At 55.8% G+C, this 57,671-nt stretch carries 44 protein-coding genes and 2 pseudogenes (1 of these 46 running past the window's edge); 9 read left to right on the top strand and 37 right to left on the bottom strand.

Translation table 11 applies throughout. The features are described from left to right. The 9 genes and pseudogenes from RIKMI_RS0101085 to RIKMI_RS15130 form a co-directional block, all read right to left on the bottom strand. Positions 1 to 2,052, bottom strand: the 5' portion of a protein-coding gene (locus RIKMI_RS0101085) for a type I restriction endonuclease subunit R (RefSeq protein ID WP_027290126.1). Its footprint begins 924 nt before the window's first position; only the first 2,052 of its 2,976 coding nucleotides appear in the window; the start codon lies at positions 2,050 to 2,052; its stop codon lies off the left edge, out of view. A 200-nt stretch (positions 2,053 to 2,252) separates the two neighbouring features. Beyond that, complete coding sequence (locus RIKMI_RS14165) at positions 2,253 to 2,708, bottom strand: hypothetical protein (RefSeq protein ID WP_147288458.1); 456 nt, start codon at positions 2,706 to 2,708, stop codon at positions 2,253 to 2,255. A 36-nt stretch (positions 2,709 to 2,744) separates the two neighbouring features. Next, positions 2,745 to 3,805, bottom strand: a pseudogene (locus RIKMI_RS15300) (relaxase/mobilization nuclease domain-containing protein). A gap of 413 nt (positions 3,806 to 4,218) precedes the next feature. Further along, entirely contained in the window at positions 4,219 to 4,641 is a 423-nt protein-coding gene (locus RIKMI_RS12535) for a CHC2 zinc finger domain-containing protein (RefSeq protein ID WP_051214188.1), read from the bottom strand. A gap of 58 nt (positions 4,642 to 4,699) precedes the next feature. Then, complete coding sequence (locus tag RIKMI_RS0101060; protein ID WP_027290123.1) at positions 4,700 to 5,503, bottom strand: hypothetical protein; 804 nt, start codon at positions 5,501 to 5,503, stop codon at positions 4,700 to 4,702. Positions 5,504 to 5,813: 310 nt separating this feature from the next. Then, a pseudogene (locus tag RIKMI_RS15140) lies at positions 5,814 to 5,957 on the bottom strand (helix-turn-helix domain-containing protein); the annotation flags it as partial. Positions 5,958 to 5,972: 15 nt separating this feature from the next. Beyond that, positions 5,973 to 6,104 (bottom strand): hypothetical protein, encoded by a 132-nt coding sequence (locus RIKMI_RS15210; RefSeq protein ID WP_256620801.1) that lies wholly within the window; start codon positions 6,102 to 6,104, stop codon positions 5,973 to 5,975. A 972-nt stretch (positions 6,105 to 7,076) separates the two neighbouring features. Continuing rightward, a complete protein-coding gene (locus RIKMI_RS15135) occupies positions 7,077 to 7,604 on the bottom strand; it encodes a site-specific integrase (protein ID WP_245584926.1) in 528 nt (175 codons plus the stop codon). A gap of 69 nt (positions 7,605 to 7,673) precedes the next feature. Next, complete coding sequence (locus tag RIKMI_RS15130) at positions 7,674 to 7,967, bottom strand: hypothetical protein (RefSeq protein WP_245584925.1); 294 nt, start codon at positions 7,965 to 7,967, stop codon at positions 7,674 to 7,676. 381 nt (positions 7,968 to 8,348) lie between these two features. Here RIKMI_RS15130 and rpsA point away from each other — a divergent pair, with 381 nt between their 5' ends. The 3 genes from rpsA (at position 8,349) to guaA (ending at position 12,690) form a co-directional block, all read left to right on the top strand. Next, complete coding sequence (rpsA, locus tag RIKMI_RS0101035) at positions 8,349 to 10,151, top strand: 30S ribosomal protein S1 (RefSeq protein WP_027290122.1); 1,803 nt, start codon at positions 8,349 to 8,351, stop codon at positions 10,149 to 10,151. Continuing rightward, the gene (locus RIKMI_RS0101030) at positions 10,151 to 11,095 is read left to right on the top strand and encodes a ribonuclease Z (RefSeq protein ID WP_027290121.1); all 945 of its coding nucleotides are present in this window, start codon (positions 10,151 to 10,153) and stop codon (positions 11,093 to 11,095) included. Before rpsA ends, RIKMI_RS0101030 begins: the two co-directional genes overlap by 1 nt. 65 nt (positions 11,096 to 11,160) lie before the next feature. Next, positions 11,161 to 12,690 carry a glutamine-hydrolyzing GMP synthase gene (guaA, locus tag RIKMI_RS0101025; protein WP_027290120.1) on the top strand — a complete coding sequence of 510 codons (1,530 nt, stop codon included), beginning with the start codon at positions 11,161 to 11,163 and terminating at the stop codon, positions 12,688 to 12,690. 78 nt (positions 12,691 to 12,768) lie between these two features. Here the strand turns inward: guaA and RIKMI_RS0101020 are convergent, their stop codons facing one another. The 3 genes from RIKMI_RS0101020 to crcB all read right to left on the bottom strand — a co-directional run bounded on the left by RIKMI_RS0101020 (position 12,769) and on the right by crcB (position 15,741). After that, a complete protein-coding gene (locus RIKMI_RS0101020; RefSeq protein WP_027290119.1) occupies positions 12,769 to 14,004 on the bottom strand; it encodes an acetate/propionate family kinase in 1,236 nt (411 codons plus the stop codon). Between the two features lie 346 nt (positions 14,005 to 14,350). After that, entirely contained in the window at positions 14,351 to 15,364 is a 1,014-nt protein-coding gene (gene pta / locus RIKMI_RS0101015; protein WP_027290118.1) for a phosphate acetyltransferase, read from the bottom strand. Further along, the gene (crcB, locus tag RIKMI_RS0101010) at positions 15,364 to 15,741 is read right to left on the bottom strand and encodes a fluoride efflux transporter CrcB (protein ID WP_027290117.1); all 378 of its coding nucleotides are present in this window, start codon (positions 15,739 to 15,741) and stop codon (positions 15,364 to 15,366) included. Before crcB ends, pta begins: the two co-directional genes overlap by 1 nt. A gap of 308 nt (positions 15,742 to 16,049) precedes the next feature. Between crcB and RIKMI_RS0101005 the strand changes: the two genes are divergently transcribed. Then, on the top strand, positions 16,050 to 17,024 hold the full coding sequence (locus tag RIKMI_RS0101005; protein ID WP_027290116.1) for a deoxyhypusine synthase family protein: 975 nt from the start codon (positions 16,050 to 16,052) through the stop codon (positions 17,022 to 17,024). 1,346 nt (positions 17,025 to 18,370) lie between these two features. Here RIKMI_RS0101005 and RIKMI_RS12520 read toward each other — a convergent pair. Continuing rightward, positions 18,371 to 19,309, bottom strand: a complete 939-nt coding sequence (locus tag RIKMI_RS12520; RefSeq protein ID WP_051214186.1) for a YncE family protein — start codon at positions 19,307 to 19,309, stop codon at positions 18,371 to 18,373. Between the two features lie 105 nt (positions 19,310 to 19,414). Between RIKMI_RS12520 and RIKMI_RS0100990 the strand changes: the two genes are divergently transcribed. Then, the gene (locus RIKMI_RS0100990; protein WP_027290114.1) at positions 19,415 to 20,734 is read left to right on the top strand and encodes an acetyl-CoA hydrolase/transferase family protein; all 1,320 of its coding nucleotides are present in this window, start codon (positions 19,415 to 19,417) and stop codon (positions 20,732 to 20,734) included. A gap of 702 nt (positions 20,735 to 21,436) precedes the next feature. After that, positions 21,437 to 22,237, top strand: a complete 801-nt coding sequence (locus tag RIKMI_RS12515) for a DUF5106 domain-containing protein (protein WP_051214184.1) — start codon at positions 21,437 to 21,439, stop codon at positions 22,235 to 22,237. Between the two features lie 12 nt (positions 22,238 to 22,249). On the opposite strand, the gene RIKMI_RS0100980 is transcribed toward RIKMI_RS12515, so the two are convergent. Beyond that, entirely contained in the window at positions 22,250 to 22,981 is a 732-nt protein-coding gene (locus tag RIKMI_RS0100980; protein ID WP_027290113.1) for a tRNA threonylcarbamoyladenosine dehydratase, read from the bottom strand. Between the two features lie 2 nt (positions 22,982 to 22,983). After that, positions 22,984 to 23,658, bottom strand: a complete 675-nt coding sequence (locus RIKMI_RS12510; RefSeq protein ID WP_147288459.1) for a TatD family hydrolase — start codon at positions 23,656 to 23,658, stop codon at positions 22,984 to 22,986. Between the two features lie 98 nt (positions 23,659 to 23,756). Here RIKMI_RS12510 and RIKMI_RS12505 point away from each other — a divergent pair, with 98 nt between their 5' ends. Both RIKMI_RS12505 and hydE read left to right on the top strand, forming a co-directional pair. Further along, positions 23,757 to 24,842, top strand: coding sequence for a CapA family protein (locus RIKMI_RS12505; RefSeq protein ID WP_147288460.1), 1,086 nt, complete (start codon positions 23,757 to 23,759; stop codon positions 24,840 to 24,842). Continuing rightward, on the top strand, positions 24,839 to 25,882 hold the full coding sequence (gene hydE / locus RIKMI_RS0100965) for a [FeFe] hydrogenase H-cluster radical SAM maturase HydE (RefSeq protein ID WP_245584924.1): 1,044 nt from the start codon (positions 24,839 to 24,841) through the stop codon (positions 25,880 to 25,882). Before RIKMI_RS12505 ends, hydE begins: the two co-directional genes overlap by 4 nt. On the opposite strand, the gene RIKMI_RS12500 is transcribed toward hydE, so the two are convergent. The 15 genes from RIKMI_RS12500 to RIKMI_RS14740 all read right to left on the bottom strand — a co-directional run bounded on the left by RIKMI_RS12500 (position 25,828) and on the right by RIKMI_RS14740 (position 47,296). Continuing rightward, the gene (locus RIKMI_RS12500) at positions 25,828 to 27,396 is read right to left on the bottom strand and encodes a ComEC/Rec2 family competence protein (RefSeq protein WP_037291288.1); all 1,569 of its coding nucleotides are present in this window, start codon (positions 27,394 to 27,396) and stop codon (positions 25,828 to 25,830) included. The two genes, hydE and RIKMI_RS12500, sit on opposite strands and share 55 nt — an antisense overlap. Positions 27,397 to 27,409: 13 nt before the next feature. After that, positions 27,410 to 28,966, bottom strand: a complete 1,557-nt coding sequence (locus tag RIKMI_RS0100955; RefSeq protein ID WP_027290111.1) for a YifB family Mg chelatase-like AAA ATPase — start codon at positions 28,964 to 28,966, stop codon at positions 27,410 to 27,412. A 13-nt stretch (positions 28,967 to 28,979) separates the two neighbouring features. Further along, positions 28,980 to 29,690: a GIN domain-containing protein gene (locus tag RIKMI_RS0100950; RefSeq protein WP_037291286.1), complete on the bottom strand. Its 711-nt coding sequence runs from the start codon at positions 29,688 to 29,690 to the stop codon at positions 28,980 to 28,982. A gap of 122 nt (positions 29,691 to 29,812) precedes the next feature. Further along, the gene (locus RIKMI_RS0100945) at positions 29,813 to 30,913 is read right to left on the bottom strand and encodes a 6-phosphofructokinase (protein WP_027290109.1); all 1,101 of its coding nucleotides are present in this window, start codon (positions 30,911 to 30,913) and stop codon (positions 29,813 to 29,815) included. Positions 30,914 to 31,004: 91 nt separating this feature from the next. Continuing rightward, positions 31,005 to 32,489, bottom strand: a complete 1,485-nt coding sequence (locus tag RIKMI_RS12495; protein ID WP_037291284.1) for a potassium/proton antiporter — start codon at positions 32,487 to 32,489, stop codon at positions 31,005 to 31,007. Between the two features lie 925 nt (positions 32,490 to 33,414). Next, positions 33,415 to 35,730 carry a DUF4906 domain-containing protein gene (locus tag RIKMI_RS0100935; protein WP_027290108.1) on the bottom strand — a complete coding sequence of 772 codons (2,316 nt, stop codon included), beginning with the start codon at positions 35,728 to 35,730 and terminating at the stop codon, positions 33,415 to 33,417. Between the two features lie 303 nt (positions 35,731 to 36,033). Next, on the bottom strand, positions 36,034 to 38,247 hold the full coding sequence (locus RIKMI_RS0100930) for a DUF4906 domain-containing protein (RefSeq protein WP_084135127.1): 2,214 nt from the start codon (positions 38,245 to 38,247) through the stop codon (positions 36,034 to 36,036). Between the two features lie 58 nt (positions 38,248 to 38,305). Then, positions 38,306 to 39,382 (bottom strand): BF2992 family fimbrillin-A clan protein, encoded by a 1,077-nt coding sequence (locus RIKMI_RS0100925; protein ID WP_027290106.1) that lies wholly within the window; start codon positions 39,380 to 39,382, stop codon positions 38,306 to 38,308. A 452-nt stretch (positions 39,383 to 39,834) separates the two neighbouring features. After that, positions 39,835 to 40,899 (bottom strand): fimbrillin family protein, encoded by a 1,065-nt coding sequence (locus tag RIKMI_RS0100920; RefSeq protein ID WP_027290105.1) that lies wholly within the window; start codon positions 40,897 to 40,899, stop codon positions 39,835 to 39,837. A gap of 111 nt (positions 40,900 to 41,010) precedes the next feature. Further along, entirely contained in the window at positions 41,011 to 42,183 is a 1,173-nt protein-coding gene (locus tag RIKMI_RS0100915) for a fimbrillin family protein (protein ID WP_027290104.1), read from the bottom strand. Between the two features lie 76 nt (positions 42,184 to 42,259). Beyond that, the gene (locus tag RIKMI_RS0100910; protein WP_027290103.1) at positions 42,260 to 43,279 is read right to left on the bottom strand and encodes a fimbrillin family protein; all 1,020 of its coding nucleotides are present in this window, start codon (positions 43,277 to 43,279) and stop codon (positions 42,260 to 42,262) included. Next, positions 43,276 to 44,229, bottom strand: coding sequence for a fimbrillin family protein (locus RIKMI_RS0100905; RefSeq protein WP_084135126.1), 954 nt, complete (start codon positions 44,227 to 44,229; stop codon positions 43,276 to 43,278). The genes RIKMI_RS0100910 and RIKMI_RS0100905 overlap by 4 nt, the downstream gene beginning before the upstream one ends. Positions 44,230 to 44,247: 18 nt before the next feature. Further along, positions 44,248 to 45,219 carry a DUF5119 domain-containing protein gene (locus RIKMI_RS0100900; RefSeq protein ID WP_027290101.1) on the bottom strand — a complete coding sequence of 324 codons (972 nt, stop codon included), beginning with the start codon at positions 45,217 to 45,219 and terminating at the stop codon, positions 44,248 to 44,250. A 165-nt stretch (positions 45,220 to 45,384) separates the two neighbouring features. Continuing rightward, positions 45,385 to 46,659 (bottom strand): DUF3575 domain-containing protein, encoded by a 1,275-nt coding sequence (locus tag RIKMI_RS0100895; RefSeq protein ID WP_084135124.1) that lies wholly within the window; start codon positions 46,657 to 46,659, stop codon positions 45,385 to 45,387. Next, positions 46,634 to 47,296 (bottom strand): hypothetical protein, encoded by a 663-nt coding sequence (locus RIKMI_RS14740; RefSeq protein ID WP_156877448.1) that lies wholly within the window; start codon positions 47,294 to 47,296, stop codon positions 46,634 to 46,636. Before RIKMI_RS14740 ends, RIKMI_RS0100895 begins: the two co-directional genes overlap by 26 nt. A gap of 648 nt (positions 47,297 to 47,944) precedes the next feature. Between RIKMI_RS14740 and RIKMI_RS0100885 the strand changes: the two genes are divergently transcribed. Further along, on the top strand, positions 47,945 to 48,817 hold the full coding sequence (locus RIKMI_RS0100885) for a hypothetical protein (RefSeq protein WP_027290098.1): 873 nt from the start codon (positions 47,945 to 47,947) through the stop codon (positions 48,815 to 48,817). Between the two features lie 840 nt (positions 48,818 to 49,657). Here RIKMI_RS0100885 and RIKMI_RS0100880 read toward each other — a convergent pair. From RIKMI_RS0100880 to RIKMI_RS0100850, 7 genes are all read right to left on the bottom strand, one after another. After that, entirely contained in the window at positions 49,658 to 50,911 is a 1,254-nt protein-coding gene (locus RIKMI_RS0100880; RefSeq protein ID WP_027290097.1) for a BT_3928 family protein, read from the bottom strand. Continuing rightward, entirely contained in the window at positions 50,889 to 51,581 is a 693-nt protein-coding gene (locus RIKMI_RS0100875; protein ID WP_027290096.1) for a nucleoside/nucleotide kinase family protein, read from the bottom strand. The genes RIKMI_RS0100880 and RIKMI_RS0100875 overlap by 23 nt, the downstream gene beginning before the upstream one ends. Before the next feature lie 46 nt (positions 51,582 to 51,627). After that, complete coding sequence (locus RIKMI_RS0100870; protein ID WP_027290095.1) at positions 51,628 to 52,851, bottom strand: aminotransferase class V-fold PLP-dependent enzyme; 1,224 nt, start codon at positions 52,849 to 52,851, stop codon at positions 51,628 to 51,630. 9 nt (positions 52,852 to 52,860) lie between these two features. Beyond that, a complete protein-coding gene (gene sufD / locus RIKMI_RS14160; protein ID WP_051214178.1) occupies positions 52,861 to 53,952 on the bottom strand; it encodes a Fe-S cluster assembly protein SufD in 1,092 nt (363 codons plus the stop codon). A gap of 3 nt (positions 53,953 to 53,955) precedes the next feature. Further along, positions 53,956 to 54,723: a Fe-S cluster assembly ATPase SufC gene (gene sufC, locus RIKMI_RS0100860; protein WP_027290094.1), complete on the bottom strand. Its 768-nt coding sequence runs from the start codon at positions 54,721 to 54,723 to the stop codon at positions 53,956 to 53,958. Positions 54,724 to 54,769: 46 nt separating this feature from the next. Continuing rightward, positions 54,770 to 56,215 (bottom strand): Fe-S cluster assembly protein SufB, encoded by a 1,446-nt coding sequence (gene sufB / locus RIKMI_RS0100855; RefSeq protein WP_027290093.1) that lies wholly within the window; start codon positions 56,213 to 56,215, stop codon positions 54,770 to 54,772. Between the two features lie 142 nt (positions 56,216 to 56,357). Further along, positions 56,358 to 57,662 (bottom strand): tetratricopeptide repeat protein, encoded by a 1,305-nt coding sequence (locus RIKMI_RS0100850; RefSeq protein ID WP_027290092.1) that lies wholly within the window; start codon positions 57,660 to 57,662, stop codon positions 56,358 to 56,360. Positions 57,663 to 57,671: the final 9 nt, after the last annotated feature.

Below are 57,671 nucleotides of genomic sequence, written 5' to 3'. Positions count from 1 at the left end.
TGCTTCCTGACTGCGGAAATCGAGAATATTTCCGTAGGGTTTCGTATCGTTCAGAATACGGTTTGTACGTGAAAAAGCCTGAATTAGACCGTGCCATTTCAGGTTCTTATCCACATACAGCGTATTGAGATACTTGGAGTCGAAGCCGGTCAGCAGCATATCGACAACGATGGTAATATCGATTTTATCCTTGTGCGGGAGATCCTTATTGCTGTACATCTGCGACTTGATACGTCCTTGAATATCCTGATAATAGGCATCGAACTCCGCAATCGCATGATTCGTCTTGTATTGCTGGTTGTAATCGTCGATAATCCGTTCCAACTCGGCTTTCTTTTTGTCGGGGTCTTTTTGATTGTCGAAACGCTCCTGGGGCAAATCTTCCTGAATCTGTTGCACATCCTTGTTGCCTTCGGCAGGAGGTGAGAAGATGCAAGAGATATTCAACGATTCGTATTCGGAATCTTTCGTTTGTCGCTCCTGCTGAATCGTTTTGAACAAATTGTAATATTCAATTGCGTCGTCTATGCTGCCAGTCGCCATAATGGCATTGAACCGGCGAGAATCCGTGGCTGCATCATGACGATTTAATATCGCCTCTGCAATCGCTCGTTTCGTAATCGTGTCGCCAGGTTGCTGATTCTCACCGTCGGGTTTGAAATAATCTATGTGAAACCGTAGTACGTTGTTATCGTCGATCGCATGGGTAATCGTGTAGGCGTGCAACTGTTTCTCGAAAATATCGGTAGTCGTCTTATACGATTTTTCCTCTCCGTCCACTTGTGTCTGCACGGAGTTTCTCTCGAATATCGGCGTACCGGTAAAGCCGAACAATTGCGAATTCGGGAAGAACTCCTTGATTGCCTTGTGATTATAACCGAATTGAGAGCGATGGCATTCGTCGAAAATAAATACGAATCGCTTGTTTCTCAATGGTTTTAGGCGTCCTTGATAGTTCTTTTTATGCTTTGGATCGAGCGCGATGCCCAGTTTTTGGATGGTCGTGACGATCACTTTATCGGCGTAGTCATCCGACAGCATTCGACGAACCAGCATTTCCGTATTGGTGTTTTCTTCGACGCAATTTTCCTGAAATTTATTAAACTCCTCGCGTGTTTGACGATCCAAATCTTTTCGGTCCACGACGAACAGACATTTGTCGATGTCCGGATTGTCTTTCATCAGAGTGGAGGCCTTGAAAGAAGTGAGCGTTTTACCGCTGCCCGTTGTATGCCAGATATAGCCGTTGCCGCGATTCTCATGCACGCAATCCATAATCGCTTTTACGGCATAAATCTGATATGGACGCATGATCAACAATTTTTGCTCGCTCGCGACCAGTATCATGTAAAGGCTGATCATTTTGCCGAGTTCGCATTTGGCAAGTACGGCAGTCGAAAAGGCTTCGAGCCCGTTTATCGGAGTATTTTGCTCCGTCGCATATCGGTATACCGGCAGAAATTGCTCGTCCGCGTTGAAAGAGAAATGCTGGTTGTTGTTGTTCGTGAAATAGTAAGTATTGTTTTGGTTGCTTACTATAAATAACTGAATAAAACAGAGCAGGGATTTCGTATAACCATTCCCCGGATCGTTTTTGTAATCCACGATCTGTTGCATGGCACGCCGCGGACTGACATCATAGGCTTTTAATTCGACCTGCACGACTGGAATACCGTTAATCAACAGAATGACATCGTAACGATGGTGGCTGTTATCGGTATTCATCCGCAGTTGGTTGATTATCTCGTAATCGTTCTTGCACCAATCCTTGATGTTGACCAGCATATATTGTAACGGTGTTCCGTCTTCGCGGATGAATGTATTTCGCTCGCGCAACCTCTTGGATGAGGCAAAAACATCAGGATTGATAATCTCCTCGAGTAGCCGATCGAATTCCGAATCGGACAATTTCACGCGGTTCAAGGTCTCGAATTTCTGCCTGAAATTAGCTACGAGGGAGTCTCTATCGTGAATATCATTACGATAAACATATTTTAATTGTTCGGTCAGTTTCCGAATAAAACTTTCTTCTATTTGTTTCTCTCGAACCATATTGCTCTCGTCGGGATTACAATATACCCAATTAAATACAAATGTAGTAAATTATTCAGTTATTACGTAACTGTGAACATACGGCATAATTATTTCTTTTTTATCGAGTTAGCTTTATTGGTTAAATGTTCTACTTCCCGTTCTTTCTGTCTCGTCTGCTATTCGAGTTCGATTTTCTGGTGGATAGTGTGTTCATATTCTTAGACATCTTTTTTCATTTGGCGGATTTTTGCATTGTTGTGGTTCAGTTTGAATAACTCTTTCAGTTCGGCGATGCGTTCGAGTGTTGCTTCGCCTTTTATTTTGATGTAGCGGTATTTCAGGTTGTTGTCGATACGTTCGTAGTTCGATCGAGTAGCGAAATAGAGTGCCGACGACAAGATCATGCAGCTTATGAAAAGGAACGATACTACATAAAGGGCGAATGGGGATTCGGAGTTGAAAATCACTCGGTGTTGGGTTATTCTTGGCGGCAGTTCGGAGGGGATTTTGATTGCCGATGCTTGCAGATTATCGATACCGGTTTGCGTTTTGGCATGATTCAGTTCGATGCTCTCCAAATCGGTCGGTTGTGCGGCGGGTGCAAATGTGGCGGTTTTATTTTTGAGGGTCTTTATCATCGTCTCCTTGAAATCCTTATACATTTCATAGGACATCGGGTTATTCTCTTATAATAAATTGAATCTTAGAGTTTATAATTTCATTTTGTGTTTGGTCGTGTGTTCGCGCAAACGGCACTTCCGTTCCGTTGTGGCAACCGCCATCGCTTCGACCACGGTATTGAACAATGCCCTGATATGGGCGATATGCTCTTCAGAGCTTTCGCCGAGTTTACGTTGCAGTTGGGCGGCGGACCATTCGACGGGCGAGCTGCTCGGCGGCAGCGGAAGATCGCTGATATTACCCCCGCAATGGATTGCCAGTCCGTCTGTATCTACTTTTTACTGCCTGTCCCGAACAGACCGGCAAAAGCCGAATGATAGGTTCCTATGGCGGCATTAAGATCCTTTGCGATCGTGATCCGACGTTGGCTTTGCTGGTGCGTGTACGCAAAATGCCGATCCGGTTTTGAGAAGCTGAATTGTCGGTTGATTTTTGAGTTCGAAAACTCGAAGCCGTTTTGCCGAACAGTACGCCCAGCTTGCGGTCGCTATTCCTACAATATTTGTAGCGCACGGTGATCTCCTGCTTTTTCGGGAGCCTCTCCAGATCGTTCCACTTTTGGGATCGAGGCAATATTCTTTTGATCGCATCGTATATTTCGTATCGGGTCTTGTCCTGCTCATGCAGCTGTTCGCGACGTACCTCGTTTTTTTCCAATGCGAGATGCAATCCGTATTTCTTGGTCAGTTCCCGGCAGACCTTGGCGTTGCGGATCTTGATGTTCTGGTCCGAAATGGTCTGTTTGTTGTTTCTGAACCGGTTGTAGACCAGATGGCATACGGGTGCGGTTGGTCGAGGTGGCGTACCAAAAGGTATCGGTAATACCCATCTTCTGCATATATTTTTTGGCGATCTGCGTCATCAGCGCATCGCTCATGTGCGGTGCATCTTTCGGTGAAAACGAAAGAGAGGTATGTCCGACCGTGTTGTTCAACTGAGGATTGAGCTGGGGCTGGTCTTTGAAATCCTCGACCATGCTCCTTACTATTGGTGGGTTTACGTCTTCGGCTTCGAAGACACGCGACTGTTCTTTCATCCCATAGCCGACTGTTCCGGCAAAGGACGAGCCTGCGATAATCTTACCGATCATCGCGGATCTGTTTTAGCAGGGTCTCGATACTCGCCATGGTGGTTGCGTGACGGGATAAGGCGCTTGACAATCCTTTCGCATGGGTAAGTTATGTCAGTTGATTCAAGTTGCGGGCAATATTTTTGATCTGGGCCATGAAATTCAAATGTTCGCGGCGCAGACGGTCGCGTACTGCTCCCGTTCGCAGCAGTTGTCGGACGATCTCGGCCGGACATTGGCCCGCACATCGGGCCAATGTCCGAAGACGTAAATAATACTCCGTATCGAGCCGCGTGCTGAACGATATACTGGCGAACGCGACCTTTACTCGATTCTATACGTTTGTGTCATCGGTTTGTTTGTAGAAGTTAGACCAGATATTCAGCGCAAGTTGGTTTTCGTTTACGAAAACACAAACCTGCCTCACTACATTTTCATATCTCGCCTGTGCATGGGAGCAATATGCGGCCGATGCCGCGCCGCCGTAAATAGTTGAGCAATGCTGCATGACGAAGCGACGCGTTGGAAACAATCCGAAGCATAGGAACGGTCGGCGAGACCGACGGCGATACGGAAGTGACAATTGGTATTCTCTCGTCGCTGCCGAGCGATCGGACGGCCTGCATGAAATCACACCGCTCCAACCGCATGACGAGGTCGATAATCGAACCGCCTGTGCTCAGTCCGAAGTCGTACCATAGATTCTGCGCATAGTCCACCTTGAAACTTGGTGTATGTTCCCCGCGCAGCGGTGAAAGATAAAGACCATAGTGTGGGTTTTGTTGTTTCGGCTTGATTCTCTGTTGTGCGAGGTAATCCCGAATGGATATCTGTTTTATCTGCTGAATATCTGCCATAGCTGCAAAACTTTGTGGTTTTGTTGTAAAGTCGGATAACCGACAATGAAAGAGACGTTTATGTCTGCAACACGAGCGCAACGCTATTCCCTGTGCGTTCGGCAACGATCGTCGAATACGTTGCGGTGTTGTTGTCGGCTTGTTGTGCGAGTGTTGCTGTGGATTCTGAATGGATTATTATTTGATTATTAATAAAAATCACATACAACAACAGTTTTTCGACCAACTCTCGCGATACCTTGTAATAGTACCCCTTTTTTTTCATCGGAAAGAGATCGTCCTCCGTGCCGATGTGGTAGAAGGTGTATTCGCTGTTCTTATCCGAGCGTAATCCCCAACTGTCCTTGAAAATGCTGCGAATTTGCGTCAAGTCGGCCTTCAAGCCTGCATCGCGTACCGCATCTATTATATCGTTGGGGTAGCACGATACCCGATTCTCACCGTGACGATCCATCACCTCGACGCAGTAGACGGCGATTTCCGCCTCGATTTTGTTGGTGTCATATTTCTTGATCTTGTGCAATGCGGGTGTTTCGAGCGAGGTGGGGGCGAACCACATGCGCAACTCCTGTCGCGTGGAGAGTTTATGATCAAGCAGAAAGTGAAGAAAATGGGGGATTTTACCCTCCATTTTCGCCTGCAAGTTGCGGAACCGGTACGATCCTGCGCACTCAGAAACGTACCTCTTCCTGTGGGATGATGATTGGATTGCGCTCGTTGTTGGACAGAGGACGGATTTGGCGAAGAACTCGATTTCACGACGGTCTTTGCCTTTCGCTTCGACCTTGTAATCGTTTGCCGTCGAAAGGTTCTTGATCTTCTCCGTATCCTCGATTTGGTTCAACAACAGCTCATCGACCAATACCAGCCAGCTGATTCGTCCAACGTCCTGATATTGGGAAAGTCGCCCTCGGTGGGCCGTGCGCAAGCGGCTCGTAAAGGTTCAGATGTGTTCCGTATACCCGTCGGTAGTTCACATTGGTCAGGAATCATGCAAAACCCGTCGTATTTTTCGATTTTGGGCGGGCTATTCTTGCCGTAATCCTGTCGCAGCGCTTCATAAACGCCACGGGATACGCTCTTCAATGGTATCGCCGCCGATAAGCGGGCGTTGTACGACCTTAATCAAGGTCGTAGCCACACGCATAGATTTCTCCTTTGTTTCCATCGGCTTATCGGTTTCTAATGGGGACGATTCGATTGAGCGCGGCTTCGACATCGCTGTCGTGGAACAATACGCGGCCGCCGATTTTGTGTGTGCAGATCTTGCCGCGGTGTACCCAGTCGGTGAATGTTACGAGCGAAATACGCAGACGGCGGGCGGTTTCCCGTCATGTAAGGTGCCTCGTGTCGGTTTTCGGATGTGAGGGCCGTATCTGTTGCAGTTCGTCTTGCAGAGATTCCCGGATCATCTCCGAGAGTCGGTCGGCAGTCATGCCGTTCAAATAGATTTGCTTTGCCATATCGTAGTTTTTTGAATTGGACGCTGTAAAGGAAACACTCGGTCAAAACTTTATAAAACCGATAATTGTATTACACCACGACGCCATTCGATGCCATCGGGAGGACATGTGTAGAGCGCTTGCTGCTCGATGCGTCTTTGTTCGGTAAAAATCCAAGCGGACTGCTTTGCTTGTAGTGTCCTTGCCGTATACGATTATTCAGATATGAAAAAAGAGGATAGCGGTTGCGCCATCCTCTTCTCGTAAGAGTAATTTTGTTTGTTTTATCTGAATTGTTTCAGCATCGAATGTTCCGCATCGGCCGAATAACAGTCGTCGCCATGTGACGTAATCGGAACGGCGCAATCCTTCAGCCATCCGTTTGCGATCCATCTGCCGAGGGTAGGACGGGTAATTTCCAAAGCCTTTGTCAATTCCTTTTTGCAGAACACTCGGCTGCCCGTATACGTCGTAATAAAGACATCCTCTTTGGGTCCTCTCAGCCAATAATCGAAACGGCGAATGATCCTGTCGGCATTCTTCAACGTCGGTTCATACTCCTCGTATGCCCCATAATGCGAATACTCGCCGAATCGAGATTCTCAGACTCCGTCCGCGAACGCAACTCCTTGACCAATGTGTCACAACATGGCAATTTAGAGGCTTTGATCTCTATTTTACAACGGTGGGGCATATTTCGTGTAATATTTAAGTTTGTTTTTTATTTTATATTAAATTTATTTGCTTTGTCTGTAAATCTCATGCCAGTAACATTTAGGCTACCGACCGCTGAAATACGGATGATTCATCAACTCCATCGCCGTCTGTTCTTCTGTATCGTGATATATTTCATAAACTCCTTTTCGGTCTTGTGACCCGTAATTTTTATGATCACGATGGTCGGAATGCCAGCCAAACACATCGTTCGTCGCTGCGGCGTGCCGTGGGGATCTTTACCAAGTCGCACTTTTCGACCAGATGTATCTTCTTTTCTTAGTTTTCGACGAATGATACCTCGATTTTTTCCGTGATACCCGCCTCGCGCGTAACCTGCTTGAGGAACTTGTTTACCTTCTGTTCGTATGATTTCGGCAACTGGTTATCATACTTATCCAATATCGTCTGCAATTCGGGTCGGACGGGAATAACGACATGATTGCCTGTCTTCTGATACTTGAGGTCGATGACTCGTTGCCCGCTTTCCAGCGTGCGGATATTGTCTTCGTTGATGGTTGAATAGTCGCTGAACCGTTGCGCCATATAATAGCCGACCAGAAAAACATCGCGGACAATCTCTTTATGCTTGTACCCCGACAGATTGAGGTCGGCAATGGCGCGGATTTCCGATTCGGTCAGATAGATCTTCTCGACATCGGCGGTCAGCACGCGAAACTTACGGCTTTCGATTAGACCGTTGTCGTGCAGGCCTTCTTTGCGTACCGCCCGTATGATGATTTTCAGTTCCTTGACGTGGCGACCGAGGGTATTGATCGAATCATCCTTCGTCGTGAACCATGCCACAAAATCGTCGTAAAATTTCAGATCGATATCGCCAAATCGAACTTCTTCCGCATTGTTTTGCAGAATTTGTCAAACTGGTATAGTATAGTTTTTGAGCGTCGATGCGCCGTAGCGTAATTTGTGGGTGTTGAGCCGGGTTCCGTTCTTCATTTCGTGCGTATAACGGGCGATATAGTCGGTCAGCGATTCCCGACTGCGGACGCGACGACTGAGTGTGAGGCTACGTGGGGGGTGGAAGCTGTAGATGATTTTCTCCAGACGCGTTTTCGTCATCGCGTGTTCGGGATCCTTGGCGATCTCTCCGAGGATGTGGTTTCGCAGTTCGGCGAGATTCTTGGTCGGCTCACGTTTTGTCTGCTGCAAAATGTAATTATTCTTGCCATACATTTGTCATATGTCGGCCGAATTTTCGAAAATTTCCAGACCTCGAAATTAGTGAAAAATTTATGTAAAATATTGATGTATAGACAGAATAAAATCAATAAATTGCTACGAATTTATGGCGTCCGCATCGGACTCGAAAAACGGGAACGATAGCGTATATCGGGTCACAGGGCGGAGTCTCGGGTAAATGATTGCGCGGTGAGGGCAAGACAGTATGTATTTGTTTCCGGAAAAATATAGGCAACCGGTTGTAAATTAAAAAAATATCGTACCTTTGCGACGCTTTCCGGCGCTCTTTCCAGAGGGCCGGGGCGTCAATACATAATGTCCAACCCGTTTAGTTTCATTCAAAACGACAAAATGACTACAAACGCAGAAGAAACGAAGGCTCAGAAACCTTCGAACGCATCGGTTCCCGTCGATCAGTTCAACTGGGAAGCTTTCGAAACCGAAGCCGGCCTTTACGGCGGCGAATCCAAAGAGCAGATCGCCAAGGAATACGACCAGACCCTCTCGAACATCCAGGCGGGCGAGGTGATGGAAGGTACCGTTACCGCCATCGACAAACGCGAAGTGCTGGTGAACATCGGCTTCAAGTCGGAAGGGGTGATCCCCAGCAGCGAATTCCGCTACAACCCGGACCTCAAAGTCGGCGATAAAGTGGAAGTGTACGTGGAGTCGGCCGAAGACAAGAAAGGCCAGCTGATCCTCTCGCACAAGAAAGCGCGCCAGCTCCGTTCGTGGGACCGCGTGAACGAAGCGCTCGAAAAAGACGAGATCATCAAGGGTTACATCAAATGCCGCACCAAGGGCGGTATGATCGTCGATGTGTTCGGTATCGAAGCCTTCCTGCCCGGTTCGCAAATCGACGTGAAACCGATCCGCGATTACGATATTTACGTAGACAAGACTATGGAATTCAAGGTGGTGAAGATCAACCAGGAGTTCCGCAACGTGGTCGTGTCGCATAAGGCGCTGATCGAGGCCGAACTCGAACAGCAGAAGAAAGACATCATCGGCAAACTCGAAAAAGGCCAGATCCTCGAAGGTACGGTCAAGAACATCACCTCTTACGGCGTATTCATCGACCTGGGCGGCGTGGACGGTCTGATCCACATCACCGACCTGTCGTGGGGCCGCGTGAACCATCCGGAAGAGGTCGTGCAGCTCGACCAGAAACTGAATGTCGTGATCCTCGACTTCGACGACGCCAAGAAACGTATCGCCCTGGGCCTGAAACAACTGACCCCGCATCCGTGGGACGCGCTGGCTTCGGAACTGAAAGTGGGCGACAAGGTGAAAGGCAAAGTGGTCGTGATGGCCGATTACGGCGCGTTCATCGAGATCGCTCCCGGCGTCGAAGGGCTGATCCACGTCAGCGAAATGAGCTGGTCGCAGCACCTGCGTTCGGCTCAGGACTTCATGAAAGTCGGCGACGAAGTGGAAGCCGTTATCCTGACCCTCGACCGCGAAGACCACAAGATGTCGCTGGGTATCAAACAGCTGACTCCGGATCCGTGGGAAAATATCGAGACCAAATATCCGGTCGGCTCGCGCCACACCGCCCGTGTGCGTAACTTCACCAACTTCGGCGTGTTCGTGGAACTCGAAGAGGGCGTGGACGGCCTGATTCACATCAGCGACCTGAGCTGGACCAAGAAGATCAAACACCCGTCGGAATTCACCCAGATCGACGCTCCGATCGAAGTGCAGGTGCTCGAAATCGACAAAGAAAACCGTCGTCTGAGCCTCGGCCACAAACAACTGGAAGAAAATCCGTGGGATGTTTACGAAACCATCTACAAACCGGACACGATCCACGCAGGTACGATCACCGAAGTGAACGACAAGGGTGCGGTGGTTGCCCTGAACGAAGGCGGCGAAGGCTTCGCTCCGGCCCGCGGGCTGGCGAAAGCCGACGGTACGACCGCTGCCAAGGGCGAAACCCTCGAATTCCGCGTGCTCGAATTCGGGAAAAACAACCGCAAGATCATCCTCTCGCATACCCGTACTTTCGAGGAAGCCAAAGCCAAGGAAGACGCCGTGAAAGAGGCTTCGACCCAGGAAGCGGTGAAGAAACTCTCTTCGTCTATCGAAAAGACCACGCTGGGCGACATTTCAGGCCTGGCCGAACTCAAAGCGCAGCTCGAAGGGAAGAACTGATGACCTTTCAGGTTACCATACTGGGATGCAGCTCGGCGCGACCGACACTTTCCCGGCACCATACTGCTCATGTACTGAACGTACATGAGCAGTTTTTTTTGATCGATTGCGGCGAAGGTACCCAATACCAGCTTGCGCGGTACGGGATCAACCCGCTGAAACTGAATGCCGTTTTCATCAGCCATCTGCACGGCGACCATACCTACGGAATTTTCGGGCTCCTCTCGACGATGGCGATGATGGGAAGACAGCGGGCGTTGGAGATCGTTGCGCCGAAACCGTTCGGAGAGATGTTGCGGAGCCATTTCGCCTTTTTCCGGATCGAACTGCCGTATCCGTTGGAGATTCGAGAGGTGGATGCCCGGAAAAGCGAAACGGTGTGGGAAAATCGGGTGATGACCGTCACGACCGTCCCGCTCAGGCATCGCGTGCCGTGTTGCGGCTACCTGTTTCGGGAACGGATGCCGGGGCTGAACGTGCATAAGGAGACGGTCGGTTTCTACGGATTGGATCCCCGGCAGATCGCGGCGCTCAAACGCGGTGAAGACGTGATGCTGGCCAACGGATTGATCTTGCCGAACGAAGAGGCTGCTTATCGTCCCTACGAACCGCGCAGCTATGCTTTTTGCAGCGACACGACCCCTTCCGGCAAAGCGGCCGCTATTGTGGAGGGAGCCGACCTGCTCTACCACGAGGCGACCTATCTGCATGCGGACAAGGAACTGGCAGCAAAAACCGGCCATTCCACCGCTTGGCAGGCCGCACGCATAGCGGGCAGGGCCGGGGCGAAACATCTGGTGCTGGGGCACTACTCTTCGCGCTACAAGGAGCTGGAACCGCTGTTCGCGGAGGCACAGGCGGAGTTTCCCGCTACGGTGCTGGGCCGCGACGGACTGGTGCTGACGCTGGAAAAAGACCGTTCGCTGAAAATCGGCGAGAAATAGGGGAGGGGAAACGGCGGTTATTTCGACCGAATGGCGTAACTTTGTACAATCATAAATTTCTTCGTATGCAGGAAAAAATTCTGATACTCGACTTCGGGTCGCAGTACACGCAACTCATTGCGCGGCGCGTGCGCGAACTGAACGTCTATTGCGAGATACACCCGTTCAACCATTATCCGGCGATCGACGCTTCGGTCAAGGGGGTGATCCTGTCGGGCAGTCCGTTCTCGGTGCGGGATAAAGAGGCGCCGCAGATCGACCTCGGCGGCATCAAAGGTAAATTGCCCCTGTTGGGAGTCTGCTACGGGGCGCAGTATCTGGCGCACCATTTCGGCGGCGAGGTGGCCCCGTCCGCTTCGCGCGAATACGGCCGGGCCATGCTTTCCAAAGTACAGGCGGCCAACGCGCTGATCCGCGACCTGGGCGATCCGACACAGGTGTGGATGTCGCACGGCGACACGATCGTCAAGGAGCCGACCGGCTGCGAAATCATCGCCAGCACGGAGGATGTCCGTGTGGCGGCTTTTCATATCGCCGGGGAGGATACGTGGGGCATCCAGTTCCATCCGGAGGTCTATCATTCGACCGAGGGAATCAAGCTGCTGAAGCATTTTGTGGTGGATATTTGCGGCTGCCGGCAGGATTGGACGCCGGCGTCGTATATCGAAACGACGGTCCGCGAATTGCGCGAAAAGCTGGGCGGCGACAAAGTGGTACTGGGGCTGTCCGGCGGGGTGGACTCGTCGGTGGCGGCGGTGCTACTGCACAAGGCCATCGGGAAGAACCTGACTTGCATCTTCGTGGATATGGGGCTGTTGCGCAAGGACGAGTTCAGTTCGGTGCTGGATTCGTACAAACACATGGGGCTGAACGTGATCGGCGTGGATGCCGGAGATAAGTTCCTGGGGGACCTGAAGGGGGTGACTGATCCGGAACAGAAACGCAAGATCATCGGTCGCGACTTTATCGAGGTATTCGACAGCGAAGCGCAGAAGCTGAAGGATGTGAAGTGGTTGGCACAGGGGACGATCTATCCGGACGTGATCGAGTCAGTGTCGGTGAACGGGCCGAGCGTGACGATCAAGTCGCACCACAATGTAGGCGGCCTGCCGGAGAAGATGAACCTGAAGATCGTGGAGCCGCTGCGTCTGCTTTTCAAGGACGAAGTGCGCCGTATCGGGCGCGAGCTGGGACTTTCCGAACTGTTGCTGGGGCGTCATCCGTTCCCCGGGCCGGGCTTGGGAATCCGTATCCTCGGCGAGGTGACCAAAGAGAAGGTGCGTATTCTGCAAGAGGCGGATGCGATTTTCATTCAGGCGCTCCGCGACTCGGGCTGGTACGACAAGGTATGGCAGGCGGGCGTGATGTTGCTGCCGGTACAGAGCGTGGGGGTAATGGGCGACGAACGTACCTATGAATCGTGCGTGGCCCTGCGAGCCGTGACTTCGACCGACGGGATGACGGCCGACTGGGTGCACCTGCCGTACGAACTGCTGGCCAAGGTGTCGAACGATATTATCAATAAGGTGCGGGGGATCAACCGCGTCGTTTACGATATCTCGTCGAAACCGCCGGCAACGATCGAGTGGGAGTAGTTTTTCTCCTTATAGTAAAAATAACGGGGGCGTATCCAGTCGGATACGCCCCCGTCTGGTACAGGCGGAGCCGTAAGACTACTCTTGTGCGGTAGTTGTCTCGGGCCGTTTGCGCAGCAGGCGGAAAGTGTCGGAGGCGATCACCAGCTCTTCGTTGGTCGTCGCTACGACCACTTTGACCCGCGAATTCGGCATCGAGATGATAGCGTCTTCGCCGTAGGCCGCGTCGTTGGCCTGGTTGTCGAGGTCGATACCCATACATTCCAGCCCTTTGCAAACGGTATGGCGCAGTTTGGCTACGTTCTCGGCGATACCGCCGGTGAAAACGAGCAGGTCGGCGCCTTCGAGTTCGGCCATGTAGGCCCCCACGAAGCGTTTGAGGCGGAACATGTACATGTCCAGGGCGAGTTGGGCGCGGTCGTTGCCGTTTTCGGCGGCTTCGCGCACGTCGCGCCAGTCGGAGGAGATGCCGCTTACGCCGAGCAGACCGGACTGTTTATTGATGAGGTCGGTCGCCTTCTGGGTATTCAGCCCCTCTTTGTCCATGATGTCGAGCAGTACGCCGGGGTCGATCTCCCCGCTGCGGGTGCCCATCATCAGGCCGTCCACGGTGGTGAAACCCATCGAGGTGTCGAACGATTTGCCGTCTTTGATAGCGGTGATCGAGGCGCCGTTCCCGATATGGCAGGTGATGACTTTCGATTTTTCGAAGTCCAGGCCGGTCATTTTACAGCCTTTTTGTGCTACGTATTTATGGCTGGTGCCGTGGAATCCGTAGCGGCGGATACGGTCTTCTTCGTAGTATTTGTACGGAATGGCGTAGAGGTAGCATTCCCGCGGCATGGTCTGGTGGAAAGAGGTGTCGAATACGGCTACCTGGGGGATGGTGGGCAGCAGGCGTTCGATGGAGAGGATGCCTTTGAGATTGGCCGGGTTATGCAGCGGGGCGAGCTTGAAACAGCTTTCGATCTGCTGTTTGACGGTGGAATTGACGATGGCGCTGTCGGAAAAGTATTCGCCGCCGTGCGTCACGCGGTGTCCGGCGGCGGAAATTTCGCTCAGGCTGCCGATCACGCCGTGGTGCTCGTCGGTCAGCGCGTCGAGGATCAGGTTGATGCCGACGGAATGATCGGGAATGCTTTGCACGAATTCGAATTTGGGCTTCCCGGTCGGTTTGTGGGTCAGAATGCCGTCGGTCAGACCGATGCGTTCCACGAGACCTTTGGCGAGCAGTTTGTGCTCGGTCTGGCTGCTCATCCGGATCAGCTGATATTTGATGGACGAACTGCCGCAGTTCAATACGAGAATAATCATTGATGCTCTTTTTATTGGTTCGTTTATCCGTACAGTTGAGGGTAGAGTCCACTGTTCTTTCTTTGAAAAGAAAGAACCAAAGAAACTTTCGAGCAGGTTTGCGGTGCCTCAGTTTGTCGATACCCCTTTGCACTGTGCTTTTTGTTTTGTAAGGACAGGGGGCATTCATGCAAATACAAAGGACAGCCCCCTGTTCTTACAAAACAAATCGTCAAAGGATAAGTCATCCGCCAGGCTCAGGAGATGCGTAAGCATCTCAAAAAGTTTTTCTGGTTCTCTTTGTTCACAAAGAGAACAGTCACCTCAAACCTCAACTGTACAAATAAACGAACGATAAAAATAAGAATTATTTATGTTCGGCTTGGGCTTGGCAGGCCGTGATTGCTATCAGGTTGACGATGTCGCTCACCGAGCATCCCCGCGAGAGGTCGTTGATCGGAGCCGCCATCCCTTGAAGGATCGGACCGATAGCCTCCGCATCCGCCAGGCGCTGTACCAGTTTGTAGGAGATGTTGCCCACCTCCAACGTCGGGAATACCAAGACATTGGCACGCCCCGCGATTTTCGACCCCGGAGCTTTTTTGGCCCCCACGCCCGGCACGATCGCCGCGTCCGCCTGCAACTCGCCGTCGATCTTCATGTCCGGGGCCATCTCCTGGGCCAGTTTCGTGGCTTCGACCACCTTGTCCACCATCTCATTTTTGGCCGATCCCTTGGTCGAAAAACTCAGCATCGCGATGCGCGGTTCCATGCCCACGATGGCACGCGTGGTTTTGCCCGTTTCGACAGCGATCTGCGCCAGTTCCGGCGCCGTCGGGTTCGGATGCACGGCGCAGTCGGCGAATACCATCATGCCGTTTTCGCCGTAGTGTTTGTCCTTGAGCAGCATGATGAACGCTCCCGAAACCACCGAGATGCCCGGTTTGGTCTTCACATACTGGAATGCCGGACGGAGCACGTCGCCCGTCGCATTGCCCGCGCCGGCCACCTCGCCGTCCGCATCGCCCGCTTTGATCATCATGACCGACAGGTACAGCGGGTTGAGAATGAGCTTTTCGGCCTCTTCGCGGGTCAGACCTTTGGCCGCGCGTAATTGGAGCATCAGTTCGATGTAGGCTTCTTTTTTAGGATGGTCGGCCGGGTCGATGATACGGATGTCGCCGTTGGTCACGTGTTCCAGTCCCCAGTCGGCGGCCAGCCCCCTGAGTTCTTCCGGGTTGCCGATCAGCGTGATGTCGGCGATGCCCTGTTCGACGACCTCATTGGCCGCACGCATGGTGCGTTCTTCGTTGCCTTCCGGCAGCACGATACGCTGTCTGGCGGACCGTGCCTGTTCTCTGATTCTGTCTAAAAGTTCCATTATCTGGTGGTTTTTATCGTCATTCCCAGGAAAGTGGCCCCGACGCAGAGTACGAGGCTGACAGCGATGTACAGCAACGCTGCGGAGGTATGTCCTTCGCGCAGGAGCCGCACGCTTTCGAACGAAAAGGTGGAAAAGGTGGTGAAGCCTCCGCAGAAACCGACTACCCCCAGCAGGTGCTGGGCCGATCCCTGCTCGACATGGCGCAGGAGTATGCCGATGAGCAACGATCCCGCGACATTGACGGCCAGGGTCGCCAACGGGAAACGTATGCCGCCCCGTGCGGCGGTCAGCGCGGCGATACCCGCTCCCACGCCGTAGCGCAATACCGACCCGGCGAATCCGCCGAGTCCCACCCATAGCAGATTGCTCCACATGGCCTGTTTTTTCGTTCGATGCTAACAAAGGTACGATTAATTTGGCATGTATCCGCGCAAAATGTCAATTTCATTTCTTGAGTATACATCGGTGGGAGCCGTAGGTATATCCAAGTATATAATCGGATTTCATTGTTTAGGGTTCGGTCCGGAGCCGCGCGGGTTTACATAGGGTAATTACAGCCGGCAAAAGCTCGGACGGAGCCTCCGGGCTGACTGCTGACGCGAGGATACAGGAAAAGAGATTCATTATGCGAAATAAATATCGTACCTTCGTATCAGTCTTTACAATCTTAAATTTGTCGAAAATGAGCAAAGGACCGATTTCACAGTTCATTACACACAATTACCGTCATTTCAACGCTGCGGCGCTGGTGGATGCGGCCAAGGCTTACGAAGCGCATATGGATGCCGGCGGCAAGATGATGATTACGCTCGGGGGGGCGATGTCCACGGCCGAGCTGGGCATCTCGTTGGCCGAGATGATCCGTCAGGACAAGGTGCAGATCATTACTTGCACGGGGGCGAATCTGGAGGAGGATCTGATGAACCTGGTGGCCCATTCGCATTATAAACGGGTGCCGCATTACCGCGACCTGACGCCGGAGCAGGAGCGCGAGTTGCTGGACAATCACCTGAACCGCGTGACGGATACCTGCATTCCGGAGGAGGAGGCTTTCCGCCGTTTGCAGGGGCATATGGAAAAGATATGGAAAGAGGCGGATGCCAAGGGCGAACGGTACCTGCCGTACGAATTCATGTACAAACTGATCCGCAGCGGGGTGCTGGAACAGTATTATGAGATCGATCCGAAAAACAGCTGGATGCTGGCGGCGTGCGAAAAAAATCTGCCGATCATCGTGCCGGGCTGGGAGGATTCGACGATGGGCAATATTTTCACGTCGTATGTCATCAAGGGCGAAATGAAGGCTTCGACGGTCAAAGGGGGGATCGAGACGATGATCTTCCTCTGCGACTGGTACAAGCAGAACAGCGGAGGCAAGGGCGTGGGTTTCTTCCAGATCGGGGGCGGTATCTCGGGCGACTTCCCGATTTGCTGCGTGCCGATGATGTATCAGGATTTGGGCTGGGAGGAGACGCCGTTCTGGGCCTATTTCTGTCAGATTTCGGATTCGACGACCTCTTACGGTTCGTATTCGGGGGCGGTACCGAACGAGAAGATCACGTGGGGTAAACTGGATGTCGATACGCCGAAGTTTATCGTGGAAAGCGATGCGACGATCGTGGCGCCGTTGATGTTCGCCTATATTTTGGGCCAATAAGGCCGCATCGGATTCCGATACGAAAAGCCCGGTTTCTTTCTTGCCGAAAGAAACCGGGCTTTTCGTTGGGGGATTGTTGTTCCGGCGGGTTGTTCCGGTGAAATGTAATGGGACTTCGGGTTTTCTTTTGCCGCGGAATTTTAGTCTGGCGGAGAATGGGAAATAGAACAGGTATTGCTTGAAACCTGTCGTTCTATACGGTCTGTCTTTTATCGGTCTGAAACGATTCCCGAAACGGGGTAGCTGCCGCCCGGTCGGAGTGTCCGGTGTATCGGAAACCTGGGAATAGTACGGTTATTTGTCCGCGTAGCGGCCAGCCCGAACCGACGCAGCAGCCGAGCGCCATCGAACTTGTTCGTATGGCCGAGGCGCCAGGAGGAAGCCGGAACGGCAACCATCCTCGGCGAAGGGCTGCAACACTCGCAAAACTCGGTCTTGCCCTCGCTGGCTCCGGATCGAAAAATCGATAAATTTAACCGTAGGATTAATTGTAGGTTTGTCGCCGACGGGCGTTTGTTTTTTCTTCGCCCGCTCATGCCGCGGAGGCACTTTCTTTCTTGTGCGACCAAGAAAGAAAGCAAAGAAGTCGCCGGGAATGCGATTCCCCGTTCCCGACTTCCGTCGGAACGGAAAACCGCACATTCCCGGGTTAGCAGCCTTTGCCCGTACTTCGATACAAAGTAAGAAGCCGGGAGTACTTTGTTAAACCTACGTTTTTATTTATGCGATTCTTCAGAATCGCCGGCTTTCGCGCCCAAGCGGCTACGCCGCTTCGGGGGGTGGGCGCAAAGCCGATAAATGAGGTATTTTAACCCTACGTTTGTTTGACCATAGTCGTAGCTTGCGGAGAATAGGGTACTTACAGCCCGGCTCGAGTGCCGGGCGGCACCGGGCCTCCGCTGCGGGAGACTGCGGCCCGCGCGACCTGAAGATCGCAAGGCATGTCCCTGCCATTTAACTGTACAGTTTTAATTCAGGTTCCCGCGTTAGCGGGCGGGCCGGACGCCTCCCCCTCGGGAGGCCCGCGACCTTCATAAACTCGGAGCGGCCTCCCAAGCGTCCGACCCGAATGACAAAAACCGTACAGTTGAACTAAGTTTCTGTGCCAGCGGACGCATAGCGGTCGTTCCCGGACGTCCGATCATCGGATTACCGGTATGTGGCAGTGCACCGCATACCATGTCGATTCTTTTCGGATACCGTATCACAAAAGACAATAATTTTCCGTCCGGGCGAAAAACTTCCCTGAAAACATTCCGGAACTTTCCGGAATGCAACGGACAACAGCTCGGAATGCGGTATCGGTGTTTTCGGCAGGTGTTTCCCGACCTGTATCCGACAGCCGGTTACAAGGCCATGATGTACAGTTTGTTCGCCGGCAGATCGGGAATGAAGAGATACCCGTCCGAAATACAGATATCCGCCGGGCCTTGCAGTTCCACGCCCACATCCAGAACAGTGACGGCGTTTTTCTTGTCCGGCGTCAGGTCGATGTAACCGACCTCGGCTTTCCCTTCCGCGTTTTTCCAGTTGCTGAAATAGAGTTTCGACCCGTCCGGCGAAACGGCCACTCCGTCGTATTGCCCGTACCGGGAACCGATCAGATTGAGCGGCTTGCTGCCCGGAACGGTCATGTCCACGGCGTAAATGACATTTTGCTCGCCCGGATTTTCATTCGGGTCATACGATGCGACATAGAGCGTCCCTTCGTGTTCCGCCAGTCCGTTCGCACCCGGTATGTCGGCCACTTTTTTCGGTTTCGGCCGCTGCGCGCTCCAGATCGTTCCGCAGTCTTTCACGTCGATCGAATAGAGATGTCCCGTATTGGTGACCGATACCAGCAGAAAATCGCCCAGCGCCACGATATCGTTCACGAACAGTTCCCCTTCCGGAAAAGCGATTTTGACGGGCCTCTGTTCCGGCTGCTTCATATTGTATACGACCACGCATCCCACATCGGCCACGAACAGGCAGTCGTCCTTGACGGCCATTCCTTTCGGCGCGTTGAGCGCTCCCGTGGCCGGAAAGAGTACTTTGGTCTCTTTATCGAGCAGTACGATGTAACCTTTGCCCTCTTTGTTGAGCGGGTCGAACGTTTCGGTTCCGAAATTGGAGAGCAGTATGCCGCCGTGTTTCAGCGGAAGCGTGCCTTCGTTAAAGCGGATATGTTCGGTCACGGTATACACTTCGGCTTTGCCGGATCCGGCCGTCAAGGCCCGGGCCGGAACGGTCGTCGCCAGGAGCAGGCCGGTAAGCGCTGCGGCGAAAAAGGAAATGCGTTTCATTGTTTTTTCTTTCACAATACTTGCAGTAAAGATAATTAATTTTCTTTAAATTTGTCAATCAGCAAGAACCATTACACTACAAAAACTAACGCATACCGAAAGTTTATGAACCCTAACATCCAGATCGTTTCGGCCGACGAGGCGGTGAAAGTCGTCAAAAGCGGCGACCATGTCCATCTGAGTTCCGTGGCCAGTGCGCCCCAGTGCCTGATCCGGGCGCTTTGCGCGCGCGGCGACCGCGGCGAACTCAAGAACGTGCATATCCATCATCTCCATACGGAAGGACCGGCGCCTTATGCCGATGCCAAATACGAGGGGATATTCCAGTCCGACCAGTTTTTCGTGGGCAGCAACCTGCGCCGTGCGACACAGGAAGGGTATGCGGATTACATTCCGGTATTTTTGAGCGAGACGCAGAAACTGTACCGCTGCGGAGCGTTGCCGATCAATGTGGCGATGATTCAGGTATCGCCGCCGGACAAACACGGGTACGTGTCGCTGGGAACGTCGGTAGACGCGACGCTGGCGGCCGTCGAATGCGCGGATACGGTAATCGCCGTAATCAACAAGCATGTGCCGAGGGCTTTCGGGCAGGCGATGATCCGCATGTCGGAAATCGACATCTGGTGCGAAGACGACACTCCGCTGATCGAAGCGCCGTTCACCGCGCCGAACGAGATCGAAACGGCGATCGGCAAACATTGCGCCGAACTGATCGAGGACGGAGCCTGCCTCCAGATGGGTATCGGGGCGATCCCGAACGCGGTGCTGGCGCAGTTGAAGAACCACAAAAACCTGGGTATCCATACCGAAATGTTCGCCGACGGGGTGCTTCCGCTGGTGGAATCGGGCGTCATCAACGGCATGAACAAGGTGACGGACAAAGGGAAAATGGTTTCGACGTTCCTGATGGGGTCGCAGAAGGTCTATGATTTCATCGACGACAATCCGGGCGTGATGATGATGGATGTGGGCTATACCAACGACCCGTATATCATTTCGCAGAACCCGAATTTCACGGCGATCAATTCGGCTTTGCAGGTAGATCTTACAGGGCAGGTGTGCGCCGATTCGATCGGGACGAAACATTATTCGGGCGTCGGGGGACAGATCGACTTCATCTATGGTTCGTCGCTCTCGAAGAACGGCAAGGCGATCGTGGCGATGCCTTCCACGACCAACAAGGGAATCAGCAAGATCGCCCCGGTGCTGAATCCCGGAGCGGGCGTGGTGACGACCCGGGCGCACATGCACTGGTTCGTGACCGAATACGGTGCGGTGAACCTTTACGGAAAAACGTTGCAGGAACGGGCGCGGCTGATTATCAGCGTAGCTAATCCGGCGCACCGGGAGGAGCTGGACAAGGCGGCGTTCGAACGCTTCGGGCCGCACCATACCTATATCAAGATGACCTGCGAGGCATAAATCTGTCCGTTATCCGTATTTTTCACCCTCTTTCGTCTGTCCGAGACGGAAGAGGGTTTTATTTTGAAAGATAAGTATATACGACTTTACCCTATGATCATATGCACACCTGATTTTCAGTATATTTCGGCCCGCACCCATCCTCGAAGCGGCGTAGCCGCTTGGGCGCAGGGCCGTTTAGGGAGATCTTTGGGTAATGTCTATATACTTACCTTACAATTTAATTGTAGGTTCTTTCGCAAGGGACCTCTGCCTCTGGAGCCGCTTTCCCGCAAACATTCCGTAAACAATGCGTATCTTTGACCCAATACCGGAGGTAACGGTTGTCCGTCTGTCGGTACGGGTAGTTTGAAAACCGTAGGGTGTGAAATAAGTTTTCGCACCAACGGGCGGGCCGTGACTCTCGTCCGCGGAGGCCCGGTATCGCTTGGCGTACGGGCCTGATTGTAATTACGCCGAATTTCGGCTAACTCGGGATAGCGGCCCTGCAAACCGAGTACAAAGGACTGACAGGTCATGGCGATGTACTGCGGACGTTCAGCGAATAGCGGCGGCAGATCGGGAACCGCTATCCGTGTTCCTGAGCCGTTGCTTCGGGGGAGGAGGGAAGATGACTGAGAACCAGGAGTACGAATGGAACCGGATAAAGTCGGGTATGGCTCCCGATTGCGTCCGGCTGTCCAAATTTGACCGGAGATGATAATGAAACTGACGATACCGACACTTTTAGGGATTTCCGTATGGCTGGCCTCCTGCGGGGGGACTCCTCGGAAACCGAAACCGGAGGCCGCCTGGCAGCGGGAGGCCAAATTCCGCACGTTCCTGAACCTGACGATGACCGGACAGGAAGATTCGGCCCGCCACGTGCTCGATACGTTGCTCGATTTCTATGCGGGGGACAGCACCGCTTTCCGGCAAATGGAGGCTTTTCTGACACCCCCGCTTTCCGACCCGAATTCCCGGCTGCGGAACGACGAACTTTATATCCCTTTGCTGGAGGCGGTTATCGCTTCTCCGTTTTACGATTCGGTCGAAAAGGTACGGCCGCGTTACCGGTTGGAAATGGCTTCCAAAAACCGAGTGGGGCGGCCTGCTGCGGATTTTACCTATACGCTGGCGGACGGGACGCAGGGCACCTTATACGGGATCGAAGCGCCTTTTACCTTAGTTTATATCAATAATCCGGATTGCCATGCCTGCGAACAATTGCAGGCGGCGATGGCCGCTTCGCCTGTGATCGGCGGACGGCTGGCAGCGGGCAGACTGAAAATCGTGGCGATCTACCCGGACGAAGATCTCGAAGCGTGGCGCAGGCACCGGGGCGAAGTCCCGACGCAGTGGATCAACGGTTACGATGCCGGATTGGCCATGCGCAGGCAGTCGTTATACGACCTGCGGGCGATTCCGTCGATTTACCTGCTGGATAAGGATAAACGCGTGCTGCTGAAAGATTGCGCTTCGGTCGATCAGCTGGAGGCTTACCTTGTGCGGCACGGTTGCTGACGGCGGGGAACCTCACATCTCTCCCAGCAGGGTACGTATGGCGACGGAGGCGCAGGCGCAGCCGAAAACGGCGGGCATGTAGGAGATGGTGCCGACGTTCGATTTCTTGTTCTGCTCTTCGCAAAGGATCATCGAACCTTCGCGGACGGGTTCGGGCGAAAATACCACAGGGAAACCGGAACGGATGCCCGCCTTGTGAAGCCGTTTGCGGAGCATATGCGCCAGCGGGCAGTGGTGCGATTTACCGATGTCTCTGATTTCCATCAGCGTGGGGTCTGTTTTGGCTCCCGCTCCCATCGAACTGACCAGCGGTATGCTCCGGCCGAGGCATCCCAGAATCAGATTGACCTTGGGCGCGAGCGTGTCGATCGCATCGACGGCGAAGTCGTAGCCCGGCCCGCTGTCCAACAGGCGGTCTGTCGCATCGTCTTTGATATATTCCTGAATGACGGTCAGCTCGATGTCCGGCGCGATGTCCCGCAGCCGGTCGGCCAGGATGCGGGCTTTGGGCTGTCCTACGGTGGAGTGCAGGGCGACGAGCTGCCGGTTGATGTTGCTAATGCCTACGGTGTCGGCGTCCACAAGGGTCATCCGCCCGACTCCGGCACGGGCGATCATCTCGGCGGCGTAAGCTCCTACACCGCCCAGCCCGACCACCAGCACATGGGACTGGCGCAGTTTTTCGGCTTTATCAGGGCCGAGGAGCAATTCCGTCCGCTCGCACCAGGCCCGCGCATTTGTCATCGTCATCGAAGTGGGATATTGGGAAACAAGGCGTTGAAATTCTGTCGTATGAGATCAGCCAACCGGTCCGTGTCCAGACCGGTCTGCGCAGCGGCAAAGTTATACATTTCCCGAAGATCGACATCCGGAGCGTCGTCCGTTTCCAAAAACAGGGCCTTCGGTTTTGCCATCGCAATCCATTGCAAGGCTTTTTGTGTTTTCGGCGACCGCAGGACGGCCGGCCCGAACGAGAACCGGACGCCGGGCAGCTGCCGGAGCCATTGTCCGGCGGTTTCGGGACTGCCGGTGAAACCGTGCAGGAGAACGGGAACCGCGGCCCGCCTCTTCAGGAACGTTTGCAGGGCCTCCGTAGCGTGTACATTGTGGACGACCAGCGGTTTCCGCAACCGGTTCGCCAGGTCGGTCTGTTTCGCGAGCCATTTCTCCTGCACATCGCGGGGGGCGTAACCGTCCCGAAGATCGAGGCCCGTCTCGCCGATGGCCAGCAGCCGGGGATGGTCTGCCGGGATGGTCTCCAGCCAGCCTTCCTGCGCTTCGGCGGCGTCCCAGGGATGGATGCCAGCTGAGAAGAGATCCGTTTCCGGCCAGGCCGGGAAGGTGCCCTGCAATCGGATATTCCGGATACAGGTCGTGCCCGGTTCCGGTCGGTGGGTGTGTATGTCTATCAGGGGAAACATGGCGGCTGGCGCGAAAAAATGTATCTTTATGAAACGAAATACGGCCGGGCCGGACAACACATATAGTGAAAAATCCCGTGCCGTACAAATGTAACGAAATGGTTTCGAAAATCCCCATCCTGGTCATGGCCGCCTGTTGCCTGTCGTGCGGCCGGACGGCGAAAACGCCTGCGAAGAACGACAGTTCCGTATTGGATCCGTTGGTGGCGAGGCCGGAGCTGACCCTTGTTTTTTCGGGGGACGTGATGCAGCATCTGCCGCAGGTGGAGGCGGCGCGGTTGCCGGACGGTTCGTTCGATTACGCCTCTTGTTTCCGGTATATCCGCCCGTTTTGGGAAAGCGCGGATTTCGCGATCGTCAATCTGGAGACGACTTTGGCGGAAAAAGGGCCGTACAGCGGCTATCCCCGTTTCGCTTCGCCGAAAGCGCTGGCCGCGGCTCTGAAAGAGGCGGGAGTGGATGTGGCCGTACTTGCCAACAACCATTGTTGCGACCGGGGCGCGTCGGGCATCCGGACGACGGTGCGGACGCTGGATTCGTTGAGGATGCTCCATGCCGGCGTATATGTCGATTCGGCATCGGCTCGCCGGCCTCTGATACTGGAAAAAGAGGGCTTTCGGGTGGCCTTGCTGAACGCGACCTACGGGACGAACGGCCTGCCGGTGCCGAAAGGAATGGTGGTGCACCAGACCGATACGGTATGTCTGGAAGAGCAGTTGCGGTCGGCACGGCGGGATTCGGCCACGCATATCGTCCTGTTCGTACATTGGGGCGAGGAGTACCGACGTTCGCCGAACGAAGAGCAGCGGCGGTTGGCGGCATGGTGCCGGCGGCAGGGGATCGATGCGGTGGTCGGTTCGCACCCGCACGTAGCCCAGCCGGTCGATACGTCGGCCCGGGTGGTCTGGTCGCTGGGGAATTTCGTCTCCAACCAGCGGAAACGGTATCAGGACGGGGGACTGAATGTAAGGCTCCGTCTCTCGTTCTCGCGCAAGCCGACGATAGAGAGCCTGCCGCATTGGGTATGGCGGCCGACCGAGGGGGGACGACGGCGGTATTATGTGGTGCCGGCCTATGTGTCGGGTCCGGAGGTCGGGATGGACAGCCTGACGAACCTGGCGTTCGTCCGGGCTTTGGAGGATAACCGGGCGATAGCCGGAGCGGTGGATGAGGCGGTATTATGATGACGCGCGAAGAATTGATCGGGATGTTGGGCGCTCCGTTTTCGGATTCGGAGACGGATCGGGAACTGTTTGCCGAGGCGGTGCGGGTGCGGAACCGTGCGGTCGGGGATCAAGTATATCTGCGGGGGTTGATCGAACTGTCGAACCGGTGTCGCAAAAATTGCCTGTACTGCGGGATACGGAACGGAAACAGCGCGGCCGAACGCTATACGCTGACGGACGGACAGGTACTGGCGGCGGCCGAATACGCCTGGCGGTCGGGCTACGGTTCGGTGGTGATCCAGGCCGGGGAACGGACGGACGGGGTGTTCGTGGAGCGAATCGAACGGTTGGTCCGGCAAATCAAAACGCTGTCGGACGGCGAATTGGGCATTACGCTGTCGTTGGGAGAGCAGGAGCGGGAGACCTACCGGCGGTGGTTCGGGGCGGGAGCGCACCGCTACCTGCTCCGTATTGAGGCTTCGTCTCCGGAGTTGTATGCCAGGCTTCATCCGGCGGATCACCGGTACGAAAAACGGCTCGAATGCCTGGGGTGGTTGAAAGAGGAGGGTTACCAGGTCGGCACGGGCGTGATGATCGGACTGCCGTACCAGTCGGTCGAGGATTTGGCGGACGACCTGTTGTTTTTCAGGAACCTGGATATCGACATGTGCGGCATGGGGCCTTACATCGAATTTCCCGGCACGCCGCTGGCCGAAGCGCCGTGCGCTTTCGCGCGGGACGAGCGGTTGCGGCTGGCCTTGCGGATGATCGCGTTGCTGCGGCTGCTGATGCCGGATATCAATATCGCTTCTACGACGGCCCTGCATGCCCTCCATCCGCAGGGGCGCGAACTGGGCATAGCGGCGGGCGCGAACGTGATGATGCCCAACCTGACGCCTGCCGTCGTGCGGGCGAACTATAAGTTATACGATAACAAGCCGTTGCAGGACATGGACTTGCGCGGGTTCAACGTCGCTTTGGACAGTGGGTGGGGCGATTCGCGTCATTTCTCGGTGCGGACGGCCGGGGCGCCGGTGTCTGCGTTGCGGGAAAAATAGGAGCGGGTGCGGAGGGCGCTCCGGCGGTTGATCCATACGATCAGGGCGATGATCGCCAGGTAGATGGCTGCGCATGCCCAGCCGCTGAGCCGGATGCCGGTGACGGCCACCCAGTCGTGGCTGCCCATCCGGGTGATGACGGCGTTTTGCCAGTCGGTAACCGTGCGGGTCAGTGCGAAGACCCATTCCCAATGGCTGACCAGATAGAGCAGCGAACCGCCGATAATGGCCGGGACGGTAAACCAGATCAGGGGATTGAGCAACAGGCCGGCGAGTTGCAGTTGCCCGAAGTGGTACATGACCAGCGGAAATGTTCCGACTTGGGCCGTGATACCGACCAGGGTCAGCGACCACAGCCAACGGAGAAGGGTATGGCGCGGCATCCGGAACCGGGCGAGGGGCTGGTAAAGGGTGATGATGCCGACCATGGCGGCGAACGAGAGTTGGAAACCGATGTGGTAAATGTAATAAGGGTTCCAAAGTAGGATCAAAAGGGCCGCTGCGCATAAGGTGTTGAAACTGTTGGTATAGCGGGAGAGCATCAGTCCGGTTTGCAGGAGCGAGAACATGACGACGGCCCGGATGACGGAAGGGGAGAGACCGGTCAGCACGGCGTAACCGCAAAGACTGAGGATAACGAGGATACCGAGTGCGATATATCCGCGTCGGAGCAACCGTATCCATCCGAACAGCAGATTGAGGATCATGAAAATAATGCCTACGTGCAGGCCGGAGACCGAGAGCAGATGGGCTACGCCGGTACGGGAATAGCTGTCCCTCAGCTGAGGGTCGATATAGGACTGGTTCCCGATGGCGAGCGCCTGCATGATATTCCCTGCATCGTCCGGAGAGGTCGCATCGCCGGACAATAACTCGTTTCCCAGCTTGTTTCGCAATGATTCGATCCGTGTTCCCCAGGTGGTGTCAGTGCCGATCCGGGATACCGTCCATGCGAAACAGCGTGCTGTGATGCCGCGCGTGCGGCGCATGTAAAGGTCGTATCCTGACGAATCGGCGGCGTAGAGGCGTCCGCGCACACGGACGATATCGCCGATCCGCAGTCGGGGATTCCGTGCGGAGGTGTCGGCATAGAGCCGGACGAAAATATCGCCGAGCGGTATCCATTGCCCGCTGATGCTGTCGGCGAAACAGAAGAGGGTGGCGGTGCTGCGGCACCAGCGTCCGCGGATATCCGGAATGCTTTCGACGCGTCCCAGGAAAGTGAGTCGTTCGCCGTGGTGTTCGATGGCGGGAGCGGGGTCGGTACGGTGCAGGGCGGCTCCTGCGGCGCCCGCGCAGAAAAAGAGGCTCCATGCCAGAATCCGTTTCCAGGAGGCTATCCGGTCGGTGAACAGGTATTTGACCAGTACGACGGCGAGAAGCAGGCCGCCCAGCACCAGGCCGGAAACCGCGTAGCTATCGCTTCGGTCGGGAAGCGCGAAAGAGAGGATACCGGCGATAAGGGAGACGGCCGGTTCGAGCAGCGGGGTATTGGACCGGGTGAAACGTGCCATGCGGCGGCCGGGGTTAGTGGTTGGTCAGGTGGCTGCAATCCAGGCTCCGGTATTGGATGGCTTCCGCCACGTGGTCGATCCGTATGACCTCGGAGCCGGCCAGGTCGGCGATCGTCCGGGCGACTTTCAGTATCCGGTCGTATGCCCGGCCGGAAAGTCCCATTGTCGTCATGGCGTGCCGTATCAGTTCGATGCTTTCGTCGTCGAGGCGGCAGTACCGTTCCATCTGTTCCGGAGTCAGCATCGCGTTGTTGTGGGTGTTCGCGTATCCGTCCCGTTGCAACCGTCGGGTCTGTCGTTCGCGGGCCGCTATGACGCGTTCCCGGATCTGCGTGCTGGTTTCCCCTTCGCGCAGGCGGCGGGTCATGCTTTCCACCGCTACGGGGATGACTTCGACCTGTATGTCGATCCGGTCGAGCAGCGGCCCGGAAATCTTGTTCATATACCGGGCCTGCGCGGAGGGCGTGCAGGTACAGGTCTTCTCCGGATGGGTGCGGTAACCGCACGGACAGGGATTCATCGCGGCGATCAGCATGAAGTTGGCGGGGTAATCGACGCTGTATTTCGCCCGCGAGATGGTGATCCGTTTCTCGTCGAGCGGTTGTCTCAGTACTTCCAGTGTCCGGCGGTTGAATTCGGGCAGTTCGTCCAGAAAGAGGATACCGTTGTGCGCCAGCGAGATTTCGCCGGGTTGCGGCGGTACGCCGCCGCCGACCAGCGCGACTTCCGAAGTGATGTGGTGCGGTGCCCGGAACGGCCGGGCGGTCAGCAGGCCGCCGGAATGGTTGTCGCCCAGTTTTCCGGCGACGGAGTGTATCTTGGTGGTTTCGAGCGCTTCGGCCAGCGTCATCGGCGGGGTTATGGTCGGCATCCGTTTGGCGAGCATGCTTTTTCCGGCTCCCGGCGGGCCGATCATCAGCACGTTGTGGCCTCCGGCTGCGGCGATTTCCAGCGCGCGTTTCACTTCTCCCTGCCCCTTGACGTCCCGGAAATCGATGTCGAAGTCGTCCAATTTGGAGAAATATTCCGCCCGTGTGTCGATCACGGTAGGTTCCGGTACCGGCTCGCCGTTCAGCAGGGCGACGACCTGCATCAGATCGGCGGCGCCATATACCTTGAGGTTCTGTACCACGGCGGCTTCCCGTGCGTTCGCTTCCGGCAGGATAATGCCTTCGAATCCCTCTTTCCAGGCTTGTACGGCGATGGGTAGCGCTCCCTTTACAGGCAGCAGGGCGCCGTCCAACGAAAGTTCTCCGACCAGCACGTACCGTTCCAGCATGGGACTCGCGACCTGTTTCGATGCGGCGAGGATGCCGACGGCGATGGGCAGGTCGTAATGGGAACCGACTTTCCGCATGTCGGCCGGCGCCATATTGACGAGGATATTGAATCCGGGCATGTGCAGCCGGTTATTCGCGAATGCGGCGGTGATACGCTGCTGGCTCTCCCGGACGGCGTTGTCGGGCAGACCCACGACCAGAAACCGGATGCCCGGCGAGAGATTGACTTCGACGGTGATCGTCCGGGCGTCTATCCCTTCCACGGTGCTGCTGTATGTTTTGACGAGCATTCCGGGACGGTTTTTACAAATTGTTGATCGACTCCACGCCGCCCATGGTCGCTTTTTTGATGTGGAGGGTCATGGGTTCGCCGGTAAAGAAGATGTTGGCGCCCGTTACGGCGCGTGCGTCGAGCAGTTCGTTGGCCCGCAGCTGGATTTCCGCTTTCCCGGAGGCGGAGGCGGTCACGTTGCCGACCGACAGGTCGAGGCATTCGATGCGGCTGCCCAGCCGGGCCTGATAGGTGGCGTACTCGGCCGTACCGCTGACCTTGACAACGTTATCTCCGCTGGTGCGGACGGTTACGTCGTTGCACTCGGCGACTATGTCCATTTTGCCGACGGAGCTTTCCGCTTCGAGATAGAGGCTGGAGCAGAGGATCGGATCTTTGGCCGTCACTTCGCCTCCGGTGATGACGATACGGTTCAGTTCGCGGTAGTATAGTTTGATGTCGGCATAGGCCCGCTTATTGACGAGTCCTTTGCGCGTGGCGACGTTCAGTGCGTTGTCTTTGATGCGCCAGTTGATGCCTTTGGCGTCGATACCCCACAGCATGATTTGCATCCGGTTTTCTTCAGCCGGAATCAGTTCGATCCGGATCGGGCCGTCGGTATTCAGTATGGTGAACGGGGCCAGCGGTTCAGTTTCGATAATTTGCTGGGCGTGGCTCCGGACGGTTCCGAAGGCCATGAGGCACACGAGGCCCGACAGAAGGGGGAGACGGGATATTTTCATAGTATTCAAATGTATGGTTTTTCCGGGGATTCCCAAAAATAAAAACCCGCCTTTCATGATAATAATGAAAGGCGGGTCTATAAAAATAATAGTCGGCAGGGGCCGGCGTATATCACGCGGGATTAGTCGCCGAAGCTGATACCGCAACCGCGGGCGGCTTTCACGATGTCGCTGTCGGCACGCACGTAGTTGCACTGTCCCACGGCTTCTTCGAACGGCACGGCGATGATGTCCGGGTGGCGGTACGATACCATGTGGCCGAATTTGCCTTCCAGAACGTATTCGAACGCCTTGACGCCGAACTGGGTAGCCAGCACGCGGTCGTATGCGATCGGCACGCCCCCGCGCTGGATGTGACCCAGGACGGTTTCGCGGATGTCCGGTTCGAATCCGGCGGCTTTCAGCTGGCGGCTCAGGTCGTAGGCGATACCGCCCAGACGCACGTTTTCGTAGCCGACTTCGGTAGCGGCGGCGGCATGTACGGTCCCGTCTTTGGGCAGCGCCCCTTCGGCGACGACGATGATGGCCGAACCGCGTCCCTTCGAGTTGTAGCGTTTTTTCAGTTTGTCGAGCACGATGTTCAGGTCGTACGGGATTTCCGGGATTAGGCAGACGTCGGCGCCCCCGGCGATGGCCGCATGCAGGGCGATCCAGCCGGTGTTGCGGCCCATCACTTCCAGAATGAATGTCCGGTTGTGCGATGCCGCGGTGGTCACCAGTTTATCCACGGCGTCGGTAGCGATCTGCACGGCGGTCTGGAAACCGAAAGTGAAGTCGGTGGCCGAGAGGTCGTTGTCGATGGTTTTCGGCACCCCTACGATGTCGAGACCCTGGCTCTGAAGCTGCTGCGAGATACGTTGCGACCCGTCGCCGCCGATCGAAATGACCGCCTCGACGCCCATGTACTGGAGTTTGCGGATCATTTCGTCCGAACGGTCCACGTATTCCCACTGACCGAGGTGTTTGTTGTACACGGGCCATGCGAAGGGACCCCCTTTGTTGGTCGTTTCTATGATGGTACCGCCGCGGTAGTGGATCCCGGCCACGGCTGCTTCGTCGAGCACTTTGACCTCGGTGGGTTCCCACAGGATACCGTTATAAGCCTGGATACTGCCAAGCACTTCCCAGTCCCCTTCCTGCGCCGCGCGTTTGACTACGCCGCGGATGACTGCATTCAAGCCGGGGCAGTCGCCGCCGCTCGTTGCAACTAAAACTCTTTTCATGTTTCGATAGGGTCTTTTTTACGTTTCAAAAACAGCTACAAATGTAAACATTTTTTTGAACGCGCCCAATCGGACCGGAATAAAGATAGGGTTAATTTTCGGTGTCGCGGGTTCCGTCAGCCGAGGTGAGCATTTCGTACACCTGTTCGGCATCGTCGCGGTTCTGGCTGGCGATGATCAGTCGGTCGCCGGCCTCCAGGACGGTCGATCCGGTGACGATGATATGGTCATCGCCCCGTCTGAGGAGCGTGATGCGGGCGCCGTCGGGGAACGGGGCGTCGGATACGGGACGCCCTGCGTAGGCGTTGCCTTCGGCGACGCGGATTTCGATCAGGTCGGAAACTTCCGAAGGGTCGATTTCCGGTTTGCTGCCGATCATCTTCTCTTCGGGTTCGGATACTTTCAGCCATTTGGCGAACAGGGGCAGGGTGGTGCCTTGTACCAGAATGGAGGTCAGGGAGATGAAGAAAACGATGTTGAAGATCATGCCCGCCTTGTCGATACCGGCGATCAGCGGGTAGGTGGCGAACACGATGGGTACGGCGCCTCGCAGTCCGACCCACGAAACGAACGTTTTACTGCGCAGCGGCATTTTGAAAAAGAGCAGCGAGGCGAAGACGCTCAAGGGGCGGGCGATGAGAATCATGAAGACGGATACGAGCAGCCCGATCCCGATAACGGGAACGATCTGGCTGGGGAAGACGAGCAGGCCGAGGGTGAGGAACAGGATGATCTGCATCAGCCATGCGAATCCGTCGAAGAAGCTGAGTATGGAGGCGCGGTGGGGTATCTTGTGGTTGCCGAGCCAGAGGGCGGCCAGGTATACGGCCAGGAAGCCGTTGCCTCCGATCGCGTCCGTCGCGGCGTAGGTGAAGTACATCAGGGCGATGATCATGACGGGGTAGAGGCCCATGTAGCTCAGCTTGACGTGTCGTGCGATCCATACCATTGCGATCCCGAACAGGATGCCGGCTCCGCCGCCTACGACGATCTGGACGAAAAACCGGACGATGGCTTCGGATACCGAGGCTTCGGGGTTCATGACCAATCCCAGGCAGATAATGGTCAGCAGGTAGGCCATCGGGTCGTTGCTTCCGCTTTCGAATTCGAGGATGGGACGCAAGTTATGTTTGAGTTTCAAACTTTTGGATCGAAGGATAGAGAAGACGGCGGCGGCGTCGGTGGAGGAGACGATCGAGCCGAGCAACAGTCCTTCGAACAGCGAAAAACCGGGAACGATCCAGTGAACGAAAAGGCCGGTCAGGATGGCGGTGAACAGTACGCCTGCGGTGGAGAGGATCACGCCTTGCCACATGACGGGTCTCACGGATTTCCATTCGGTATCGAGACCGCCGGAGAACAGGATGAAGTTCAGGGCGATGACGCCGATGAATTGGGCGATGCCCGGACTGTCGAAATTGATGCCGCCGATGCCGTCCGTCCCGGCGAGCATCCCTACCGCCAGAAACAGAACCAAAGCGGGAACGCCGAATTTATAGGCTCTTTGGCCTGCTAAAATACTGACAAACAATAGAACTGATCCGATCAGAATGATGTTTCCCGCTGTGATATTCATGCGCTTGAAATATGGATTTTGGAAGTTGATTTGGCTTGCGTGCTAATTTACAAAAATTACGCCAACTTTTTGTCCTGAAAAAAGAAAACGGAGAATCTCTGCGATTGATCGGAATGGTTGGGGAGAGCGTCTGACTGAATCGGGGAGTCTGCGCGATTGGGGCGGGATACGGTTAGGCTTTATGTCTGGGGCGAGCTGTGGTTTTCCGCAGAGCAGGGTAGGACCTGTTGCGGGTTGAGGGTTGAAATGGCCCGAATCTGGTGTGTTCCGCAGGTGTGTCCTGCATATATTTAACAGTATGGTGTTTTAGGTTATAGCAGCGAATCAGCATTTTAGGGTGCTTATAGTCGCTTGAGGTGCTGCTCGGCATTCGAATCGGCTGTAACTACCTTTGCCTTCGCTGGCTCCGGGGTGAAACCGATAAATTACAAATTTAACAGTACAATTATTTTCATTCGGGTCGGGCGCCCGGGAGCGGTCGCAACGTTTGGCGAGTAAAGCGACGAATTGCGGGCCTCCTGTGGGGAGGCGTCCGGCCCGCCCGCTCACGCGGGAACCTGAATTAAAACCGTACGGTTAAATGCCGTAATGTATCGGCTTTGCGCCCGCCCCCCGAAGCGGCTCTGCCGCTTGGGCGCGAAAGCCGGCGATTCTTCCGAATCGCATCAATAAAAAACGTACGATTTTCGAATGATTTTGCCGTGCGGTTCCGGACAACGGCCGCCTCCGGGAACCCGATCAAAGATACGCCCCCGAAACAAACCCGTTGGTAAAAGCAAAACCGGGGAAAAACCAGCCCGGACCCCCATCGCAAACCTCGTTTCGCCGGTAAAATCAAAACGAAAGCCCCGCCCGGTCGGTACCGGAATAAAAAAGGCAGGCCCCCTAAGACCTGCCCTGCGATTTTATGCTCCCGTAGGTCGCATTATTCCTGAATACATCGTACCTGAAGACCATACGCACGATACGTCGTATAATAGGTAGTAAGGTACTGCGTGTTGAGATTCAGATAGTGGGCATTAGAACCGCTAATGGCGACTGTAGATGACCAGTTATACCCACTGTAGCCGACATTTCCCAGTGCTCCATTGGTGCTGCTACGGTTACCCGGAACGGGATACCAAGCGATCGGGGCGCCATTGCCGGAAGCAGAAACTTTATAAAGACGACCATTAGTTATATCATAATCGCCTGATTCTCCGTCTTCTTTCGGTGAACCCTCGATATAATAGGGGAATGTACCATTCAACGGCTGTGCATTATCCGTAGTCCGCGTAAAATCGCTCCAGGTGCCGTCCGGTGCGATACGCCATCCTTCCGGACAGGGATCATAAACGCTTTTCTCTTTTCCGTCGCCCCACAAGTCGTGATTCTGGCTGGTAGTCGAAGTAGTATACCAATCCCGCGTATTACCATCGCTATAAATAAAACTCAATGGATGAGCGACCGCGTAAGCCAAAGAAATATTCCCTGACATCACTCCTCCGGTCGTAATATTCACTTTTTTATAGCCGGCACCGTTTTCCGGTAAAACGGTCTTTCCGTCCGGGCCATAAATCGGGATTGTTATGGCTGAACCGTCGTCCGCATCGATCGTGGAACCCTGGGCACGCGGGAACGGGTCTTTACGACCCCACTGGTAAAACAGTCCGAAAGCCTGGTCGGCCGTGTTATCCCCTGAAGCCGGAGCCGTATAATAAGTCTTCGTGGCTCCCAGATTACGGTCCATAATTACGCGGTTCCGGGTCGGCGTAACAGCTTTCACGGCCGCCATAAACTTTGTTCCATAGGTATGCACCTGTCCGCCATCGACCGAGGCGTAAGAGTTTTCGCCCAAACCGTAATCTTTCGTGCCGTCGGGACGGTAGTCGGTTACCCACACATGCCATGACCAAAGGCAATCTTTATCGGTATAATTGGAAGTCGTCGTACCTGCCGGATAAAGTCCGACGACAACATTCCCGGCTCCTTTGTTCCGATCGGTCATAACAGTTACATACCCCTGTTCCTTGTCGTAACCGATGCTCTGCACCAATCCCTGCCCGTCCTGCCAGATAACGACCGGCACATAACCGGCCCCTTTCGCCCACTGCTTCAGCGAAAGGCCCGAGGCCTCGGCTCCGGTGAGTTTCTTTTGGCGGTCTTCGACGCTGAACATCGCCGCACCGCCGGGCGTCACCATTCCGCAGTTCGCCTCTACCACGTCCACATCTTCTGCGATGGTCACCCGCTGGTCGCCGCTCGCCGAAAAATTATGTACCGTACAGGTAACCGTATAGATTTTGTTTCGCCGGATATTGAAGTCGCCGACCATGTCGGCGCCGAGGTAAATTTTCAGGGTCGCCAGCCGACTTTCCTGCCTGTCCAACACCTGCACCTCCGCGTAAGTGCAATAATCGCCGAGGCTTCCGGGCACCTTTTTCAGCGGGTCGTCGTTGGCTATCGTCCCCCGCACGTTGTCGGGCACGAACCACGACTGCTGCGCCTCCGCATCGCCGGTCGCCGCCGCATCTTCGAAATTCCCGGCTTCCGCCTCCGGATAAGTAGCCCCGTCGGGCACGGCGAAATAGAAGTTTTTCGGTTTATTGACCAGCCTGACCGAAGTAATCGCATAATCCCCTCCGGCTGCCTCGTCGATACGGGCGGTGAAAAGGATTTGCGCCGCTATCCGTTTCAGCTTGAATATCTTATCGCCCAAGAACTTGCCGTTGGAATAGATGTCTGCGCTCACTTCGTCGCTGCACATCGGAATGCCTGCGGCGGTCGCCATATCGGGCGACGCGCCGAGCGTTCCGGCCAGTTTCCTGAAATCGGCCAGACTTTTTCCTTCCAGAGCGGTCGAAAAATCGGTCTGATCGTCCATGGCCGCCACCACATAGAGCTTTTGGCCTTTACCCGCCCGCAAGGTCGGCGTCAGGTTCTCGCCCGCCCGCAGGATCGGTGTCTTGTCGGCGGTTACGAACCGGCCTTCGGCATCGAATTGGATCGTCCAGACGTTCTTCAGTTCGAGGGATGCTTTGGTCTGCTCCGTTTCGGCGACTTCCGAAAAGACTACCTCCAAGGCTCCGTTTTCGTAAATTTTCGTCTTTCCGCCCCCGTCCGAGGCAGAGGCCGCCTCCTCTACGGCAAATCCGATTTCGACCCGGACGGGTTCGCCTGCGCCTGCGAATCCTTCGTCGATCCGCTTGGTGCAGGATGCCAGCAGAAGGGCTGCCGAGCATAGTGCAATCGTACTTTTCATATTTCAGTCTTTATTTTATTTTCGTTTTTTGCCTGGTAGGGGCCTTTATTGTATCCGTACGGTTTATTTTATGGCCGGAGCCAGCGGGGCCGCAACAAGCATCGCGCAGTTGCAGGCCTACGCCGGGGGTGGCTTCGGCCTGACTAAGGGAGAACATTGAAATAAACCGTACGGTTTAATTCACATTTCCGCGCCAGCGGACGGGCCGCAGCCTGCGGAGGCCCCATGCGAAAAACCCTACGGTTAGTTTGGGCCTACTCCCATGCCAGCCCCGAACCTGCAAAACCCATGGTACTCCGATCTCTACTCCTGAATACACCGTACAGGACGAGAATTGCTCCGATAAGTTTCACCCGAAAGATAGATTTTGTTCATATCGTACCACATATACAGGACATAATAAGTACTGGCCGTAGATGTCCAATATGCTCCCTTATTGCCGACATCGACCAGTTCCCCCTGCAAAATATTACCATTCCCTCCAAAATAAAAACCCGTAGCGGGAAACCAAGCGCCGATACCCGAACCGGAGACGGATATTCTGTAAAGTCTGCCGTTGGTTTTGGCACTTTCCGTTTCCAGTCCATCCTCCCGGAGGTCGCCTTGTATATAGTACGGGAAAACATCGTCTTTAAAATCTTGCCATATGTCGTTCGGTGCAACGCGCCATCCTGCAGGACAGGGATCGTAAATGCTCTTTCCCGTACCGTTGCCCCACAACGTATTATTTTGAGGAGTGAGCCAATCGGACGGATCAGCAACCGAATAATAGAACGTGAGTGGAGTTTTAATTACATCGTTCAGGGTCACCGGGCCCGGTATCTTACGGAAGCCGTCGGTGGCGTTTTCAACCAACCGGACTTTGCCGTCCGTTCCGTAAATCGGAACGGGAACCGGAGAGGTTGTACTTACTCCGTCCCATTGGGGGAACGGGTCTTTGCGTCCCCACTGGTAAGCCAGACCGAAAGCGAGCGGCGCTTCCGAATCATTCGCTTGGGGAGGAATATAATAAGCCTTGGCCGCCCCCAGATTACGGTCCATAATTACGCGGTTCCTGGTCGGCGTAACGGCTTTTACGGCTGCCATAAACTTTGTTCCGTAAGTATGCACCTGTCCGCCATCGACCGAGGCGTAAGAGTTTTCGCCCAAACCGTAATCTTTCGTGCCGTCGGGCCGGTAGTCCGTTACCCAGATATGCCAGCTCCAAAGAATGTCCCCCGTACAGTTTTCTCCGCTGTATGCGGCGACCACGGCATTACCTCCGCGAGCGATCTTGCTGCTGGCATAGACCGTCGCCTGCGAGGGGGCGAACGCTACGTTGCGGATCAGCGGATTGACGCCGTCGCCCTCCTGCCACAACACGCCCATGCTTTTGGGAGCGATGGGCTGCGCCCCTGCGCCGCCGTTGCCCTGTATGCGGGGATCGAACGTTACGCTCGACCCCGGCACGACCATAAAGCAGTTGGCCGGAGATGCCACGCCGAAACTGGCGTCCTGAGTCGGTTCGTCATCGACGCCCGGCTCTTCGACATCGACCAGGTGAATGGGCGTAATACGCAAATCCACCAGATTTATCCCTTTGATCGCCGCCTCGATCCTGTAAATCGTATTCCGGACTACATTATAATCTTTCACCGGATCGGCGCCCAGATAAAGGCGGTAAACCACTTCTGCGGTTTTTCCGTCCTGCGTGTAATCCCCCGTCATCTCCACATAAGTGGCCTTCTCGCCGCCGGGGGACAAAGCGGCGGCGGTCTTCTGCGAAGCAAGTTCCGCCGTTCCCGTTCCCCGTTTGTTTTCGGGCACGTACCACACCTGCGAACCCTTCGCCTCCGGAGTCGGCTGCACAGCCACCGGCACCTCGGGATAATCCCCGAAAGCGGCCGATACGGCCGGATATATCTCTGCCGGATCGGCATACGACATCACCTGCGGCACGTTCCGCAACCGAATGCTCCTGAGCGTGAAAGAGACCTGCTTATCCGCGGCATCCGGTATATCGACCCAGTAACTCAGCTCGATTTTGGCCGCCGCACGTCTCATCACGACCGCCGCGCGGGTCTGTCCGCCGTCGATCGTTCCTCGGTACTCGCCGTACATGGGCAGCCTGCCGCCGGCCGTCAGAGCCGCTTCGTCCGCAACGCTGCGGGTCAGCGCCCGGCACTCGCCGAGCGTGCCCCCGAACCCTTTGAACGGGGCGTCGTCCGCCACGTTGGCCACGAAAACGACCGTCTGCTCCGCACCCGAAACCAAATCGAGCACCAGCTCGTTGTCCGTCACCGTGCCGCCCTTATAAATGTATTTCACGAACCGGCCCGAAGCGTCGAACTGCAATACGGCGACGTCGGCCAAAGCGTCCTCCTGCACCGAAACCGCTTTCGTCTGTTTCAGGCCGATCGTTCCGGGATTCAACCGGAAAACGGTCAGCCCCGCCCCGTCTCCCTGCGGCCCCCCGCTACGGCGGCAGGAAACGGACGCCCCCGCAATCAGTAAGAGTAGTAAGATTATCTTTTTCATACCTGGATTATATCTCGAATCGAAGAATCAGAAGACCTTGTCGATACGCAAGGGGCACCTAAAACGCGAACTCCCCGTCGCCCTCTCCCATACCGGTGCTCCACCCGGTTTCGGTCCACTCGCCCAACACGATACCGTTCGACGGGTCGCCGCCCACCTCCATGTCGGTCATCACGTTGTTCGTCCATGGCAGCAATTCGAACATCGTCAGCACGGCCCCGCCGTCCTTGATCGTCACGTTGAACAGGTAGCGGTTCCCCGGCCGGAACTCCCGCCCGCTGACCGTAGCCGTATAGGTTCTGTAGAGGGATTGGTTTATCAGCACGTTGAAAGTCAGCGTCAGGTCGTCCTCCGGATCGCTGTTCGCTTCGCGCGGCAGAATCGTATCCAACACCGACGCCGTGTAATCATTGACCTGCGTGAAACGCGATCCCGGAATTTCCGAAACCCCGCTGTACGCCGTTCCGGCCACTCGCAGGCTGCCGCCCAGCCGGTAAGCCGCCGGCGAAGCGGCCAGTTTCCCGACCGTTACTCCGGCATCCTGCATCGACACGGCATATACGGTATGGGCATCCGCTTTCCGCGTCACGGTAAAATGCAGCTGGGAGGCCCGGTGCGTGAACAGGAGATCGACTTCGGTCCGCTTTCCGCTTACGAGGCGGGTTACGGCCCCGGTCGCGATCAGGTCGGTGCCGTGTTCCACTTGCAGTTCCGGACGCGCGGACATCTCCGCGGCCGGAGCATAGGCATAGAAGTCGTACTCCCCGGTGTGCAACTCCATGGGAGAGCCGCTCCCGGCGATTACGCCGCCCGACGCGTCGGTCGTACACGGCTCGAACGAGCCGTCGCTAAGGATTTTGTAGGTATTTTCGGTAACGTAGGTATCCGCCGCCGGATCGGCGGCAGCACTTCCCGGCGCACGTTTATAGACGAATACGCGCACGGTCGTACCTTCTGTCAGATTGATGTCGGCTTTGGTCGCTGCGGCTTGCAGGACAGTCGCCCCGGCGGCGGAGAACTCCACCGGACAGGTCTTGCCGTTTTCCGCGCCCGGATCGGGAAACGATCCGCCGCGTTTGCAGCTCCAGATGCCGGATATGCCGATACACAGCAATACAGCAAAGAAACGCTTCATATTTGCCTGGCTTGATTGGTTCGCACGCCCGGCCCGTCGGAGGGAGACGGACTTCGGCACGCTTTATGCTTTATATGTCGAAGGCTGTCGGAGCGGTAGCGTCCATCGAAGGGAAGATGGCCCGTTTCCGGCTGCCGACGACCTGGGGTTGTCTTAAGTTTTGTTTGTTTTGTTTGTTTTGTTTGTTTTGTTTGTCAAGGGCGGCAGGCGTGTTCCGGATCGAATCCGGCCGTTTGCCGTTCCTTAGTTTATTTTACCGCCTCGTACCCGCTCTCCCGATCCCCGCATCCAGGGCGTCTCGCCCCGCTCTCCGCACGCCTGCCTCGCCACCGCCGCTGTCCGTCGCATCCGCAGGCAAATGATAAAACCGGGGCGTACTGCCCGGGGGAATACGTCCCGGTCGAAACTATATCGGAGTGAGTCCGGCCGGCTTCCGCCGACCCGCAATCGATTTACTGAAGATCGACTTCGCCGCCATCCACGTCGGTCCAGTCCGTTACCTTACCGGTGAACGTGATGCCCGACTTGCCGAGTTTCAGCGTATATTTATAGTTATTGCCCGCAACCAAACCGTTTGCGAAAGCGGCATCGCCGCTCAACGATCCGGTACCGGTTTTGAGTTCTGCTGTATAGGTCTGGTCCGATACCCCGTCGTTATATACGATCTCGACCGTGATGCCGTTGCTCTTCAGCTCTTCTTCCGTCGAGGGGGCTACATAAGCGACCGCTTCGACATAGTTTTGCTGCGACGGTTTGGGAGAGTCGCCCCCGGCCTGCTGGACAGCTTTCAAGGTCATCGGATCTGCCTTCTGAATATCCGTTTCACCGGTAGGATTCCCGGTCAGCAGGTCGAGTTTGTAGGTTTCGTACAGCCCCTTGCCGGCACTGTAAATCTTGATCGATTTCACATCGGTATCGGTAATGCCGCTGGCGCCGACCGTAGTACCGTCGCCGATAATCGAGAAAGTGATCTTGGCGATTTTATACGTAAAATCCAATTGTTTGGCAGAAACCGGCTCCGGACGTACGATACCGTCCGATGACGCCCAGGCGAAACCGTAATCCGGCGCGGCGCTTTGGTCTTTCAGGCTCTTCGTCAGTACATAATCAGTCACACCGTCCGGCTGGTGCGGGAAATAGCTGGTAAACGAAAGTTCGTTATCCGTCGTACCCGTTCCCGGCCAGAACAGCGTTTTCGTACTGTTTTTTTCCGCGAATGCGTTGGTTTGCCAGGTATATTCCAAATTTTCCGCATTGCACCACAATGCGTTATCGGCTTCGTCGCTGCCATTGGTCGTCGGATGCGCGTCGGCTTTGAACGCGAAGACTCCCAACTTTTGGCTCGTCGATACGTCGCTTTGCGCTTTCGAGGGAGTCACCTCGACATCGGCCGTGGCGCCGAAAGAAACCGGCGCCTCCATATCCGGATATACCGGAGCGGCAGGCATTTCGAGCGGTTTTTTGTTACAGCCGACGGCCACCAGAGCCGTAGCTGCCAAAATCGAAACTTTTTTCATGGTTTGTTTTTCAGTTACGTATTATCCCGTATATTATCGACCGGCGGGCCTGAGCCGCCATGCGGAATCGCACATCGGCCCCGGCCATCCGGTCGGTTCCTGTCCGGCGGATTATTCGGCGGGAATCACCGTGCCCGTCTTATCGACCGGTACCCAGTCTTCGATGGTACCGGTGAACTGTACCTCTTTCTTGGTGATCTTGATCTTGAACTTGTATTCCTTGCCGGCTTCGATCGTCGGCAGGTAGTTTTCGCCGCTGGAGACATTTTCGCCCGTCGTCGATTTGTCGAGACGTGCCTTGAATACTTCGGCCGACTTGTTGCTGCCGGTCGTGATCCGAATGACGGCATCCTGGATACCGGTAGCCGGAATCAGGTAACCGGTTACGTGCGAAGTGGTCGTTGCGCCTGACTTGTTGTCGATCAGGTTCTGGAACTGGTAAGACTGCAAGGTACGCCCGCTGCCGCTGCCGTCCAGTTTGGTCGCGCTGCCCTGCTTTACGACGGCCGGGGAAGTTTCGTCCGCCTGCTTCAGGTCGAACGTATAGCCCTGGTACAGCCCCTCTTTGGCGTACAGCTCGATGGAGGTGATGTCTTCCACATTACCTGCGGCCTGATCCATCTCGATAGCCAGGCTCAGTTTCGCATTCGCGTATTTGAACTCCAAGTTTACGGGAGTGTTCGCACCGCCGTTGGTGGCCGCTTTGTCCGCCGTCTTATAATATGCGTACATCATCGGACCGGGATATGCTTCAGCCGGAGTTACGACCAGCGACATGTTGTCCTGAGAGAACAGAGCCGTCTGGTTGGCGAAGTCGTTGCTGGTCTCTTCATACGAAAAGGTGGAGGCGCTCATATTGACATCGCTCACGCTGGAGGTCGGGAAATAAGCGTAATAGTTATACGCCTGGCCGCCCGGCAGGTAATAGATCTTATTGTCGTTATCCGTAGCCGTGAACGATGCCTCGTACGGATCTTCTTCCTCTACGGAAGCGACTTTATAGGTCTTATTTTTGTACTGTACGGCGGTATTGGTCGGGAAAGCATCGCCTTCGTCGATTTTCTTACCGTCGAGCACGGCGTAGATGCCGATTTCGTCATTCACTTCGAAAGTGCTGCCTTTCGTTTGATCGACAGTCACTTTCGATCCGGGAACTACATCGGCGGCCCCGCTGGAGAAGATCACTTCGTTCGGGTCGGGGGCGTACGGGTTAGTCCCCATTTCCCGTTTCGAACAGCTGATCGCCGCAAGCGACGCAGCTGCCAAAAGGAGACTTTTTTTCATAATCTTTTTTGTTTTGTTTGTTTGACTTCGTGTTGATTTCGTTCTATCGGGTCCGGACTTTTCCCCGGTCTCCGTTTCATTCCGCGTAAATGGGGGGTACGCCGCCGGCCGCCACCCACTCTTCGATGGTTCCGCCGATACCGACCTCCACTTTACTGTCGATCGTAATCCTGTACGTATAGGCTTTGCCCGCTTCGTAAACCACCTGCGAACTTTCGGCGGGTATTTCGCAGAGATAGACTTTCGGACGGGGTGCGGCTCCGCCGTCGGTACCGATCGCAGGGGCCGGGTCGCCGAACGTCAGGCGGATCACCGGGTTACGGGCGGTACCCGGCACGATATACCCTTCGGTCCGCGCGGCCTCTTTCAACGGAGGGCGGAAATAGTAAGGTTCGGCCGCGGTAGCCGGCACTTCCCGGCCGCCGTTCGTCGCCACCGCCGCATGGTCGCCGAGGGTCAGGTCGATCACGCATTCCCGGTACAGCCCGTCTGCGGCGTAGAATTCCACCCGGCTCAGGGTATCTCCCATCATCCCGCGGTCGTAATCCACGTCGATGCCGATCTTGGCGAATACGTTCCGGAATTCCAGCGTCACCACGCCGTCGCCCGCTCCTTTCGCTTTCGCATTATTGGAATAGATATACGGCACGACAGCTCCGGCCTTGCGCTGGTCGGCAATGTTCCCCAGGTCGATCCGATAGGTGTTCCGATCGACGACGGCGTATCTCGGGGCCGGCCCCATGGCCGGATAGACCGCATAAAAGTCCAGTTTCGCGGAGGTCGTCGAGTACCGGATTTTGTCGCTTTCGGTTTTGGCCGCGAAATTGTTATTGTCGTCCGCCACATATCTCCGGTCTTTGGCCGGACCGCTGCCCTGAGTGTCGTACTCCCCGTGGATCGGGTTGCCGGCCAGCGGCGCGAATACGGCGATTTCGTCTCCCGCATCGAAGTTCGTCCCGGTCACTTTCGTCTCCGCGGCATTCGCGGGCCGGTAGGCCGCGAAACGCACCGAGCCGTCGTCGCGTACCCATTGCTCCGATTTGCATCCGGTTACCGCGACCGCCGACAAGAGTCCTATGAGAATCGTCTGCTTCATCGCTGTTCGTATTCCGGCACGCCGATAATGGGAGGTAGCCCGTCGTTGCCCGGTTCCCAGTCCACGATCGACGCTTCGCCGATCTGCGCTTCGCCGCCTCCTTTGAGCGTTACGTTATAAGTGTATTGGCGGCCCCGTTCATACGTGATGTCCCTGGGCCGGGCGACATAGGTGTGAGCCGGGGTAGTCACGCTTACCGTCAGGTCGCGGGCCGTCGCGGGCGCTACGGTCGCCGTGGTTTCCGCGCTTCCCGGACGCATGCCGATCGTCCCGCGTGCCGGGACGCCCGCAGCAGCGGTAACGCTCCCGTCCGCCATATGGAAATCGCACGCGGAGTATATCCCTTCCCCTTCGAGCGTCACGGCCGAGACGGCAGCCACGTCGCCGCCGGGCATCTCGTCGGGATCGTACTGGATGCGGATAATCACCTGCGCCATCGCATAACCGAATTCGAGGCCGACATAATTCGCCGTCCGGACGATCCGCTGCGCGTTGTCGGAATAGAGTACCGCATTTTTTTCGCCTGTACGCTGGTCGGCCAGATCCAGCGTAAGGAGGCCATCGGCCGTCATTTGTTCCGAATAGGGATAATAGCCTTTGAATGTCAGCGGGACGGAAGGATCGTCGGGGAAATAGAGCGGGACCTCTCCCTCGCGGACCAGCAATTCCCCATCCTGCATATACACATACGGTACGTTGCCTTTGGTGAAGTCGCCGGAACCGAACATCGGCCCGTCGGACGGGTATGAGAACATGCCGACCACGTCCCCCGGCTCGAAATTCTCGCCGGTCACGCGCGTCGCCGCGCCGCCCGTTTTCGAGAACCCTTCGCAGCTGAACTGCACCGGGAGTTTGGCGCCGCTTTCCATCCGCCCCATCGCACGTTTGCTGCATCCCCACAGCAATGCCGCGGAAAGGATCCAAACCACGTATGATAGTATTCTTTTCATAATCGTATTCCGGTTCCGCTACTGTCCCTCTATGTCTTCGCTCGCCCCCGGCTTCCAAGTGATGACGATCGTTACGAAACCGGCATTCAACCGCACGTCCAGGTTGGCTTCGATATCTATGTTCAGCTCTCCCTCCACGCTCTCCTCTTTCATCTGTTCGGTAATATCCTCGTGCAGCGTAATCATACGCCCCGATTCGGTCTCGAACTGCAAATGAAGGTCGTTCCTGAGATCCGGATTTTCGTCCGCTTCGTTCCCGAAGATCAGCATCGTGCCTCCGAGCGTCCCGTCCGCCTGATATTCCAGCCGGAAAGGGGATGCCGCCTCGTGTCCGCAAACGATTTCGCCGCTCGACAGTTCGACCATCGCCGCGACGTTGTCCAGCGTCCCTTTCACCTCTTCGATCTCGTCGGTGAGGCCGCTTACCGTAAAGCGGAAATTGACGGTTTTCACCCGCCTCTCCATCGGGAAGACTACCGTGGATACGGTATTCGCATCGTCCGTAATGGCCGGATCGCCCACCCTGATCTCCGGAATACTGCTCGAAAATATCCATCCCGGCTGGTAAATGACCGTATTGCCTTCGGCTTTGGACAACCCGTCGGACAGGTACGAGGACGAGGCCGGTTTGGCCACCATCTGCGTCGTCTCGTACTTATTGGAGTTCAGCACTTCGACATAATCGTTCACATTGACGCAGATCGCCTTGTACGTCCCCACATCCAGCAGCCCCAGCACCTGTCCTTCCTTGGGAATATCGTACTGGGCCTGAAGGGTCCCGTCTTCCCGGAACAGATATAGTTTGAGCGTAGCCGGAATCTTGTCGCCGCTTCCTTCGACCGCAGACCAATCCAACTCTACCTGCAACGGCAACCGGGCGATGCGCGTATAAGGCCGTTTCTTGCATCCGACGAAAGTCAGCACCGCCGCGACAGCCACTCCGACTGCCAACGCTGCCGACATATAACCGTATTTCGACCGGGTTTTCATTGATCTATCTCTCGTGTCGTCGCCGTGCATGTCTTATCCGAAACGTACCGCCCGCAGCACTGCGTTCTCTCCGACGTCCGGAATAGTGTTATTAATACATGCTTCGCAACTTAATTTTTGTCATAATATTTTCCGTACCTCTCCCTTCCCGTCCGCTCTCATGTCTTATTTATGCCCGATACGGAAAATCACCGTGGCATTGACTTTGGTCGGACCGATCCACGCCTTGGTCTTGTGTTCCATCCAAAGGTTTTTCTTCACGACCGGATTCCACTTGTATACGTCCATTTTGTTGCTGAGGTACCCCAGCCCGATACCGAATTCGAACGCCCAGCGCCTCCCTACGGGCATGTAGTAACCGTAGCTGATCCCCCCGCCTATCGCGGTACCCTGGCGTCCTTTCTCGTTCAGTTTGATGTCGAAATCCGCATACTGCCCGTACAGGCCGACCACATGTCCCGCCTCCGAACGGTCGTCGCCGAACCAATATCGGAATTCCGGCCCGCCGCCCGCCACGTATATCCCTTTGTCGCCGGTGTCGTTTTTTTTGTTCCAATAAGTGACCGCCCCTTCCAGCAAAATCGAGAAATGGCCGCCTATGTGGAACTCTATCCCTCCGTTCGGCGCCAGCATCAGCCAATACGGGATATTGGTACGCAACGAAACCACCTGGTCGATCGGTCCCGTATACCTGTCGCGCACGGCATAACTCCTGATTTTCTGCTGTCGGTGCGCACCTCCGGGCTGCCATACCGGGTAAGGATTCGTCACGATCGCCGCCCGTTGCCGTTCCCGCTGCGCTTCCGAAATGGTATCCGCCAGCAACTCCGTCAGCTCCGGCGTCACACCGAACTGCTCCTCCATCCGCACCGCCGGGCCGTATCCCTGCGCCGCATTCAGATAAGCCGTGAATTCGACCCGCCTCACTTTATTATATATATCGTCGCCTGCCAGCCACGGATCATCGTCCCCGCCGACCGCCTCTTCGTCGGTTTCATCTTCCGCCGGACGGATCTGCGACAGAATGGCGATACCTTCCAACTCGTTGTGCTCCAAAGTCCGGATCACATAATCCTTCACCGCAGCGATCCTCGCTTCGGCCAGCTCCCGGCTGCCGATCCGACTGTCCTCGGACGACGTATATGCCGTTACCACGACCGAATCGAAGCGGGCCGTCCGCAGCACTGCCACCCGTTTCGCCAAAGAATCGAACTGTTGGCGCTGCATCAGGTTCGGCCCGTAATGGAATACCAGATCGCTGCTGCCCATGACGAAATAGAACTTCAGCTTCTGCGGCTGAGTCAGATTCACGGTCGTCCCGCCCGAATAACTTCCGTACCGCGACTGGGCACGAAGTCCCGTCGCGCACAGCCCGGCGGCCGTCAATATCAGCACCGCCGTCAGACGTTTCGCATTACTCTTTATTCCGGATTGCTGCATACGTTAATTTTGCGGAACGGCGCGTTTTTTTTTTCACCTCCCCCTTGTGGTCGGCGGCGGAAGTTCCGGATATTTTCCTCATTCCCCCGACTCCCCGTAATTTCAGATACCGGTACATGCTCCGTTCGTTGCACCGTACGATATCGCATATGTCCCTTACCGTAAAATCGCCCCGGCAATACATCCTTACCGCCAGATCGAGCTTCTCGGCAGTCATTTTGATCGATCCTTTCGGCCGGCCGCCCTGAACGTATCCTTTTTCCGCGATCTGTTCCTTTTTCCGGCCGCGCCTGCCAGCCGCCAACGAAGGCACGAAACGGTGGATACGGTCCAGCAGAAGTTCGCCTCCGCCTTCGAACAATACTTCCCGGCACTCTTCCAGCCACACCTCGTCCAGAGACACCAGGGCGAAACGCCTGTGCGACCATACCAAAAACACCTCCAGCAGCTCTTCCACACCCCGGCAGACCATGCTCAACGAACAGACTACCAGTTTGTCGCCTTCATCCAACGATTCCGCAGCTTCCAAAAAGCGCTTTTTCGCCTTGTCCCGGCTTTCGGCCATCTCGATTCCATCGACACCGTATCGCCTCAGTCGGGCTATTTCCGCTCCCGTCCGATCGGTATCTTCCGTCATTATGACAAAACCTCTGACCATTTTTTTGCCTTCTGTCATTTTCAGCCCCGGCCTCTACCACATCCCCCTCTTTCCTCCCCAAATTTTTTCATATCACAACACGCTGAACGACTGAAAATTCCAAATCCCATGCAATTATCCAACCGAATCGCAAGAAGCCTCTCCCTGCCTAATATCTGACAACAAAAATACTGAAAGAAATTCCAAATGCAAATTTTCACCCGAATTTTGTCCGAAATACATCCGTTTGCGGTGCGTTAAAAAGCGAGTAAGGGCGATATTCCGTCATCTGTTCTCTCCGCTGAAATACAATTTAATGACATAATTAATTAAGGTAACTATGTACGACTTTACCTTTCTTAATATGCATACTTGATTCTCAGTGCATTTCGGCCCGCACCGGACTTTTGCCCGGAGTTGCATCGCCTCGTGGCCTCCGGCGCAGAACCGACCGGGATGGGCCGCATCTTAATATTGGGTACATCATACATATATGCGACTTTGCCCACAGCCGGGTAAAATCGTATCTTACCATTACCTTAATACAGAGACCGCGTTCCGGAGTTAATCGGGAAGAGTTTCCGCCGGCCGATACGCAGCCCGCAAACGACAAAAAAGTTATCTTTGTCACTCGATTCGTTACGACACATGAGATACAACAGCTTCGTATGCGCACTCGCAGCGCTGTCCGTTACGGCCTGCAATACCGAGCACGGCCCGGATGATCCGGGTAACTCCAAATGGATATCCCGCGTTGTGGAATACCGTCCCGCTCCCGGCCAGTTCATCAACACATTCCAAGGCAATGCGACGGCTGCGGAAGGTATCGTGGGAGGCAGGAACGGCTGCCTGTCGCTGGGAGGCTTCGGCGGTTATGTCATCTTTGAATTCGACCACGAAGTGCGAAATATCGACGGCACCGACTTCGTGATTTTCGGCAACGCTTTCGACGGCAATTCGGAACCGGGCATCGTGGAGGTCAGTCCCGACGGCAATGTCTGGTACCGCCTGCAAGGTTCCGAAGACGGCGCAGCCGGAACCTTGCAGGACTATACGATCGCCTATACCAAGCCCGCCCAGACCGAAACAGCGGAAGACGTACCGTGGAGCGATAACCGAGGCGGGCGGGGAACCGTGCGTACCGTTACGTACCATACCCAGCCGTACTGGCCATTGTTTCTGCCCGGAAATCCTCAGGAACTGAGCTTTTCCGGTGTCCGCCTGCCGGACAATTCGTCCTGGAGCGAAAGCGGCAATAAATACGTACAGACCGCTTTTGCATGGGGGTATGCCGACAACTGGTCGGCCGACTACAACGAAATGGTCGGCAACGACCCCGATACGCGGGCCAGCAATAAATTCGACCTCGACAATGCGGTCGATAGGGACGGAAATCCCGTCGTGCTGACCGCCATCCGGCAAATCAAAGTCTATACCGCCCTGAACCAGTGGGTGGGCAACGGAGTCGGCGAGACTTCGACCGAAGTCTGCGGTGCTTTATCGCTTTCCGCCGATTTATAAACCGCCGTTTTCCGTATCCCTTCTCCGAAAAGATTGGATCACTGTCCGAAAGCGGCTCCGCCCAGATCGCGTCGGATAGGTTGTTTTCCCGGAAACTCACGGTTTCCGCCGATTCATCACACAGTCTCCGGCGTGCCGAAAGATTCCCGGGACAGTCGTTTCTTTGTCTCGCAGGAATTCTCGTATTGTGCCCCGAACCTCTCTGCGAAGCGAACCCAGGCGCCGATCATCTGGCGAACCGGCAATACGGTACAGTCGGGTTTTCAGCCTCTACCTGCAGGATACAATATATTTTAGTGTACGGTTATTTGTCCGCGTAGCGGTCAGCCCGGAGCCCCCCGGCGAAGGACTGCAACACTCGCCAAGCTCGGTCTGGCCCTCGCTGGCTCCGGGGCGAAAAATAGATAAATTACAAATTTAACCGTATGTTTGTTTGACCATAGTCGTAGCCTGCGGAGAATAGGGTACTTACAGCCCGGCTCGAATGCCGCTCGGCACCGGGCCTCCGCTGCGGGAGGCTGCGGCCCGCGCGACCTAAAGGTCGCAAAGGCTGTTCCTGCCATTTAACTGTAAATTAAATAAGTAGTGCTCTCTGCTGAATAGCTGAGGCGTCAGGAGGAACCGGGCAGCGTACCGAGACCAGAGACCGTTTGAGGATTACGGAGAGCCACCGCGAGGAAGCCACCGGCAAATTGCAGGTAAAAAAGAAGATGCCTCGCCGGCTTGAGGCGTCCGGAGAAGCAGATGCCTTCGCGGCACGAGCGGGCGAAGAAAAATAAACGCCCGTCGGCGAAAGACATTTATGTCATCGAACCGGAATACCGCAAGCCCGGCTGGAGTTTACCGAGGACGGACGTAAGTCCGAATCGTCGCGACGGCGACCAAGGCGATGGCCAGCATAAAGAGCAGAACGAGCAGTTCTTCGCGGGCGGTACGGCTATCGGTCAGGACATTGCTTAGAGGGTCGTGGTCGGCCTCCCGCCACCGAGGCAGGTGGTTCATGGGCCATTTGCCCATGATGGTGCCGTCGTGCAGCAGAATGGCGCCGCCGATCCGGTGCTGGATCATGGTGTGCAGTACCGTGTAGTCGCTTTCGAGCGGTTCGATGCCGTTCTCGGCCAGCGACGGAGGCAATCCTGCGGCGCTCAAAGCGACTGCGCGTCCTCCGTAGCGATGAATGTAGGCTGCCAGCGCAGACATGTCCGGTTCGTAGCGCGGGTCGTAATCGTTCACGACGAAGAGCAGGGTATAGCCTTTGCGTTCCAGTATCTCGGCCGAACGGTCGATGTTGCCTTCGAACATCGGTACGGTTTTGATTTCCGGCGCAGTGCTCTGGCCGATCGTCCGGGTATCGACGTATTCCCAGCGCGAGGAGTCGTACCACGTGGTGTCTTCGATGCTGAATTCATGCAGCGTGCCGTCCTGCCTGTCTTTGTAAACCAGGATGGTCTGCATCTGGTTTTCGTGCACAGTCATGGCGTGCGGGATGTTTACCCCGATTTTGAACGGCGTGGGGTCGATGGGCGGCAGATAACTGTAACAATAGATACTCAGTCCCAGGCTCGCCGGTATCAGTACGGCATAGGTCAGCCCGGTCCGCAGGGGGGAGGGGTTGAGTTTCCGCTGGCTGTTCCGGGCCAGGAAGACGATAACGGAGAAGGGGTAGAAGACGAGGTTTTTAAAGAAAGTCTCCCAGTTGGTCAGATGGATCAGGTCGCCGAAACACCCGCAGTCGCTCACCGGGTTGGCGATGGCCAGCCAGAGGGTCAGCAAAGTGAAGAAGCTCATGGCTGCGAAAGCGAGCCAGGCCGTCAGGCGCCGTGAAATGCCGCTCAGCAGCATGAATCCGACCAGTAGTTCCAGCGAGGGCAGCAGGATGGCTCCGGTGCTGTCGAATATCCGCAGGAAGTCGAGGCCCATGGCGGAGAAGTACTCTCCGAGTTTGATCGAGAGGCCGAACGGGTCGATGGCTTTGGAGGCTCCCGAAAGAATGAAGAGGGCGGCCAGATGGTAACGGGCCACGGCGACCAGTTTGCCGGAAATGTGGTGTGCGGCTTTCGGGTGGCGTTCTTTAAAAGTATCGAGCAATTTCATCGGCTATTTTATTGAAAATGGCGTCGGGAGGGAGCATGCCGCCGGTTTGCGCGTCGCCGCAGCCGATGATCCGGAAATCCGGATCGTCGGCCGCGCAGGAGAGGTAAATCTCCCGGACGTTCCGTTGCAGGGCCAGCGAGGCTTCGTGGATGTCCGTTTTCCCTTTCAGATAATCCCGGTCGCTGCCTTCGCGCTGTTCGGCGAGTTTCTGTTCGGTAAAGGAGAAGGGTACGTCCAGAAAAAGGGACAGATCCGGCTTCGGAATCCGGTTGTGCGTATATTCGAGGTCCAGAATCCAATGTTTCAGGGCGTTGCGCTCGCCGGAAAGGATCTCTGGCGGGAGTTTCGCGCATTGGTAGGCGATGTTGGAATAGACGTAGCGGTCTACGATTACGGCTTTGCCGTCGGCCTGCCAGCTTCGGATCAATGGGGCGGCTTGCTGCCGGTCGCCGGCGTAGATGAGTGCGACCAGATAGGGGTTTACTTCGTCCAGTGCCCCCAGTTCGCCGCGAAGGAACCGTGCGACGAGGTCGCCGTAAACCGGTGCGTCGAAGCGGGGAAAGTGGAGGTACTCGACCGTTTTTCCGTATCGTTCGGCCAGCAGGCGGCGCATCAGGCCCACCTGGGTGGATTTGCCGGCTCCGTCGAGCCCTTCGATAACGATGAACATGGTTTTCCGGGGTAAGTGGGGTTTCGGGTTATGAGGAAAAGGGTGCTTACCGCAACATGCCGACCGCTTTTTTTACCGCGGCCACGGCGGTGTCTATCTCTTCCGCCGTATTGTACAGGCCGATGGAGAGGCGGCACATGGCCGTCAGGCCGTAGTGGGTCATGACCGGTTCGGCGCAGTGGGTGCCGGTGCGTATGGCCACGCCCAGCTTGTCGATAATCATGCCGATGTCGGCGGGATGGGTCCCTTCGACGGTAAACGACACGATGGGGCTTTTGCCGGGTACGGTGCCGTAGATGCGGAGTCCGTCCACTTCCCGGACGAGCCGGTCCGCGGCGCGTTCCAGCAGGGCGTTTTCGTGGTCGTAGAGCCATTCGGAGTCCAGACTGCTGAAATATTCGATGGCGGCGCCCAGACCGATCGCTCCGATGTAGTTGGATGTCCCGGCTTCGAATTTCAGCGGCAGCTCGGCGAAGGTGGTGCCCTGCGGCAGCGTGACGGTACCGACCATGTCGCCGCCGCCCATGTACGGCGGCAGGGCATCCAGCCATTTTTCTTTGCCGTACAGCACGCCGATGCCTGTGGGACCGTAGAGCTTATGGCCGGAGAAAGCGTAAAAGTCGCAATCCAATGCCTGTACGTCGGTCAGCCCGTGTACGATACCCTGGCAGCCGTCCACCAGTACGGGAATGCCGCGGGCATGGGCGAGATCGATGATCCGCCGCAGGTCGGGCATAGTGCCCAATACGTTGGACGCCTGGGTCACCGCGACGATGCGGGTTCGTTCGTCGATCAGTCCGGGCAGCAGATCGAGCCGCAGGGCGCCTTCGTCGTCGAAAGGCAGTACCCGCAGTTCCGCTCCTTTGCGTTCTGCGACGAATTGCCACGGAACGAGGTTGGAATGGTGTTCCATCTCGGTGACGAGGAGGTTGTCCCCTTCGCGCACGAATCGCTCTCCGAAACTGGAGGCTACCAGATTGATGGATTGCGTGGCGCCGCTGGTGAATACGATTTCCCGGACGGATGCGGCGTTGAGCAGGCCCCGGACCTGTTCCCGTGCGGCTTCGTAGCGTGCGGTGGTCTCTTCGGCCATGTAATGGATGCCCCGGTGTATGTTGGCGTTCAGGGTCCGGTGCAGGCTATCTATGGTGCGGATGACGGTTTCCGGTTTCTGGGCCGTGGCCGCGGTATCCAGATAGACCAGCGGTTTGCCGTTCACCGCGGAGGCGAGGATCGGAAAGTCCGAACGTATTTCTGAGAGCGTTTTCATAGTCCGGGATTATATGTTCAGCAGCCGTCTCGATACTTTTTCGTGCAGCAGGTGCCCCAGGTCTTCGATGTGGCTGTGGTCGATGATTTCGTCGATGAAGCCTTCGATTTGCAGCCGCCGGGCGACTTCGAGGCCGATCCCGCGCTGGCGCATGTAGTAGATCGCTTCGGGATCGAGCCGGCCGATGGTGGCCCCGTGGTTGCATTTCACGTCGTCGGCGTAGATTTCCAGCTGGGGCCGGGTGTCGATTTTTGCCTTGTCGCTCAGTACGATATTGTGGTTTTCCTGCAAGGCGACGGTCTGTTGCGCGTTTTTGGCCACATGGATCTGGCCGGTGAATACGGCGTGGGATTCGTCTTCGGCTACACCTTTGAACAATTGGTTGCTCGTGCAGTGGGGCACGGCGTGGTACATCCGGATATGGTTGTCGCAATGTTGGGTGCCGTCGGTGATGTAAACGCCTTCGAGATCGCATTCGGCGCCTTGTTCGGTCAGGTAGATGAACTGGTTGCGCCGCAGGAGCGCGTTGTCGAGGTCGATGGTGGTCACTTTGACGTGCGAGTCGCCGCGTTGCCGGTTCAGTATGGTGCCGAAACAGGTCGCCTGAGTTTCGGTCACTTCGATGATTTCGGCCTGCGCACCGGCTGCGGCGTCCACGACGGTCAGCGCGTTGATGACGGTCCGGTCGGGACAGGTGACCGGATGCTGGTAGAGGGCGATTCGTACCTGGGCGTTCCGTCCGATCCGGACGGTGTTGCGCAGCACGCATTTCCCTCCGTTGCCGGGATAGCGCAGGTGTACGTATAGCACGCCGTCGGCGCGGAAATTGTCCGGGATGTCGATCTGTATGCCCTGCGCCCGGTTGTCCGGGGTGCCGAGGTTGTCGGCGACGAGCGGGTCTTCGGCGAGGTGTTTTTCCGATGCGGCGATCGTCTGCTCCAGCTCTTCCGACGTGGCGACGGCTTTCCGGCACAGGCAGGCGTTCGCCTGGATTTCAATCTCCGCGAAGACGAGGCCCGGATCGCCGCCTCCCGTTCCGAGGGGAGCGGCGAGCCGGCTGAGCGGCGTGTATTTATAGCGTTCTTTCAGTGTCCTGTCCATGGTTTACTCCTCCTTGTCGCCGTATTCGCGGATCAGCCAGTCGTAGCCGCGTTCTTCCAGTTCTTTGGCCAGTTCCTTGCCGGCCGAGTAGATGATCCGGCCGTGGTACAGTACGTGCACTACGTCGGGCACGATGTAGTCCAGCAGCCGCTGATAGTGGGTGATGACGATCGTGGCGTTGTCGGGCCGTTTGAGGCGGGCGACGCCGGTCGCCACCACGCGCAGGGCGTCGATGTCCAACCCGCTGTCGGTCTCGTCCAGCACGGCGAGTTTCGGCTCCAGCATGGCCATCTGGAAGATTTCGTTCCGTTTCTTTTCTCCGCCCGAAAAACCTTCGTTCACGGCGCGGTTCATGAGTTTGTCGCCCAGTTCGACGATTTCGCTTTTCTGACGCATCAGGCGCAGGAAATCTCCCGACGAGATGGGTTCTTCTCCTCGGAAAGCCCGCTGCTGGTTCATGGCCAGCCGCAGGAAGTTGGCCATCGAGACGCCGGGTATTTCGACCGGATACTGGAATCCGAGGAAAAGGCCGGTGGCGGCCCGTTCTTCGATGCTCATATCCAACAGGTTCCGCCCGAGGAACGTTACGTTCCCTTCGGTTACGGCGAATCGTTCGTTTCCGGCCAGCACCGAGGCGAGGGTCGATTTGCCGGATCCGTTCGGCCCCATGATGGCGTGTACTTCGCCGGCGTTCACGGTCAGGTCGATTCCTTTCAGTATCTCTTTCCCTTCTTCGGCTACCGTAGCGTGAAGGTTCTTGACTTCCAATATGTTGTTCTGACTCATATCTCGTTTCTGTTTGTATGCTTTTGACAGGTTATCCTACGCTGCCTTCCAGCGAGAGCGAAAGCAGTTTCTGAGCTTCGACGGCGAATTCCATCGGAAGTTGGTTCAGCACCTCTTTTGCGTAGCCGTTTACGATCAGTCCCACGGCCTCTTCGGTGGAGATGCCGCGCTGGTTGCAGTAGAAGAGCTGGTCTTCGCTGATTTTCGAGGTGGTGGCTTCGTGTTCCACGGTGCTGGAGGGGTTGCCGCACTCGATATAGGGGAAAGTGTGGGCGCCGCATTTGTCTCCGATCAGCAGGGAGTCGCACTGGGAGTAGTTTCGGCATCCGGTGGCGGTTTTGGCTACGCGCACCAGCCCGCGGTAGGAGTTCTGCGAAAATCCGGACGAAATGCCTTTGCTGACGATGCGGCTGCGGCTGTTTTTGCCGAGATGGATCATCTTGGTGCCCGTGTCGGCTTGTTGGTAATTGCCGGTCAGAGCTACGGAGTAGAATTCCCCGACGCTGTTGTCGCCGGCCAGGATACAGGAGGGGTACTTCCAGGTGATGGCCGATCCGGTTTCGACCTGAGTCCAGCTGAGGCGGGCGTTGTCGCCTTTGCAGATGCCGCGTTTGGTCACGAAATTGAATACGCCGCCTTTTCCTTCTTTGTCGCCGGGGTACCAGTTCTGTACGGTGGAGTATTTTACTTCGGCGTCTTTTTCGACGACGATTTCGACAATGGCGGCGTGGAGCTGGTTCTCGTCGCGGATGGGGGCGGTGCAGCCTTCGAGATAGCTGACGTAGGCTCCTTCGTCGGCCACGATCAGCGTCCGTTCGAATTGTCCGGTGCCGGCCGCGTTGATCCGGAAGTAGGTGGAGAGTTCCATCGGGCAGCGTACGCCTTTGGGAATATAACAGAACGAACCGTCGGAAAAGACGGCGGAGTTCAGCGCAGCGAAAAAGTTGTCGGTATAGGGGACGACCGATCCCATGTATTTCCGCACGAGGTCGGGATGGTTCCGGACCGCTTCGGAGAAGGAGCAGAATATGATGCCTTTTTCGGCCAGGTTCTCCTGAAAAGTGGTCTTGACGGAGACGGAGTCGATCACGGCATCGACGGCTACGCCGGAGAGGGCTTTCTGTTCGTCGAGCGGGATGCCGAGTTTTTCGAAGGTGGCCCGCAGTTCGGGATCGACTTCGTCCATGCTGCTTTTGAGTTTTTTGTCTTTACGGGGGGCGGCATAGTAGATGATCTCCTGGTAGTCGATCGGCGGGATGGTCAGGTGGGCCCAGTCCGGCATGGTCATGGTCTGCCATTTCCGGTAGGCTTTGAGCCGGAAGTCGAGCAGCCATTCGGGTTCTTCCTTGAGGGCGGATATTTTGCGGATGATCTCTTCGCTCAATCCTTTGCCGATGGTTTCGGTGTCGATGTCGGCGGTGAATCCGTATTTGTATTCGCTTTGCGCGGCGTTTTCGATGATCTCTCTTTCTTCCATGTAAAGGATGGTTTTACAGCTTCGGGTACCCTGCAAACGGGGTGCCGCTTGTGTAAATTTCACAAAGATACTAAAAAATGGGAGCGGATGAAATCTTCATCCGCTCCCATTGCGTATCCTTGAATCTCCGACGAGCGGGACGTTATTCGCCCTGCATCGATTTGTAGAGATCGTTGTAGTGTTTGTATTTGGCTTCCATTTCGGGACCTTCGTCCTGTTTTTGGTAGTATAACCCTTTGAGCAGCTCGACGATGGCGATCTCTTTCGGGTTGAGTTCGTGGGCTTTTTCGAGCAGCTCGATGGCGCTTTCGTAGAAAGGAATGGCCTGGTCGATCAGGGCGTTGTATCCTTTCACGTCGTTGATGTCGAGTTTTTGGGCCTGTTCGACGAATTTGTCCCCTTTACGGGCTTTCATGATCCCGGCGTTCATATAACCGATATAGTTGTCCGGTTCGATTTCGGTCGCTTTCAGGAATGCGGCTTCTGCTTTTTCCGACTCGCCCATCTGTTCCCACAGGGAGCCTTCGAGCATGTAAAGGGCGCCGTTTTTCGGATCGAGTTCTTTGGCTTTGTCGAGCATGGCGACGACTTTGTCCGGGCTGCGTTTGGTCTGGACGTAGAGGTCGATGAGCTGGGTCACCAGCTGGTTGTTGGTCGGGTATTTGACGGTGGCCGCTTCGAGCGTGGCGATCGCGTCTTCTTCCTTGCCTTGCTGTTGCTGGATATAGGCGATATAGGAATCCACGCCGCCCTGCTGGTCGTAACCGATTTCACGGGCTTTGTTCAGGTATTCCAACGCTTTGTCATATTCGCCGGCTTCGTTATAGGCGACGCCTGCATAGTAGATCATGACCGAATCGACGTTCCCGAGCATTTGGTTGGTTTCGGCGGCTTTGACGAACAGGTTGGCCGCATCGGCTTTCTTGTCGAGGTTGTAAAGGTTCATCCCGTTGGTATTGAACTGGTTGAGCAGGTTCGTGGCAACGAGATACCCTTTGCTGCTGAATGCGGCGGGGTCGATTTCGTAGGCTTTTTTCAGGGCGTCGAAAGCGCCGTTCAGGGCGCCCGGCCGGAATTCGTTCTTGGTGTTCCAGAACGCTACCGATCCGTTTTCGTCCACGTAGATGTCGTAGTTTTCGAACGAGTACTTTTTGTGGGGCTTTCCGGATACTTCGACCTCGACGATCTCTGCGGGTTCTTCTCCGATCAGGTTGAGCGACTGTTCGATGGAAAAACCGGCGATCAGTTCCTTGGTGTAGGCGTTAGAGGCGGCCAACAGGGCGTCCGCACGCTCGATCCAGGTATTGACCGATGCGGCTTTCTTGGCGTCGGCTACGGCTTCGTCGCTTTTGGTCAGCCGTTTGTTCAGATTGTCCAGCTCTTTGGTCTGGGAGCTTGCGGCCAGCGTGGTAGCGGCGGCGGCAAGGATCAAAAAGAGTTTTTTCATGGTTTATAG

It is taken from the genome of Rikenella microfusus DSM 15922 (assembly GCF_000427365.1).
In the GTDB taxonomy this organism is placed as follows: Bacteria; Bacteroidota; Bacteroidia; order Bacteroidales; family Rikenellaceae; genus Rikenella; species Rikenella microfusus.
This window is presented reverse-complemented; position numbering and strand designations above follow the sequence as displayed.

What these genes read in the sequence shown, in the direction of transcription:
- RIKMI_RS14165 (WP_147288458.1), bottom strand. Translation starts at nt 2,708, where the DNA reads ATGTCCTATGAAATGTATAAGGATTTCAAGGAGACGATGATAAAGACC.
- RIKMI_RS12535 (WP_051214188.1), bottom strand. Translation starts at nt 4,641, where the DNA reads ATGGCAGATATTCAGCAGATAAAACAGATATCCATTCGGGATTACCTC.
- RIKMI_RS15210 (WP_256620801.1), bottom strand. Translation starts at nt 6,104, where the DNA reads ATGGCAAAGCAAATCTATTTGAACGGCATGACTGCCGACCGACTCTCG.
- rpsA (WP_027290122.1), top strand. Translation starts at nt 8,349, where the DNA reads ATGACTACAAACGCAGAAGAAACGAAGGCTCAGAAACCTTCGAACGCA.
- RIKMI_RS0101030 (WP_027290121.1), top strand. Translation starts at nt 10,151, where the DNA reads ATGACCTTTCAGGTTACCATACTGGGATGCAGCTCGGCGCGACCGACA.
- guaA (WP_027290120.1), top strand. Translation starts at nt 11,161, where the DNA reads ATGCAGGAAAAAATTCTGATACTCGACTTCGGGTCGCAGTACACGCAA.
- RIKMI_RS0101020 (WP_027290119.1), bottom strand. Translation starts at nt 14,004, where the DNA reads ATGATTATTCTCGTATTGAACTGCGGCAGTTCGTCCATCAAATATCAG.
- pta (WP_027290118.1), bottom strand. Translation starts at nt 15,364, where the DNA reads ATGGAACTTTTAGACAGAATCAGAGAACAGGCACGGTCCGCCAGACAG.
- crcB (WP_027290117.1), bottom strand. Translation starts at nt 15,741, where the DNA reads ATGTGGAGCAATCTGCTATGGGTGGGACTCGGCGGATTCGCCGGGTCG.
- RIKMI_RS0101005 (WP_027290116.1), top strand. Translation starts at nt 16,050, where the DNA reads ATGAGCAAAGGACCGATTTCACAGTTCATTACACACAATTACCGTCAT.
- RIKMI_RS12520 (WP_051214186.1), bottom strand. Translation starts at nt 19,309, where the DNA reads ATGAAACGCATTTCCTTTTTCGCCGCAGCGCTTACCGGCCTGCTCCTG.
- RIKMI_RS0100990 (WP_027290114.1), top strand. Translation starts at nt 19,415, where the DNA reads ATGAACCCTAACATCCAGATCGTTTCGGCCGACGAGGCGGTGAAAGTC.
- RIKMI_RS12515 (WP_051214184.1), top strand. Translation starts at nt 21,437, where the DNA reads ATGAAACTGACGATACCGACACTTTTAGGGATTTCCGTATGGCTGGCC.
- RIKMI_RS0100980 (WP_027290113.1), bottom strand. Translation starts at nt 22,981, where the DNA reads ATGACAAATGCGCGGGCCTGGTGCGAGCGGACGGAATTGCTCCTCGGC.
- RIKMI_RS12510 (WP_147288459.1), bottom strand. Translation starts at nt 23,658, where the DNA reads ATGTTTCCCCTGATAGACATACACACCCACCGACCGGAACCGGGCACG.
- RIKMI_RS12505 (WP_147288460.1), top strand. Translation starts at nt 23,757, where the DNA reads ATGGTTTCGAAAATCCCCATCCTGGTCATGGCCGCCTGTTGCCTGTCG.
- hydE (WP_245584924.1), top strand. Translation starts at nt 24,839, where the DNA reads ATGATGACGCGCGAAGAATTGATCGGGATGTTGGGCGCTCCGTTTTCG.
- RIKMI_RS12500 (WP_037291288.1), bottom strand. Translation starts at nt 27,396, where the DNA reads ATGGCACGTTTCACCCGGTCCAATACCCCGCTGCTCGAACCGGCCGTC.
- RIKMI_RS0100955 (WP_027290111.1), bottom strand. Translation starts at nt 28,966, where the DNA reads ATGCTCGTCAAAACATACAGCAGCACCGTGGAAGGGATAGACGCCCGG.
- RIKMI_RS0100950 (WP_037291286.1), bottom strand. Translation starts at nt 29,690, where the DNA reads ATGAAAATATCCCGTCTCCCCCTTCTGTCGGGCCTCGTGTGCCTCATG.
- RIKMI_RS0100945 (WP_027290109.1), bottom strand. Translation starts at nt 30,913, where the DNA reads ATGAAAAGAGTTTTAGTTGCAACGAGCGGCGGCGACTGCCCCGGCTTG.
- RIKMI_RS12495 (WP_037291284.1), bottom strand. Translation starts at nt 32,489, where the DNA reads ATGAATATCACAGCGGGAAACATCATTCTGATCGGATCAGTTCTATTG.
- RIKMI_RS0100935 (WP_027290108.1), bottom strand. Translation starts at nt 35,730, where the DNA reads ATGAAAAGTACGATTGCACTATGCTCGGCAGCCCTTCTGCTGGCATCC.
- RIKMI_RS0100930 (WP_084135127.1), bottom strand. Translation starts at nt 38,247, where the DNA reads ATGAAAAAGATAATCTTACTACTCTTACTGATTGCGGGGGCGTCCGTT.
- RIKMI_RS0100925 (WP_027290106.1), bottom strand. Translation starts at nt 39,382, where the DNA reads ATGAAGCGTTTCTTTGCTGTATTGCTGTGTATCGGCATATCCGGCATC.
- RIKMI_RS0100920 (WP_027290105.1), bottom strand. Translation starts at nt 40,899, where the DNA reads ATGAAAAAAGTTTCGATTTTGGCAGCTACGGCTCTGGTGGCCGTCGGC.
- RIKMI_RS0100915 (WP_027290104.1), bottom strand. Translation starts at nt 42,183, where the DNA reads ATGAAAAAAAGTCTCCTTTTGGCAGCTGCGTCGCTTGCGGCGATCAGC.
- RIKMI_RS0100910 (WP_027290103.1), bottom strand. Translation starts at nt 43,279, where the DNA reads ATGAAGCAGACGATTCTCATAGGACTCTTGTCGGCGGTCGCGGTAACC.
- RIKMI_RS0100905 (WP_084135126.1), bottom strand. Translation starts at nt 44,229, where the DNA reads ATGAAAAGAATACTATCATACGTGGTTTGGATCCTTTCCGCGGCATTG.
- RIKMI_RS0100900 (WP_027290101.1), bottom strand. Translation starts at nt 45,219, where the DNA reads ATGAAAACCCGGTCGAAATACGGTTATATGTCGGCAGCGTTGGCAGTC.
- RIKMI_RS0100895 (WP_084135124.1), bottom strand. Translation starts at nt 46,659, where the DNA reads ATGCAGCAATCCGGAATAAAGAGTAATGCGAAACGTCTGACGGCGGTG.
- RIKMI_RS14740 (WP_156877448.1), bottom strand. Translation starts at nt 47,296, where the DNA reads ATGACGGAAGATACCGATCGGACGGGAGCGGAAATAGCCCGACTGAGG.
- RIKMI_RS0100885 (WP_027290098.1), top strand. Translation starts at nt 47,945, where the DNA reads ATGAGATACAACAGCTTCGTATGCGCACTCGCAGCGCTGTCCGTTACG.
- RIKMI_RS0100880 (WP_027290097.1), bottom strand. Translation starts at nt 50,911, where the DNA reads ATGAAATTGCTCGATACTTTTAAAGAACGCCACCCGAAAGCCGCACAC.
- RIKMI_RS0100875 (WP_027290096.1), bottom strand. Translation starts at nt 51,581, where the DNA reads ATGTTCATCGTTATCGAAGGGCTCGACGGAGCCGGCAAATCCACCCAG.
- RIKMI_RS0100870 (WP_027290095.1), bottom strand. Translation starts at nt 52,851, where the DNA reads ATGAAAACGCTCTCAGAAATACGTTCGGACTTTCCGATCCTCGCCTCC.
- sufD (WP_051214178.1), bottom strand. Translation starts at nt 53,952, where the DNA reads ATGGACAGGACACTGAAAGAACGCTATAAATACACGCCGCTCAGCCGG.
- sufB (WP_027290093.1), bottom strand. Translation starts at nt 56,215, where the DNA reads ATGGAAGAAAGAGAGATCATCGAAAACGCCGCGCAAAGCGAATACAAA.
- RIKMI_RS0100850 (WP_027290092.1), bottom strand. Translation starts at nt 57,662, where the DNA reads ATGAAAAAACTCTTTTTGATCCTTGCCGCCGCCGCTACCACGCTGGCC.